58 protein-coding genes and 1 pseudogene are annotated in these 57,671 nt (G+C 49.1%); 50 read left to right on the top strand and 9 right to left on the bottom strand.

Annotated elements, in window-relative coordinates; genetic code table 11:
- Window positions 1-80: 80 nt before the first annotated feature.
- From NGM66_RS08375 to NGM66_RS08340, 8 genes are all read left to right on the top strand, one after another.
- The gene (locus tag NGM66_RS08375; RefSeq protein ID WP_208908049.1) at window positions 81-980 is read left to right on the top strand and encodes a hypothetical protein; all 900 of its coding nucleotides are present in this window, start codon (window positions 81-83) and stop codon (window positions 978-980) included.
- Window positions 981-2,250: 1,270 nt separating this feature from the next.
- On the top strand, window positions 2,251-3,414 hold the full coding sequence (locus NGM66_RS08370; protein ID WP_258115548.1) for an ROK family protein: 1,164 nt from the start codon (window positions 2,251-2,253) through the stop codon (window positions 3,412-3,414).
- A gap of 148 nt (window positions 3,415-3,562) precedes the next feature.
- Window positions 3,563-4,648 (top strand): AI-2E family transporter, encoded by a 1,086-nt coding sequence (locus NGM66_RS08365; RefSeq protein WP_208908054.1) that lies wholly within the window; start codon window positions 3,563-3,565, stop codon window positions 4,646-4,648.
- A 179-nt stretch (window positions 4,649-4,827) separates the two neighbouring features.
- The gene (locus NGM66_RS08360; RefSeq protein ID WP_057732225.1) at window positions 4,828-5,520 is read left to right on the top strand and encodes a 2,3-diphosphoglycerate-dependent phosphoglycerate mutase; all 693 of its coding nucleotides are present in this window, start codon (window positions 4,828-4,830) and stop codon (window positions 5,518-5,520) included.
- Window positions 5,521-5,716: 196 nt separating this feature from the next.
- On the top strand, window positions 5,717-6,082 hold the full coding sequence (locus NGM66_RS08355) for a GNAT family N-acetyltransferase (RefSeq protein WP_258115546.1): 366 nt from the start codon (window positions 5,717-5,719) through the stop codon (window positions 6,080-6,082).
- Window positions 6,083-6,097: 15 nt separating this feature from the next.
- Window positions 6,098-6,346: a hypothetical protein gene (locus tag NGM66_RS08350; protein WP_208908058.1), complete on the top strand. Its 249-nt coding sequence runs from the start codon at window positions 6,098-6,100 to the stop codon at window positions 6,344-6,346.
- An 83-nt stretch (window positions 6,347-6,429) separates the two neighbouring features.
- Complete coding sequence (locus NGM66_RS08345) at window positions 6,430-8,325, top strand: GIY-YIG nuclease family protein (RefSeq protein WP_208908067.1); 1,896 nt, start codon at window positions 6,430-6,432, stop codon at window positions 8,323-8,325.
- 75 nt (window positions 8,326-8,400) lie between these two features.
- Window positions 8,401-8,646, top strand: a complete 246-nt coding sequence (locus NGM66_RS08340) for a hypothetical protein (protein WP_208908069.1) — start codon at window positions 8,401-8,403, stop codon at window positions 8,644-8,646.
- A 112-nt stretch (window positions 8,647-8,758) separates the two neighbouring features.
- Here the strand turns inward: NGM66_RS08340 and NGM66_RS08335 are convergent, their stop codons facing one another.
- Both NGM66_RS08335 and NGM66_RS08330 read right to left on the bottom strand, forming a co-directional pair.
- Window positions 8,759-8,956, bottom strand: a complete 198-nt coding sequence (locus NGM66_RS08335) for a hypothetical protein (protein ID WP_208908071.1) — start codon at window positions 8,954-8,956, stop codon at window positions 8,759-8,761.
- Window positions 8,957-8,961: 5 nt separating this feature from the next.
- Complete coding sequence (locus NGM66_RS08330; protein WP_208908081.1) at window positions 8,962-9,222, bottom strand: hypothetical protein; 261 nt, start codon at window positions 9,220-9,222, stop codon at window positions 8,962-8,964.
- Between the two features lie 95 nt (window positions 9,223-9,317).
- Here NGM66_RS08330 and NGM66_RS08325 point away from each other — a divergent pair, with 95 nt between their 5' ends.
- Complete coding sequence (locus NGM66_RS08325) at window positions 9,318-9,638, top strand: LPXTG cell wall anchor domain-containing protein (protein ID WP_208908083.1); 321 nt, start codon at window positions 9,318-9,320, stop codon at window positions 9,636-9,638.
- 146 nt (window positions 9,639-9,784) lie between these two features.
- Here the strand turns inward: NGM66_RS08325 and NGM66_RS08320 are convergent, their stop codons facing one another.
- The gene (locus NGM66_RS08320; protein ID WP_208908085.1) at window positions 9,785-10,399 is read right to left on the bottom strand and encodes a TetR/AcrR family transcriptional regulator; all 615 of its coding nucleotides are present in this window, start codon (window positions 10,397-10,399) and stop codon (window positions 9,785-9,787) included.
- A gap of 134 nt (window positions 10,400-10,533) precedes the next feature.
- On the opposite strand from NGM66_RS08320, the gene NGM66_RS08315 reads away from it, so the two are divergent.
- The 4 genes from NGM66_RS08315 (at window position 10,534) to thiT (ending at window position 16,581) form a co-directional block, all read left to right on the top strand.
- Complete coding sequence (locus tag NGM66_RS08315; RefSeq protein ID WP_208908087.1) at window positions 10,534-11,238, top strand: ABC transporter ATP-binding protein; 705 nt, start codon at window positions 10,534-10,536, stop codon at window positions 11,236-11,238.
- A gap of 15 nt (window positions 11,239-11,253) precedes the next feature.
- Window positions 11,254-13,965, top strand: a complete 2,712-nt coding sequence (locus tag NGM66_RS08310; RefSeq protein WP_258115545.1) for an ABC transporter permease — start codon at window positions 11,254-11,256, stop codon at window positions 13,963-13,965.
- Window positions 13,966-14,274: 309 nt separating this feature from the next.
- On the top strand, window positions 14,275-15,834 hold the full coding sequence (locus tag NGM66_RS08305; protein WP_258115544.1) for a hypothetical protein: 1,560 nt from the start codon (window positions 14,275-14,277) through the stop codon (window positions 15,832-15,834).
- Between the two features lie 198 nt (window positions 15,835-16,032).
- Window positions 16,033-16,581, top strand: coding sequence for an energy-coupled thiamine transporter ThiT (gene thiT / locus NGM66_RS08300; protein WP_208908093.1), 549 nt, complete (start codon window positions 16,033-16,035; stop codon window positions 16,579-16,581).
- Window positions 16,582-16,863: 282 nt separating this feature from the next.
- Here the strand turns inward: thiT and NGM66_RS08295 are convergent, their stop codons facing one another.
- Window positions 16,864-17,148, bottom strand: a complete 285-nt coding sequence (locus tag NGM66_RS08295; RefSeq protein WP_208908096.1) for a hypothetical protein — start codon at window positions 17,146-17,148, stop codon at window positions 16,864-16,866.
- An 84-nt stretch (window positions 17,149-17,232) separates the two neighbouring features.
- Window positions 17,233-17,634 carry a winged helix-turn-helix transcriptional regulator gene (locus NGM66_RS08290; protein ID WP_208908098.1) on the bottom strand — a complete coding sequence of 134 codons (402 nt, stop codon included), beginning with the start codon at window positions 17,632-17,634 and terminating at the stop codon, window positions 17,233-17,235.
- 100 nt (window positions 17,635-17,734) lie between these two features.
- Here NGM66_RS08290 and NGM66_RS08285 point away from each other — a divergent pair, with 100 nt between their 5' ends.
- The 6 genes from NGM66_RS08285 (at window position 17,735) to NGM66_RS08260 (ending at window position 23,018) form a co-directional block, all read left to right on the top strand.
- Entirely contained in the window at window positions 17,735-18,697 is a 963-nt protein-coding gene (locus NGM66_RS08285) for a 2-hydroxyacid dehydrogenase family protein (protein ID WP_208908100.1), read from the top strand.
- A gap of 210 nt (window positions 18,698-18,907) precedes the next feature.
- Window positions 18,908-19,468, top strand: a complete 561-nt coding sequence (locus NGM66_RS08280) for a hypothetical protein (RefSeq protein WP_208908102.1) — start codon at window positions 18,908-18,910, stop codon at window positions 19,466-19,468.
- 18 nt (window positions 19,469-19,486) lie between these two features.
- Window positions 19,487-20,050, top strand: coding sequence for a hypothetical protein (locus tag NGM66_RS08275; RefSeq protein WP_208908104.1), 564 nt, complete (start codon window positions 19,487-19,489; stop codon window positions 20,048-20,050).
- Between the two features lie 22 nt (window positions 20,051-20,072).
- Window positions 20,073-21,146 carry a CAP domain-containing protein gene (locus NGM66_RS08270; protein WP_208908114.1) on the top strand — a complete coding sequence of 358 codons (1,074 nt, stop codon included), beginning with the start codon at window positions 20,073-20,075 and terminating at the stop codon, window positions 21,144-21,146.
- Window positions 21,146-21,913: a CAP domain-containing protein gene (locus tag NGM66_RS08265; RefSeq protein ID WP_208908124.1), complete on the top strand. Its 768-nt coding sequence runs from the start codon at window positions 21,146-21,148 to the stop codon at window positions 21,911-21,913. Before NGM66_RS08270 ends, NGM66_RS08265 begins: the two co-directional genes overlap by 1 nt.
- 163 nt (window positions 21,914-22,076) lie before the next feature.
- A complete protein-coding gene (locus NGM66_RS08260) occupies window positions 22,077-23,018 on the top strand; it encodes an aldo/keto reductase (RefSeq protein WP_208908126.1) in 942 nt (313 codons plus the stop codon).
- Between the two features lie 33 nt (window positions 23,019-23,051).
- On the opposite strand, the gene NGM66_RS08255 is transcribed toward NGM66_RS08260, so the two are convergent.
- Window positions 23,052-23,405: a winged helix-turn-helix transcriptional regulator gene (locus NGM66_RS08255; protein ID WP_208908128.1), complete on the bottom strand. Its 354-nt coding sequence runs from the start codon at window positions 23,403-23,405 to the stop codon at window positions 23,052-23,054.
- Between the two features lie 102 nt (window positions 23,406-23,507).
- Here NGM66_RS08255 and NGM66_RS08250 point away from each other — a divergent pair, with 102 nt between their 5' ends.
- From NGM66_RS08250 to NGM66_RS08235, 4 genes are all read left to right on the top strand, one after another.
- Entirely contained in the window at window positions 23,508-24,098 is a 591-nt protein-coding gene (locus tag NGM66_RS08250; RefSeq protein ID WP_208908131.1) for an NAD(P)H-dependent oxidoreductase, read from the top strand.
- 55 nt (window positions 24,099-24,153) lie between these two features.
- Window positions 24,154-24,474, top strand: a complete 321-nt coding sequence (locus NGM66_RS08245) for an ArsR/SmtB family transcription factor (protein WP_258115542.1) — start codon at window positions 24,154-24,156, stop codon at window positions 24,472-24,474.
- An 87-nt stretch (window positions 24,475-24,561) separates the two neighbouring features.
- On the top strand, window positions 24,562-25,026 hold the full coding sequence (locus NGM66_RS08240; RefSeq protein WP_208908135.1) for an ester cyclase: 465 nt from the start codon (window positions 24,562-24,564) through the stop codon (window positions 25,024-25,026).
- A gap of 148 nt (window positions 25,027-25,174) precedes the next feature.
- On the top strand, window positions 25,175-26,050 hold the full coding sequence (locus tag NGM66_RS08235; RefSeq protein ID WP_208908136.1) for an alcohol dehydrogenase catalytic domain-containing protein: 876 nt from the start codon (window positions 25,175-25,177) through the stop codon (window positions 26,048-26,050).
- A gap of 80 nt (window positions 26,051-26,130) precedes the next feature.
- On the opposite strand, the gene NGM66_RS08230 is transcribed toward NGM66_RS08235, so the two are convergent.
- Window positions 26,131-26,775 (bottom strand): NAD(P)-dependent oxidoreductase, encoded by a 645-nt coding sequence (locus NGM66_RS08230; protein ID WP_208908137.1) that lies wholly within the window; start codon window positions 26,773-26,775, stop codon window positions 26,131-26,133.
- Between the two features lie 18 nt (window positions 26,776-26,793).
- Window positions 26,794-27,615 carry an aldo/keto reductase gene (locus NGM66_RS08225; protein ID WP_208908138.1) on the bottom strand — a complete coding sequence of 274 codons (822 nt, stop codon included), beginning with the start codon at window positions 27,613-27,615 and terminating at the stop codon, window positions 26,794-26,796.
- A gap of 161 nt (window positions 27,616-27,776) precedes the next feature.
- On the opposite strand from NGM66_RS08225, the gene NGM66_RS08220 reads away from it, so the two are divergent.
- From NGM66_RS08220 to NGM66_RS08150, 15 genes are all read left to right on the top strand, one after another.
- Entirely contained in the window at window positions 27,777-28,643 is an 867-nt protein-coding gene (locus tag NGM66_RS08220) for a LysR family transcriptional regulator (protein WP_208908139.1), read from the top strand.
- 562 nt (window positions 28,644-29,205) lie between these two features.
- Entirely contained in the window at window positions 29,206-29,547 is a 342-nt protein-coding gene (locus tag NGM66_RS08215; protein WP_208908140.1) for a MerR family DNA-binding protein, read from the top strand.
- 12 nt (window positions 29,548-29,559) lie between these two features.
- Entirely contained in the window at window positions 29,560-30,417 is an 858-nt protein-coding gene (locus NGM66_RS08210; protein ID WP_208908141.1) for an aldo/keto reductase, read from the top strand.
- 21 nt (window positions 30,418-30,438) lie between these two features.
- Window positions 30,439-31,302: an aldo/keto reductase gene (locus NGM66_RS08205; RefSeq protein ID WP_209279995.1), complete on the top strand. Its 864-nt coding sequence runs from the start codon at window positions 30,439-30,441 to the stop codon at window positions 31,300-31,302.
- 180 nt (window positions 31,303-31,482) lie between these two features.
- Complete coding sequence (locus NGM66_RS08200) at window positions 31,483-33,900, top strand: BspA family leucine-rich repeat surface protein (protein ID WP_258115541.1); 2,418 nt, start codon at window positions 31,483-31,485, stop codon at window positions 33,898-33,900.
- Between the two features lie 137 nt (window positions 33,901-34,037).
- A complete protein-coding gene (locus NGM66_RS08195; RefSeq protein WP_208908143.1) occupies window positions 34,038-34,241 on the top strand; it encodes an SWIM zinc finger family protein in 204 nt (67 codons plus the stop codon).
- A complete protein-coding gene (locus tag NGM66_RS08190; protein ID WP_208908144.1) occupies window positions 34,192-35,685 on the top strand; it encodes an SWIM zinc finger family protein in 1,494 nt (497 codons plus the stop codon). Before NGM66_RS08195 ends, NGM66_RS08190 begins: the two co-directional genes overlap by 50 nt.
- A gap of 17 nt (window positions 35,686-35,702) precedes the next feature.
- Window positions 35,703-36,233 carry a plasmid pRiA4b ORF-3 family protein gene (locus NGM66_RS08185; RefSeq protein ID WP_208908145.1) on the top strand — a complete coding sequence of 177 codons (531 nt, stop codon included), beginning with the start codon at window positions 35,703-35,705 and terminating at the stop codon, window positions 36,231-36,233.
- Between the two features lie 141 nt (window positions 36,234-36,374).
- Window positions 36,375-36,665, top strand: a complete 291-nt coding sequence (locus tag NGM66_RS08180; RefSeq protein ID WP_208908146.1) for a helix-turn-helix transcriptional regulator — start codon at window positions 36,375-36,377, stop codon at window positions 36,663-36,665.
- Between the two features lie 99 nt (window positions 36,666-36,764).
- Window positions 36,765-38,369 (top strand): cation:proton antiporter, encoded by a 1,605-nt coding sequence (locus NGM66_RS08175; RefSeq protein ID WP_208908147.1) that lies wholly within the window; start codon window positions 36,765-36,767, stop codon window positions 38,367-38,369.
- A gap of 372 nt (window positions 38,370-38,741) precedes the next feature.
- Window positions 38,742-39,368, top strand: a complete 627-nt coding sequence (locus tag NGM66_RS08170) for a WxL domain-containing protein (RefSeq protein ID WP_245155334.1) — start codon at window positions 38,742-38,744, stop codon at window positions 39,366-39,368.
- Window positions 39,369-39,407: 39 nt separating this feature from the next.
- Window positions 39,408-39,887: an LPXTG cell wall anchor domain-containing protein gene (locus NGM66_RS08165; RefSeq protein WP_208908155.1), complete on the top strand. Its 480-nt coding sequence runs from the start codon at window positions 39,408-39,410 to the stop codon at window positions 39,885-39,887.
- 152 nt (window positions 39,888-40,039) lie between these two features.
- Window positions 40,040-40,378, top strand: a complete 339-nt coding sequence (locus tag NGM66_RS08160; protein ID WP_258115540.1) for a WxL protein peptidoglycan domain-containing protein — start codon at window positions 40,040-40,042, stop codon at window positions 40,376-40,378.
- 12 nt (window positions 40,379-40,390) lie between these two features.
- Complete coding sequence (locus NGM66_RS08155) at window positions 40,391-41,110, top strand: WxL protein host-binding domain-containing protein (protein ID WP_258115539.1); 720 nt, start codon at window positions 40,391-40,393, stop codon at window positions 41,108-41,110.
- A 30-nt stretch (window positions 41,111-41,140) separates the two neighbouring features.
- Window positions 41,141-45,319, top strand: a complete 4,179-nt coding sequence (locus tag NGM66_RS08150; protein ID WP_258115538.1) for a leucine-rich repeat domain-containing protein — start codon at window positions 41,141-41,143, stop codon at window positions 45,317-45,319.
- 87 nt (window positions 45,320-45,406) lie between these two features.
- Here the strand turns inward: NGM66_RS08150 and NGM66_RS08145 are convergent, their stop codons facing one another.
- Complete coding sequence (locus tag NGM66_RS08145) at window positions 45,407-45,916, bottom strand: MarR family winged helix-turn-helix transcriptional regulator (RefSeq protein ID WP_208908161.1); 510 nt, start codon at window positions 45,914-45,916, stop codon at window positions 45,407-45,409.
- A gap of 151 nt (window positions 45,917-46,067) precedes the next feature.
- On the opposite strand from NGM66_RS08145, the gene NGM66_RS08140 reads away from it, so the two are divergent.
- The 12 genes and pseudogenes from NGM66_RS08140 to NGM66_RS08085 form a co-directional block, all read left to right on the top strand.
- Window positions 46,068-47,003: an ABC transporter ATP-binding protein gene (locus tag NGM66_RS08140; RefSeq protein ID WP_208908163.1), complete on the top strand. Its 936-nt coding sequence runs from the start codon at window positions 46,068-46,070 to the stop codon at window positions 47,001-47,003.
- A 16-nt stretch (window positions 47,004-47,019) separates the two neighbouring features.
- Window positions 47,020-47,793 (top strand): ABC transporter permease, encoded by a 774-nt coding sequence (locus NGM66_RS08135; protein ID WP_208908165.1) that lies wholly within the window; start codon window positions 47,020-47,022, stop codon window positions 47,791-47,793.
- Between the two features lie 177 nt (window positions 47,794-47,970).
- Window positions 47,971-48,480 carry a cyclophilin-like fold protein gene (locus NGM66_RS08130; protein WP_208908167.1) on the top strand — a complete coding sequence of 170 codons (510 nt, stop codon included), beginning with the start codon at window positions 47,971-47,973 and terminating at the stop codon, window positions 48,478-48,480.
- 5 nt (window positions 48,481-48,485) lie between these two features.
- The gene (locus tag NGM66_RS08125; protein ID WP_208908169.1) at window positions 48,486-49,454 is read left to right on the top strand and encodes an alpha/beta hydrolase; all 969 of its coding nucleotides are present in this window, start codon (window positions 48,486-48,488) and stop codon (window positions 49,452-49,454) included.
- Between the two features lie 326 nt (window positions 49,455-49,780).
- Window positions 49,781-50,095 carry a hypothetical protein gene (locus tag NGM66_RS08120; RefSeq protein ID WP_208908172.1) on the top strand — a complete coding sequence of 105 codons (315 nt, stop codon included), beginning with the start codon at window positions 49,781-49,783 and terminating at the stop codon, window positions 50,093-50,095.
- Window positions 50,096-50,127: 32 nt separating this feature from the next.
- A complete protein-coding gene (locus NGM66_RS08115) occupies window positions 50,128-50,328 on the top strand; it encodes a hypothetical protein (RefSeq protein ID WP_208908173.1) in 201 nt (66 codons plus the stop codon).
- 534 nt (window positions 50,329-50,862) lie between these two features.
- Window positions 50,863-51,558 carry a hypothetical protein gene (locus tag NGM66_RS08110; protein ID WP_208908176.1) on the top strand — a complete coding sequence of 232 codons (696 nt, stop codon included), beginning with the start codon at window positions 50,863-50,865 and terminating at the stop codon, window positions 51,556-51,558.
- Between the two features lie 181 nt (window positions 51,559-51,739).
- The gene (locus NGM66_RS08105; protein WP_208908178.1) at window positions 51,740-52,042 is read left to right on the top strand and encodes a type II toxin-antitoxin system RelB/DinJ family antitoxin; all 303 of its coding nucleotides are present in this window, start codon (window positions 51,740-51,742) and stop codon (window positions 52,040-52,042) included.
- 564 nt (window positions 52,043-52,606) lie between these two features.
- The gene (locus tag NGM66_RS08100) at window positions 52,607-53,368 is read left to right on the top strand and encodes a helix-turn-helix transcriptional regulator (protein ID WP_208908180.1); all 762 of its coding nucleotides are present in this window, start codon (window positions 52,607-52,609) and stop codon (window positions 53,366-53,368) included.
- Window positions 53,369-53,542: 174 nt separating this feature from the next.
- Window positions 53,543-55,741, top strand: a complete 2,199-nt coding sequence (locus tag NGM66_RS08095) for a lectin-like domain-containing protein (RefSeq protein ID WP_245155307.1) — start codon at window positions 53,543-53,545, stop codon at window positions 55,739-55,741.
- 479 nt (window positions 55,742-56,220) lie between these two features.
- Window positions 56,221-57,429 (top strand): Firmicu-CTERM sorting domain-containing protein, encoded by a 1,209-nt coding sequence (locus tag NGM66_RS08090; RefSeq protein ID WP_208908182.1) that lies wholly within the window; start codon window positions 56,221-56,223, stop codon window positions 57,427-57,429.
- Between the two features lie 57 nt (window positions 57,430-57,486).
- Window positions 57,487-57,594, top strand: a pseudogene (locus NGM66_RS08085) (exosortase family protein XrtG); the annotation flags it as partial.
- Between the last annotated feature and the right edge of the window lie 77 nt (window positions 57,595-57,671).

Below are 57,671 nucleotides of genomic sequence, written 5' to 3'. Positions count from 1 at the left end.
TGAGGGCATAGCAAAAATGACGGATTCTTAAATGCGGCATGGTATAATGGACTTACAATTAACCAGCGGAGGTCTTTCATTTGAAAAAATGGGTATGGGTCGTGGCAACAATCGTTGTGGCACTGCTGATTGGTGGGTACGCGTATTCCAATCATCACGCGACAGCCAAGGAGTACCAAGCGGCAATGGCCAACGGTCGGACTGCCATCCAAGCAAAACATTATACGCAAGCGGAAAGTTATTTCCAAAACGCCTTGAAACGGCGGCTAAACGACAAGCCAGCCCAACGCTACCTGACGCAGACCCAACGGTTCGTGTCAGCGGAAAATGCGTTGAGCGACCTGAAGTTTGCGAGCGCTGAAAAGCACTACACGGCGGTCAAAAATACCACTGATGCATCAAACGTCTTAGTGACGCGCGCAACGGCAAAGGTCAAGCAGGTCAAGGAAATTCGCGCCAACGTTAAGCAATTTAAGAAACTCTTGAAGACGGCTAGTGGCCAGAACCTGGCATTGAACTATGGCCAATCCAACACGACGTTAGACGAGCTCTTTAACAACGCCAAGTTCCGGCAGAAGTACTACAAAGACTTGTACGACCAAGCCTTAGCCTTACGCAAGGCCAACAATGCCGGACAAACGGCGGCTGCCAGTTCTAGTAGCGCTAACAGCAGTAGTGCTGCCGCAACCAGCTCTAGCAACGGGACGTCGACCAGCAGCTCCAGCGCGTCACTGACGTCTTCTGAGCAGTCGGCGGCCAACAACTATTCCGGGAGTAACGAATACACCGTGACTCAGAAGCAAAAGGAATTGAACGGCAAGACCATCACAGCAGCTCAAATCGACAACGCCCGTAAGACCATCAACGCGGCGGGCGGTCAAGCCGATGCCATGAGTGATCAAGACGTGCGGGTCGCCTTGCAGACGGCTAACAAGAAGAACATGTCGTTGACGCAATACACGAAGCAATATCTCAAGTAAGCCAGTCGGTTCACGGATCATCCTACTGAATCGCTACGCAGGCGTGGTTAACCCCTTGTGGGTTAGGCACGCCTGTTTTTTAGCACTACCTTTTTGGGTAAGCGAGGTTGAGCGTCTGATTTTATGGTGATCATTAAAGTTGATGAAGCCAGAAACCTCCGTCAGCCAGCAGTTCCGCCTGCTATGGGGAACACCTCCAGCCTGGGAAGCGGTCTTCCGGTTCGCTTGAAAGCCTGGTCAAACCACCAGTCTTTCAAGTCGTCCCGCCCAGTAACCTGGCAAAAGACGCCAGCTAACTGGGCCGACACAGCTGGCTACACTACTGGCTGACTCCGGCAACGTGGTGCTTATCAGCAACTACGTGTTCATCTCAATCCAATGGCAAAATCAGATGACACCACGGGTTAAGCTAATTGTTGACTAGCCATCACTCTAGTAGCCGAGAGTCCGCCAAATATGGGTTCAGCCGTGGGAGTTACCTTGGCAGCGGTCTGGGCTGGTTAGGTAACTGGCGGTTTTGAGACGCGGGTTTTCGGCTCAAAGCCGAGGCGTCGAGACCGCACTGTGGCTCGACCCGTCCGCCCACCGCGTTCCGACCCATATTTGGCGGACGGTAGGCGGCCGGTTCGAACCGGGTAGCGGGACATAACTAGTTTTATCGGACGCTGAGAGTCTAGTCGATTTTTACCTTTAAATCTAAGTGAAATAACTAACATTTCAATCACCTAGTCAACGAGTTCAGGTTATTTTCGCAACGCGTTGGTCGGTTCAAAATGTCAAAGTCACGGCTGGCCTGGTTTTGTCTCATCCTAAAGGGGCCACACTCCTGGCACATGAAATTAGGTTGCCCATTAAAGAGTTCACGCAATTAGGTAAGAAACCTTACCTTTCACAACGTTTTGAGGTAAAAACTTGACATGTAAGGTAGGTTAGTAAACAAATTGGTTAATCAACTGAACGGGTAAATTACTGATGTCTTCAAGCGATTAACCCTATCATACCGGGCCGCAGCGGCATTTTTCCGAAAATTCGCAGTAAAATCCCGCCGAAAATTCGCGAGTCATAATCCCAGCATAATTTGTAAAGAGGAATTACTATATAGTTAGAATCAGAATCTACAAGGGGGGTTAGGTAACACGGCCCCCACAATAAGCGGGTGAGCACCAACCTTGGGGGATGGGGCAACCTAAACTGATTTGATTCCCGAATCACCACAAGCTATTGGGGGAGTAGTGTTACCAAGAAAATTATGATTATCAACAAACACATTATGCGCACCACCAATGAAAAACAGGTTTTGCAGCAGATTGTGAATGCTGGCCCAATTTCTCGGAGCCAGATATCACGAAATCTTAGTCTGAACAAGGTGACGGTCTCGGATATTTATAGTCAGTTACTTCATGAAGGGTTGATCCGTGAGGTTGGTCACGGTGTCAGCACCCGGAATGGTGGACGGAAACCAGTGATGGCATTGCTAAACGTGGGGTATGGTTATGTCATCAGTATTAACATCTTGCGGTCACGCTTCTCAATGATCACCTGTCGGTTGGACGGGCGGTCCGAGAACTACGAGAGTATCTCGACGCGAGATGTGGACTTGACCTCAGTCCTAGATATGATTGATGAACGGATCAATCACACCGTGGCGGCCAGCGAAACGCGGCTGCTCGGGATTGCTTTTGGTTTGGACGGCACGATTTACGAAAACCAGATCTTAGGGGCCTCATTGAAGGGCTTTAAGAACTTTGATTTGGCGAAATACTTTAGTGATAAATTTCAGGTCCCAGTTGTTTTAGAAAACTTAGCCAATGAGTCCGCTATCTATGAACGTGATTTCGCGGGTGAAGGGGTCTATCGTAACCTCATCTCCGTCACGATTCGGGACCAAGTCGCTGCGGGTATCGTGGCGGAAGGTCATCTGTATCGCGGTCACAACGGCGAGGCTGGCAACATCGGGTGTTGTCCATTGGCAGACCGGTACCAAGAAGATAATATGGAAACGGTCAACCACTACGTCGCCGAGGGCAATGTCTTACAACGGATCATGGCCTATCAACACTTAGACCGAGTAGACGTGAACCGCATTCGGCGGGACTACTTAGGTCACCGGCCAGAACTGTTGCACATTTTGGATGAATTTGCTTACTACCTGGCCAAAGTGTTGGGCAACCTGTCCAGTACCTTTGCCCCTGACGCCATCGTGGTCAACGCGCCGATCCTGGAGCTGTTGCCGGAATTAATGGATCAGGTCCGCGAGTATGTTGGCCAGCTTGACATTTGCCGCAAGGCGCCGTTACTTTTGACCAAGAACTCCAAGGAAGCTTCCCTCATGGGCGGGGCTTCCGCCATCATCCACCGGGCCTTGGCCTTGGATGACCTGCAATTGACGTTTGGCAATCAACGGTCGGCAGTTTTAGAGGAAGTTGAATCGTAAATAGGTAAGCTGAGCCTGGGCCTGGTGCCTGGGCTTTTTTTCTGCACTATCCCAGAATTTTAGATTTTGACCGCACTTGACGAAAACAATGCGAGATTTAGCCGAGATACGGTATAATAAAGCTATTATGGGATGGGGGAATTCACAAGTGAGTTTATGGCAACGCTTTGTTGAAAACGTTCGGCTCCGGCGCTTTACCGTACTGGCCTTGATTATCTTTGTACTCTGGCTGATTCGCGCGGAAATGAACATGATTCTGTTGACGTTTATCTTTACCTTTCTGGTGCTACAGCTAGTCAAAGCGATTCGCAAGGTGGTCAAGCTACCGCCGGCATTGATCGTGACGGTCACCTACGTCGTCGTGATTGGCGCGCTTTACTGGGCAGTGACCACGTATTTGCCACAGATCTTGAATTCCTCGATTCACGGGATTGAGAACCTGTACAAGTTCTATCAAAATCCAAAGAATAACAGTAATGAGATTATCAGTTATGTCACGAATTATATTCAGACGTCAGACATCGTCAATCAGCTCCAGAACGGGGCGAAATTGGTGCTGACGTACATTTCTACGATTGGGTCATTTGGCGCGACCCTGTTCATGTCCATGATCTTGAGCTTCTTCTTCACGATTGAAAGCAAGCAAATGGGTGAGTTCTCCAAACGATTCTTGACCAGCACGTACGGGTGGTTCTTTTCCGATATTAACTTTTTCGCCACGAAATTTGTTAACACGTTCGGGGTCGTCTTGGAGGCACAGTTCTTCATTGCCCTGTGCAATACCGTGATTACGACGATTGTGCTGGCGATTATGGGGATGCCACAACTGCCGACGCTGGCGATTATGATTTTTATTTTAAGTCTGATTCCGGTGGCCGGGGTCATCGTGTCCATCGTGCCGCTGACCATCCTGGGCTACTCCGTTGGCGGGTTCCGCTACGTCGTCTATATTCTGGTGATGATCGTGGTGGTCCACGCGCTGGAAGCCTACGTGCTGAATCCCAAGTTCATGTCGAGTCGGACTGAATTGCCCATCTTCTACACGTTCGTCGTGTTGCTGGCGGGTGAGCAGTTATTTGGCGTCTGGGGCCTGATTGTTGGGGTGCCAATCTTTACGTTCTTCTTGGACATTCTGGGCGTCCGGCCGGTTCACGGCCTACATCCAGCACCACACGTGGATGTGAAGAAGCTGCGGGAGATTCGTCGCAACCATAGTCAAAATAACGATAAGTAAGTGAACCAACGCAACGGACGGCCTGAGTCAAAGGGGCCGTCCGTTTTGGTGTGACGGGCTTCACAGGAATCTCACAGAAGAAAACGGTTACATAAAAAGAAGCCGTCAATTTAGCTGAAATTAGCGGCTAGATGGTGTAAAATGACAAGGTATTCTACGACAGAAAGAGGTTATAAGTGATGGCAAAATTAGTATTGATTCGCCACGGCCAAAGTGAATGGAACTTGGCAAACAAGTTCACCGGCTGGGTTGACGTTGATTTAAGCGAAAAGGGTGTTGAAGAAGCCAAGGCTGCTGGTCAAAAGATCAAGGAATCTGGCATGAAATTCGACTACGCTTACACGTCAGTTCTGAAGCGGGCAATCAAGACGTTACACTACGTTTTGGAAGAATCCGACCAACTTTGGATTCCAGAAACCAAGACTTGGCGTTTAAACGAACGTCACTACGGTGCTTTACAAGGCCTGAACAAGAAGGAAACCGCTGAAAAGTACGGTGACGACCAAGTCCACATCTGGCGTCGTTCTTACGATGTCTTGCCACCACTCTTGGACGCAGACGCTGAAGGCTCAGCTGTGAAGGACCCTCGTTACGCGAACTTGGATCCTAACATCGTGCCTGGTGGGGAAAACTTAAAGGTTACCCTGGAACGTGTTATGCCATTCTGGGAAGACCAAATCGCACCTAAGTTGCTTGACGGCAAGAACGTCATCATCGCCGCTCACGGTAACTCACTGCGTGCCCTTTCCAAGTACATCGAACGGATCAGTGATGATGACATCATGAACCTTGAAATGGCAACCGGTGAACCAGTTGTCTACGACTTCGATGACAAGTTAAACATGACTAACAAGACGAAGTTGGGCAAGTAATTTCCAACTGACTCGAAGCCGCCTCGTTTGTGGGGGCGGCTTTTTCGTGGGAAAAAATGTCATTAGCGGTCACTAGGGTCGCCAAAAGTCAGGTGAAAATTTGATTGAATTGAGAGCTTATCGTGCAGAGAACTTGGAGGCCGTGATACGGCTGTTTCGAGAAACAGTAGTCAAGGTCAATCGGCAAGATTACTCTTTGAGACAGATAGAGGCATGGCTGGGAACTGACACCGCGGATGTTCGGGCTGACTGGCAGATATCTTTGTTGGCTCATCATACTTATTTAGCCTGGTTAGCTGGCGAGTTGTTGGGGTTCGCTGATATGACGACAACGGGCTATTTAGATCGGTTGTTTGTCAGTGCAAACCATCAAAGCGAAGGTATTGCAACGAAGCTGCTGGTGGCCTTAGAACAGGTTGTTCCGGCTGGCTTATATACCACTGAATCCTCAATTACAGCACGACCATTCTTTGAAGCACAAGGGTATCGTGTGGTGAAAAGAAACGTGGTTGTTCGGGATGGCATCGAATTGATTAATTTTACAATGACAAAATACGCATAAGAAAAGAGATTGAATTTGGCAGACAAAGAAGTATCACAGATTGAAATGATGAAGATTATCGCGCTGTTTCGTAAGGAAGGCTTCAAGGGAGAGTATGAATCCTTCCAACGGGTCAGCGGCACTGACCGGGAGTTCTTCGTGGTTATGAGTAATGAACAGGGCATCAAAGCACTGTTTCGGGCTAGCTTGATGTTGAACGCTGTGGAGTTCCAGTATGTGTTGGATGATAAGCATACGTTTGTGATAGAAACGGTTGAAAAATAGAATAGTTAAGGCAACAAGGCTGCATGGGCTTTTTTGTGAATAGGTCGATACTTATTTAGATAAAATATCGAGGAGAAGCTTAAATGAATTCAATTGTGTTAGTTGTTTTGATAATTGGGGCTGCAATCTGGCTTATTTCATCTAATCAGGAAAAGAAAAGATTGGAAGAGAAAAAGGAATTAGAGAGGCAGCAGCTTGAGTACCAAGAAAAAGAGATACTTAAGTATCAAGAAAAAAAGACACCTGAAGAATGTTTAAATCAGGAAATGTTTAAGGCAAAAAAGTTGTTACAAGAACGCCAAGAAGAAAACGAAGCGAATATTCGAAAGAAAAAAATAATCGAGGAAGAACAGAAACAAATTAAGCAGAAGAATTCGCATCAAGAGCAATCTGTTGTTGAATCTAAAGATGTAATTAGAGTTAATTTTCATTTCAACTATTTTTATGAGGATGAATTGAAAGCGATTATTGTTGTCTTTAACGAGAAGACCGACTGGTTAGACTATAAGACAATTATGCGTAATTCCGAAGAATATTCGAAGAAATTGTATCACTACTTGCGAGATAATAGTAAGGAAATGAAGCGACAATTAGGCCTGACGGAGGATGTGGATATCTATTTACTTCCAAAGTTTAGTACATCTTCCCATTTACAAGAAGTGTCAGAGTGGATTTTGTCTCAAAAGAGTCAAGTATTGAATCAATCTTTGGTAAAAATTAATTCGAATGGTGATCTGGTTGGTGGTGAAGTTAAGAAGGTTTTAAATCCTGATGTTGCACTAGCACGAACGGATGATCAATCTGAACTGAGTCAGCTTATGAATGTACTGGACTACTTTGTTCAGTCAGACGTGATAATAGTATATTTTAAGAATGAAGCGGCGTGTCAACAAGTCCTTGAAAAAATTACAGATAGTTTCCAAGCGGCAGCTAATTTCTGTGGATTGATGATTCAGATGAAGAGTAAGTTTGAAGAAATTGAGCTATTCGAGACGCCAATTTCACTCTGTTTAATGCCAATTTCCACTCACAGCAGTAATGAAGCGGCTGAAATGATGAATTTAATGTTAACTGAGAATGACAACATACTAAAGAAATTTCTAGTCGTTATCGATAAACAAAATCAAGTCACTGAAGGTGCCTTAGTACGTAATATACCGGAAGATATGCTGGCAAAAATTAATAAGCGACAAGGGCTGCGCAGTGAATCGCGGTTAAACGTTAAGATGGATTTGGAAGATAGTTGTGATCAAAATCAGGAGAAATCCGACAATTTTAATGTTTATGAGTGGTTTATCCAAGAAACTGGAGAAATCTTTTTTGTTGGTGTGGGGTATGGTAATAGGCGGCCTTTAGTTAAACAAAATGATTTGTTTAAGCGGGTGAGAGAGAAATACCAAACTGATTATCGTTTTACTGGCAAGCAATTGAGTAAGCGCGCAGCCAATAAACTAAAGCTGGGAACGATAAAGAAAGATTTGGATGCTGGGAATGTTTTGACTAACATTCAAGTGCCTATTGGCTATGCTGGAGGAATGAGTACTTCAGCAGAGAAAACTGGTTTTGGAGCGCGACAATATTCTTATTTGAAGGCTCCTCAGATTATAGGAAATATTGTTGAGACACATTATCAGTTACTTGAAAGTGCAGAAACGTATGATAAAATTGAGAGTCAATACTTAAAGAAAATATGTGTGCCGACTTATGCATTAAACGCAGAGAAGTCATTGTATTTTAAGAGTAAATCGGGTAATACTGCGAAGCTGATTGAGCGGCTTAAAACTGAGATTAAGGAGAGAACGGATGCTAAGATCTATAAATCATTAGCGAAATCAGCGGATTCAGTTATCTTAACTAATGCTCCCAGACCAACCCATGTTAAAGACTTGCATGATAGGGGATATAAAGTATTTCACATGATTGATGTTGCTAGATTCTTGGAGATTGATTTGGAGCAAGTTACACGAGAGTTTGAATAGCAATGTTGAAGAGTCGTAAGCTGTACGGTTCGTCACTAGTGACCGAAAATTTAGATAAGAGAAAAGAGATTGAATTTGGCAGACAAAGAAGTATCACAGATTGAAATGATGAAGATTATCGCACTGTTTCGTAAGGAAGGCTTCAAGGGAGAGTATGAATCCTTCCAACGGGTCAGTGGCACCGACCGGGAGTTCTTCGTGGTCATGAGTAATGAACAGGGTATCAAGGCGTTGTTCCGGGCGAGCTTGATGTTGAACGCTGTTGAATTCCAGTATGTGTTGGATGACAAGCATGTGTTTGTGACGGAAGCGGCTGAATAAAGGGTAGCTGAGTAAAAGATATTGTAAAAACACGGTGAGTTCCTCTTTAAAAGGAGACTCGCCGTGTTTTAGAGTGTCTAAGTGCTCTGAACTTGAGCAGCCAAAGCAGAATTCAAATAGAGCGGTTTGTCCACCAATATAGAACATAAACGCCTAGTAAAAGAATCACAGCAATGGCTGTACTTCCTAGAAACAACCAATTTAAAGGCCCAGATATTCCCAATGTAACTACAAATCCTTCAACAATTGCAATCAATACAATTACCCAAGTCAAAATTTTGATCATTTTCTTTTTTGTTGTATCTGTCAAGTGAATTATCTCCAATGCACTGCATGATGGGTGCTACCAATTTTTCCAGTTTTATTGCTATGCCGGTACGCTGAAACATAGCATTCTTCATTGAGTAATACAGTCATACCATTAGGTGCCTTGGCGGTTGTGTGGTAATAACTAGCATTAACGTAATAATTTTTAACCTTCGAAGACGCAACGTCTGCTGCTACACCAGATGCGGCAGCAGCAAATGGATGGCCGGAAGCTTCCAAAGCACCTTCCACTCCAAATTTGTACCGCATAAATTGTAGCTTTCTCATAGGTAGCTTTATTGTAGCTTGTCTTAGTATGGTATGTTCTAAATTTACTATATCCTAATTTTTTATAACCTAACGAGGTGAAGACCACGTTACAGACACCGAAGCCAGGTCAGCCAACGTCACAACGCGGGAAAACCAGTCACCCAACGACTTTGACGACGGGTGAAGATGGGACTGCAGACCAGTTGAACGCGAGTGCAATAGTTAGTGACGGTATTGAGACGGGGGCGGCCGCTCTAGTCAAAACAAATGGCGACAGGCCATCGAAAGTGACCACATTACAGGCAGTCTTACCGCAAACGGATGAGCAAAGTCATGGCCTCTTAGCCTTGATTGGCAGTCTGTTGCTGGCATTATCGGGACTATCTATGCTTAAAGGGGCGCGTAGAAAACGCTGAATTCAAGTATATTCTAGCACCGGCCAGCTGACAAGTATACGTTTCAAGAGTGGCTTAGCTTAAAAATAAAAACTGTCAGTCCCAATCAACGGGGCTGGCAGTTTTTTAGGATTTGTAGAAAGAAACGTTGTTAGGCAGAAATGCCACTAGTCATGTGCTTGAATACCAAGTATCTCATACGGTGACAAATACAGTGCCCGCATAATCAATGCAGCCACGTCGGCTTGCGACAAGGGTTCTGGGCTGGCTAGCCAAGTTGTGACAATCGACATGATGGCATTCGTGACGAGGCTGAGGGCGTACGTCGCTGGGATATCGTGGCGAAAAGTTGCGCTGCCCTTGACCCGTTGAAGCTCACTTAAAATGGCCGATTGCAATTTAGCCGTCATCCGCCCCAGGAAGGCAGGATCACCATGCGGACCAAATAAGAAATTCAGCAAGTCCTTATTTTTAGCCGCAAAGGCCACGATTGCCACAATTACGGGGTAAGGTTGTCCCGATTTGAGCTGACGATAGTCCATTGCCCCAGTAATTCCTGAATCTAATAGGGTTTGAAACTGCTTAGCGAAGTCGTCTTCCAGCTGATTAACTAAGTCCTCTTTATCTAGGTAGTGTAAATAAAACGTTCCCCGACTTATACCGCTGATGCGTGTCAAATCGCTTACCGTAATTTGTTTCAACGCTTTATTTTTGCCAGCTTTAACTAGCGCATTGGTGATTCGTGTATTGGTTTTTGCAACGCGTTCTTGCTGTGTCGCCATTAGATTTTCGCCTCTTCCAGTTACTTGACACTTTTCTTTAAAGTGAACATAGAATTTAGCATCAAATATGGTTAAATAGATAATGAATTTAGTTGACACGTTGTCTATTATTATTCATCTGGAGGGAAAAATCAATGACTAATTTCATTACCGTTCAAAACGAAACAAAGACGTATGGCAATGGTGAGCATGCGGTTACTGCGAATCAGGACATCAGTTTTAACATTGCTGCTGGTGAATTAACCATTATTTTGGGGGCTTCTGGGGCTGGCAAGTCAACGCTGCTCAACGTACTAGGGGGTATGGACCATCTGACTAGCGGTAGTGTTAACGTTAATGGCGTTGAATTGGGGGACCTTGACGAACGGGGATTGACCACCTATCGTCGTAAACAAATTGGCTTTGTCTTTCAGTTCTATAACTTGGTCCAAAATTTAACGACGCTGGAAAATGTCGAACTGGCTGCCGAAATTACAGAAAATGCGATGGATGCCACGGCGGCTTTAACGGCGGTAGGCCTGCAACAACGTGCTCAAAATTTCCCGGCGCAACTCTCGGGTGGTGAGCAACAGCGGGTGGCCATTGCCCGTGCGATTGCCAAGAATCCAGCATTGCTACTTGCTGACGAACCAACAGGGGCCCTCGATTATCATACAGGGAAAAAGATTTTGCAATTATTCCAGGACTTTACTCGTAAATCTGGTAAGAATGTCATTATTGTGACCCATAATTCAATGATCCGACCAATGGCTGACCATGTTATTGAGATCGTTGATGGTCAAGTGAAATCGGATACGCACAATGACCAGCCAACACCCGTTGCTGAACTAGAATGGTAGGCGACTAAAATGAAAATGCTGAATAAAAATATTACTCGGGAGTTCAGATCCTCACTAGCACGCTATGTCTCGGTATCAGCTCTGTTGATGTTAGGCGTCTTCGTCTTCATCGGGCTTAATGTGACTGGCCCCAACATGCGGCAGACGGCACAGCGGGTTTATTCGACCGAGCATCTCGCCGACGCCAAGGTTAGCTCAACGATTGCGTTAACGGCAAAAGACCGTACCGCAATTCAACAGCTGCAAGGCATTAAGACAGTTGAATACGGTCACACACAGGATGTTCTGATCAAGGGGTCTCAAAAAGCAATCCGTGTTCAAAGCAACCCCCAATCATTATCAAAAATGACGTTGGTCAAGGGGCGTCAGGCGACCCGCTCAAATGAAATTGTGTTGAGCAATCAGTTGCGCCACCAGTATCCGCTTGGTACCAAAATACACTTGGTCGCGGGTAAAACCAATACAAGTACCGGCCTCCACAAGCGAGCCTACACCGTTGTTGGTTTTGCCACGTCCTCGGAATACCTGAAAAAGGATAAGCTGGGTGATACCAGTTTGGGTAACGGGACTTTAGCTGGCTTTGCTTATACCACTAAGGCGGCCTTTTCGAGTAGTCGGCCTAATGTTGCGCGGCTAGCTTTCACACACACGAAAGGTGTGGCGTATTCAGATTCCTATGAACACCATGCAGCTAGTCTGGTGACGAAGCTTCAAAAAAAGCTAAATCGGCGTAATACAACTAGGGTGGCTGATCTGCGTCATGAGTTAACCCACACCATAACGACTGCACAAGGGAAGCTCACAGCTAATCGTCGTAAATTCAATCAGGCGGCAGCGCAGTTAGATACTGCACAAAAGCAACTTGATACACAATTATCGCGAGCTAAGGCTACCCAGTCAACTGCAACCATCACGCAGCTTAATGTAAAGCAGCAACAGCTTAAGCTACAACGCCAATCATTAGCGACGCAACGACAGCAGCTTACGACAGCTCAAACGAAAATTAACAATGCCAAAGTTAGCAAGCGGCAGCTCAAAAATGTCAGTCTCACGATTGGAACTCGGAATGACTACAACGCTGGCTATAATAATTATGGCGAAGATGCCGCCCGGATTGATGCGCTAGGTAAGTCTTTTCCGGCATTCTTCTTTCTGATTGCGATTCTGGTTAGCTTTACCACCATGCGCCGGATGGTTTCTGAAAAGCGAATTGAAATGGGCACGCTCCGTGCACTCGGCTACAGCAAGGGGGCGGTCATGAAGGAGTTTTTAGTTTATAGCATTAGTACCGCGGTGACCGGGACTTTGCTCGGAAGTGTATTGGGATTAGTGGTTTTACCGCGCATTATTTTCCGGGCCTACACGACGAACTTTAATTTTGCCAACCTGCAGCTTGCTTGGCATCCTGGGTATATCAGCATCGGGTTAGGCCTAGCACTATTTTCAACCGTCTTAGCGTCCTGGCTGGCCGCACATGCGTCACTAAAAATTATTCCTGCAGATTTAATGTTACCGAAGCCACCGGCAAATGGGTCGCGAATTTGGTTGGAGCGATTCACCCCAATCTGGCGGAAGATGAGCTTCTCACATAAAGTCACAGCGCGTAATTTATTCCGCTACAAGGGCCGGATGTTCATGACGATTATTGGTGTCGCCGGTGCGACGGCATTGATGATTACGGGATTTGGGATTCGTGATTCCCTCAACACGATTGTGAATCGACAATTTGGCCAAATCAGTCGGTACGATTTGGTTGCGGTCTATAATCCAGATGCCAAGACGAGTGCCGTTAAGAAAGCCAAACAGGCCATAACGGCCAATCATCATGTGCAGCGAACAACGGCGACTCACTTTGAAACGGTGTATGCGACGACAAATCAGGAAAATACGCGTGAAGAGATTTCATTAATGGTGCCATTTTCTCTGAATCAGTTGGACCACTATCTTAAATTGCGCGACTATCGGACTGGTAATCGGATGAAATTAACCAATGATGGCGCCATTGTGTCGCAAAAATTGGCTAAACTACAGCACGTCTCTGTTGGGGATGACATGACCATCAAGGAAAGTGACGGAACAGCCCATCGGATTAAGGTTTCAGGGATCACCACGATGTACGCCGGTCACGATATTTATCTGACGCGGTCGTATTATAACCGGATTTATGGAACCCACGTGACCGCTAATGCGTACCTGGTTAAATTGAAAAATGCGACTGCTCAAAAGACAAATGCAGTAGCCAACAATTTCAATCGTCAACAGGCAGCCGTTCGGACGGTTCAATCTCGTGAGAGTAAGCAAACGATTACGAATATTTTAAGCAACCTCAACAACCTGATCTTAGTGCTGGTGTTGAGTGCATCACTCTTGTCGCTGGTCGTCTTGTATACGCTGACCAATATCAACGTGTCGGAACGTGTTCGCGAGCTGTCTACACTGAAAGTATTGGGTTTTTACCCCAAGGAAGTGTTGATGTATATTTACCGTGAAACGAATATTCTAACGGGCGCAGGTATTCTGACTGGGATTGGCGTTGGCTATGCCTTCCATGCCTATATCATGGCATTATTGCCACCGTCTACTGCGATGGTAGCGCCTGGCCTAACTTGGCTGAATATTGGGATTTCAGTTGTGCTGACGATTATTTTTTCCATGATTGTGATGATTCTGATGAACCATAAGATTCAAAGCGTGGATATGTTGGAAGCCTTAAAGTCGGTGGATTAGACGCAATCAGTGGTGGTATCTTCTTTAACATCTGGCTAGAATTGCTGAATAAAAGCGGGTAGACGTCGGTTGGCGCCTACCCGTTTTTAAAATCATTTTAGGGGGAATGCTGACAACGGCGCCCAAAAACGTAAAGCGTAAGCACGAAAAACGATGCTATTAGTTAATATATTGCACGTTAAAATAACGATTATAACAGTTAAATGATATGATTGATTATTTCGATGGAAAAGTATATGATAAAAGCGTAAAGAAAGCGCTTTATACTAGGAAAAGCAGAACGCCGAATGGGGAAGGGAAGTTTTTGCGATGAAACACTATCAAAGAATTGTTACATCGTTTATAACGGTTTTATTAGCATCCACGCTGCCGCTGATTACCGCCCACGCACAAGAATTTACCCACACCTACAAAAGTGGTGAAGTTCTAAAACTGACGGCACCGGGAAATTACAAATTTGATGATTTTACCGGGAACAATAACATCAGCACGACCTCTAGCTGGGTATTGAAACAACCCATCAGGATGTTTGCCAATGATACATTATCAGGTTTAACTGCCAGCGGCAAAACGATTACTTCTACTCACAATCCTAATAACAATGCACTACACACGGTCCTTGCTCCCGGGTACGAATATTACTTGAAAGATATGTATACTTGGCCTGGAAGTACCTTGCAAACGCCTTATTCAGTCAAAATTTATTTCAATTATGGGAGTTCGGAATTACTCCAAGCTCAAATGCCCATCCTAGTCTACCCACAACCAATGACTAAAGCCACCGGTCCATTTACGATTTATGAAGGCGGTAAATTTGTGGCGGATAGCCAGGATATTATTCATGATGCTTGGATCGACAAGCCTTGGACAGGAAATAACTATCTGAATAAAACCACGTTTGCCAATGACGGCGGCACGATTACCAATGATGCCACGACCGTGCTCGGTGATAATGGCCAACACATTACCGCTACACCAGGGACGTATGAAGTCAATTATACTGAAAATATTGCCAATGATTTGGCGGACACCTTAGCGTTAGCCTCATCTGTGAAGGCGGCTGAAAAATGGCACGTCTTGGCTACCCCCGTTGTGACCGCGTCGGCTACCGCCCAAGCCCAACCGAATGCAGCGGTTGATTTGACCAAAGCAGCGGCCATGACCGATGCCAATCACAGTGATGCCAAGGTGAAATTCAGTAGTGATGCTGTCACGAATAAGCCAGATGATTCGGACATGACGGTTCAGGTTAAGGTGTTGGACAGCCACCAACAACCGGTCACGTTAACTGATTTGTCCGCTCAAACGTTTAAGACGGCTGGACAATACACGGTCCAATACATTTACAACTACACCGATGAATTCGGCACCAGTTACGCGCCAGTCATGGCGACAACGGAATTAACCGTTGGTGACACGGATTCTGGTGGTTCTGGCGGCTCAAGCAGTTCAAGCTCCAGTTCCAGTTCCAGTTCCAGTTCCAGTTCATCTAGTTCAAGTGATCAGTCAGTGGATACTTCGGGTGACCCCGCGGTTGATTCTCAGAGTGATCAGAAGGTAGTAACTGGCGGTGATGGCGATGCAATCAATGATGGCGGCAGTCAAACCGCCACGTCACAAGCCACTAAGACTTCTAGCAAGCCGGCTAGTGACAATGCTAGTCCCCAAAGCGGATTGGCGGCTGACCAGATCAGTCCGTCGGCTCAAGCCAGTTCGGTAAAGCCAGCAGCACAATCGTCAACGCACGCACGGCAAAGCGGACTCATTCCCCAATTGAATGAAACCAGCAGTCTGTCGATCCTGGCAGGTGGGTTGGTCTTATTGCTGGGTACGCTGGGACTCGCTAAGCTGTACCGGAAGAACAAATAAATAGCTGATAGCTAGGCATGCAAAGCCGTTCTGTATTTGGGGACGGCTTTTTTGTGCAGTAAGTGCTGGCGTTCAACGCCTGATCTTGTGAACATAAGCCTTGGCGTCGCAATGCATCTAACTCTTTTTAAATGACAAAGAGCAGCAAGTGATTTTAGCGTATAATTAAAATTATCATATGGTAAGGGGGCAACATCAGTGAGACCGCAAGCCTTAACTGAAACAGCACTTTTTTCGGCTTTAGCAATTGTTTTAAGTTATTTGATTATTTTTCGGGCGCCTCAGGGTGGTTCAGTGTCATTAGTCATGGCGCCGATTCTAATTATTTCGTTGAAACAGGGCGTGTGGCCTGGCATCTTTTGTGGTGTCGTGACGGGTGCCATTACGTTCATGTTCGGCGGATTTTTCGTTGCGCCACTCCAGGTGATTTGCGATTACCTGTTAGCCTTCGGGTCAATTGGGTTGGCAGGTTGCTTTTCTCACAAATTTCTCGCGGCCATGAAGCGTGGCGACAAGCGGATGGTCTTGGTCACGACCTTATTAGCTGGCTTGGTCGCAGGTGTGTTACGCTTGCTGTTTCACACGCTGGCGGGGATTGCCTTCTACACGTCGTACGTCCCCAAAGGGCAACCCGTTTGGCTGTATTCGCTAATTTACAACAGTTTGTATGTGATTCCAGATACGATCCTGGCAATTATCTGTGTATTTGTTTTAACCGGGCGCTTGAAGCGGGTCTTTCTTCGGTGAGTCGGTATTGAACTAATGGTCATTAAAGAGCTAAATAAAAATCCGGTCAGCCGCCCACTTGAGCGTTTGACCGGATTCTTGTTAATGTTTAGGTGTCCCACAGAAGCCGTCGCAAGCACACTTACGATCGGAAATCATGGGGCAGTGGCAAATGCCATCGGCACTGGCGCAGCCGCACCCGGGGGCACAGGTCATGCCCGCGTGGCAAAATGGATTGTCTTCAGTCTTGGTGTCGGTTCTTTTAGCTTCTTCAGCCATTGTTATCGTCTCCCATTCAATTCATTAACAGCTTTCCAAGTTATCAGTGCTGATGATGTCAAAGCTTGCGTCGAGTTTTTGGGTCAACTGGGCCTGCTCCTGCTCGGTTAGTTGTGCCCGTTCACTACCAGCCGCGGGATGCGTTAACACCTGGTGGTATAGCGTAGCTTTGGCGTCCGTCGGGGTCTCACTTTTCGTGGCAGCGGCGACATCCAGCCCAGCGGCCGTGTCGATGTACGCATTGTCGTTATTGACGGTAAACCCAGCGGCGAAATAGTCCTGCTGGTTCACCAGAAAGTATTCAGTCATGTCGATCCTCCTCTGACGCTAAGAGTTCAGCGCATACCCAAAGTATACTAGCTGAATCTAAAAAACAACTGGCCGTCGGGTCGCTTACTGTTTCACTTTCCCCAGCCCAAACTGGACATCGTGAACGTTCAGCTCGCGAAGCCGTTTGTCGCCCCAGTCGTACATGGCGTCAATGATGGGCAGCAGCGAGCGACCCAGTGGTGTCAGGGAATAGGCGACCTTGACGCGGGGGCCGTTGTCTTCGATTTGTCGGTCAATCAGGCTATCTTCTTGGAGTTCCTTGAGTTTCTTCGCAAGTTCCTTGTGTGAGGCGTTGGGCAACAGCGCCTGTAACTCATGGAAGTAGTAGGTACCCTCGTGGCCCAAGTGATAAATGATATTGACTTTCCATTTGCCATTGAACATAGCTAAGGTGAATTCCTTGCGGCAAGTGTAATCGCCGTCACGGAGCCGTTGTTGAACGAGTTTGCGAACTGAATCAGTCATGTGATTTCCTCCTTGATAGATTGGGTAACTAAAAAGTGCGTTATTGTAAATGTATCCGTTTCCATTATACTAAGAGTATCAAATCTTTAGGAGGCAAATTATGAAAAAAGTCTATTTATCCGCTCAGTTTCCCCAAGTTGCGCTTGATGAATTGCGTCAAAACAATTTAGAGGTGGCCAGCTATACTGGTGAGGGCTTAATTTCACATGCAGAGTTGTTACGCCAAGTGGCCGGTATCGATTACCTGATTACCACGCTGTCCACGCAGGTCGATCAAGAAATCATCGACGCGGCGCCAAACCTCAAGCTGATTGCCAACTTTGGTGCCGGCTTCAACAACATTGATACCGCCTACGCCAAGACTAAGGGTATCCAGGTAACTAACACGCCGGCGGTCTCCACGAATTCCGTGACGGAAGTAACCATGGGCTTAATGCTGGCACTGAGCCACCGGATGGTCGAAGGCGACAAGCTGATGCGGACCAAGGGCTTTGCCGGCTGGGCACCACTGTTCTTCTTGGGCCACGAAATTGGCGGTAAGCAATTAGGTATCGTCGGCCTCGGCAGCATTGGTAAGGAAGTGGCCAACCGCGCGAACGCCATGGGGATGTCCGTGACATACTACGGGCCACATCCACTGTCTGACGAAGACGCTAAGAAGTTAAACGTCCGCTACCTGCCGCTAGAAGAGCTGATCAAGACCAGTGACTTTATCAGTATCAACGCGCCAGGAACGCCGGAAACGCATCACATGTTTGACGCCGCAGCCTTTGACAACATGAAGGACACGGCTTACCTGATCAACGTCGGCCGTGGTCCAATCGTCGACGAGGCCGCTTTACTGCCAGCCTTGAAGGCCGGTAAATTGGCCGGTGCCGCCCTGGACGTTTACGAAAACGAGCCTAATGTCGATGACGGCTTCAAGGCATTGGACAACGTGATCTTGGTGCCACACATTGGGAACGCCACCGTGGAAGCACGGAACGCCATGGCCAGCATCGTTGCCCACAACGTGGTCTTGTTAGATCAAGGTCAAGCACCGAAGTTCGTGGTCAACGCTTAGCGAACTTAGTTTTAATTAATTGAAGAGAAACAACAGTCCATCTACCAGTGATTACCCAAATAATTGACGGTTAGATGGATTTTTTGCGCTGAATCAGGTGAAGTGACAAGTTGTGACACCCCTAATCGCTATAATGAGGTTTAGTTAGTGGCATACATAGGCAAATGACGTAAACGACCACTGACAGAACTTAACAAGGAGGAATAGACAATGCGAGTGAATCATATTTTCGGTGCCCTGTTGGTGGCAACCACGATCGGCATCGGTGGCACGACCCTGACCGCCCCAACCACGGCACAGGCGAAGGCCAAAAGTAGTTTGAAGGCGTTTCCTAAGAGTATGCGGGGGACCTGGTACCACTATGAGGAAAATAACGGGTACTACTACAAGAGCATGAAGTTTACCGCGAAGAAGCAGGTTTTGCGGAATTATTTTGCTTCTTCTCATGGGGACTTTAAGGCGAAGAAGACGCTGAATCTGCATCAGGCGAAGAGTGTTGGGAGCTTTAGAAATGGCTTCAACGAAAAAAAGGTAAATCAGGTCAGTGCATTTGTCGCGAAGAAGGGCTATACGCGAGTACTGCCTTATGGTATTTTCGCATCTGATGGCCTCGGGACCTATAAGGTGATTCATAAAAATTACAAAGGCAAATCGGTCAAGGTACTGTACAAAAAGCCTAACGCAAATGATTTGAGTCAGTCGACGGATCACTTCTACCAAACCAAGACTCAAGCCAAATACTTCAATCCAGTTGGCGCGTTGCACAAGTAATCGAGGAGGAATCAATCAATGAAATTCACAAATTTGATGGGCGCGTTGCTCGCTACCGTTAGCTTTGGCGCGGCCTTGGCTGTGGCGACCCCAACGACGAATGCTCAGGCCAGTACTAAGATGACGATGGCCAGCTTCCCGAAGAAGTTCCAAGGAACCTGGTATTACTACCAGAAAGGCCATTATGACCGGTATACGATTAAAGCGAAGAAGACGTCGTATCGGAACTTCCAAAATAAGAAATGGCAAACAGGCCAAAGTCCCGTTAAGGTAACGCAACTAAATAAGGCGACGAAAAATACAAAGAAATATAAAGGATATACGGTCTTGTTTATGAGCAAGGGCTGGTTGATGGATCACCCATGGGAATACTATGGCAAAGGTATTGCCTTCGAGACGCCAGGAACAGAAGGGTATAAGATTGTGACGCGTCATTATAAGGGTAAAAAGATTAAGTCCTTATTTATTGACAAAATGTGGAATGCTGGGAACGGCGAAGTTCATCTCCAACATTACTACAAGACCAAAGCCCAAGCCAAAGCGTTTAACCCAACTGGCCTGACCGAAGATTACGCAGACTAAGACAGCAAGAGGAGGAAATCCCGTGAAGAAACTCACACGGTTACTGGCTGTCAGTGCGCTGACAGTGCTGGTTGGTAGTGGCGTTATTGAGACCGTCACGCCACAATCGACTGTTCAGGCGGCCAAGAAGGCCAAAGCCAAAAAGGCCAAGAAAAGCAAAGCCAAAAAGGCTAAAAAAGTTGCCAAAGACAAGAAATACTACACCGCTAAGCAGTGGTCACAGGTCTTACGCTACCGCAAGCAAGCCAAGAAGATCGGCGTGACGGCCAAGGGAATGTACGCTCAAAAGCCGCAGTTGAAGAAGGCATTTCGCCCTGGAAAGCTGCGTGCCAGTTATATCAACCGGACCGTCAACTGGATCAATTTCTACCGGACCATGTTTGGCCTGAGCAAGGTCAAAGCCGATAGTGACTGGAACACATCCGCACAGTACGGGGCGGCAACGTTGGCCGCTGCGGATAAGGGCTTGTCCCACGGCTTGGTTGGCATCAAGCGGCCTAGCGTTGTGTCCAAGACCGATTGGCAAAAAGGGGCAGACGCAACGAATCAGAGTAACCTCTATCAGGGTGTCAGCTCGCCATACGATGTGATCACGGGATACCTCAGCGATGATAGTGATCTGAGTGGCCTAGAGCCGGGACATCGGTTATGGGTACTGGGTGGCATCGACCGTGTTGGTGTTGGCCAGGCAGACGGTTACAATGACTTAAGAGTCTACGCTACCAATAGCTATGACGCCGCGGCGCCCGTGAAGCAACTGGCTTACCCACGGGCCGGGCTGACCCCGTACGCGCTGGTGAGTCAGGGTGCGCCTTGGTCAGTTTCGTGGTCGGACGACTACATGGGTGACGCCAGTTCCAAACCCCAAGTTCGGGTTTACGATAAGACGGCTAAAAAAGCTGTGAAGGTCACGCACGTTAATGCCGATCGATCAGGCTATGGCTTCTTTGGCACGACGGTTTACTTCCTCCCCAAGAAGAGCCAGCTCAAAGTCAACCATGCCTATACCGTTAATATTTCTGGCGTTGAAGACCAGTCAGATATTTCGTACACGACACGGTTGTTTAATTTAAAGGTTAATGGAGACTTTTACTAATGAAAAAAATGGGACAACGCTTATGGTTACTGGCTACTGTGGCCGTCATGGGTGTGGGCATGGTCACGACCGTGCCGGCGCAGGCCGCTACCAAGACGGTCAAGGTCACCAAGGTCAAGCGGGCGGCTTACCACGCCACCAAGGGCACCATTTACACGTCAAAGAAGCTGAATAAGGTGCGGGGGAAAGCCAAATCTTACCAGTACGTGACGCTGTACGTGACCAAGCACGCGACCATCAAGCAAAATGGTAAAAAGAAGATTTACTACTACATCAACACGAGCAAGGTCAAGGGCTGGCTGTGGCGTGGTGACCTCAAGTTCGGTAAAGCCACGCCATCTGTGGCTTCAATGAGTGCCACAATGGCCCAGCGCTTCGTGAAGCAGGCCAATGTTTACCGGGCGGCTAAAGGGATTGCACCACTGAGCCTGGACGCGGCGCGAGTAAACGTGTTGAAAACCCATGCCAAATGGTTGACGCTAGGGGAAAAATCCCAAACTGAAATTGACTGGGATGCTTATAACTCCCAGGCAGCTAAGTACGGGGTACCCACAGATACGAGTTTGATGGAGATTGGGTCCACTAGTAGCAAGGCCGACCTGAAAAATAGTCAACGGTTAGGCCAAATGACAATTGAGTTTTTCATGATCACAGGGCACAATCAACCGGACTATACCCAAGCGGTTTTAAAGGCGACGACAACTAAGATTGGGATTTATTGGTTTAATGACCACGGGACGGTGTGGTTTATCTTGTTGTATGATTAGATTGGAATTAAGAAGCAGGACGCACTGTCGTCTTGCTTTTTTGTCCATGTCACGAAGAGCCATACGAAAATTGAATACCAACCAATCAAAAATAAGCATTGGACATCTCCCAGCATTGCGCCTATGCTAGTCTCATTCAAACAACGAAGAGGGGTTTACAACCATGAAAAACACAACAGCTAAAATTGCGCTGGGCACCTGGGCCTGGGGCGACACCAGCGACGGCCAAGTCTTCGGTGACCAACTGACCGCCGCCGACCTTCAACCAGTCGTGGACGATGCCATGGCCGCTGGCTTGAACGTCTGGGACACCGCCTACGCATACGGCGCTGGTGAATCAGAAAAGATGCTGGGGACGCTTCTGCAGAAATACCCGCGGGACAGCTACCAGCTTTCCACCAAGTTCACCCCGCAGATGGCGGGCAACGGCGCTAACGAGGTCGCCGACATGCTGGCGGGGAGCCTGCAACGCCTGGGGACGGACTATATTGATATTTACTGGATTCACAACCCGGCTGACGTGGAAAAATGGACGCCAGGACTGATTCCGTTGCTCCAAAGCGGCAAGGTCAAGCGCGTTGGCGTGTCCAACCACAATTTAGCCCAAATCAAGCGGGCTGATGAGATCTTGGCCACGGCTGGCTTCCACGTTTCCGCCGTGCAAAACCATTTCAGCTTGCTCTACCGGTCTTCCGAAGAGGCGGGCATCCTGGATTACTGCCGCGACCACGACATTGATTTCTTTGCCTACATGGTCTTGGAGCAAGGCGTGTTGTCCGGGCGTTACGACGTCCAGCACCCCTTGCCAGCCGGGAGCATGCGCGCGCAAGTCTACAACCAGGTCCTGCCACAGGTAGAAGATTTGACCGCGGGCTTGACCAAGGTTGGCGCCAAGTATGACGCGTCGGCCGCCGAAGTCGCCACCGCCTATGCACTAGCCAAGGGCACGACGCCCATCATCGGCGTCACCAAGCCTAAGTACATTGCCAGCGAGCTGAAAGCGGCGAGTTTGACATTAACGCCGGCGGACCTCACGGACTTAGAGACGTTGGCCGCCGCGACGCATGTGGACACCAAGGGATCTTGGGAAGCACCAATGGTTTAATCTGAATTAAATGAAAAGGGTCCGCCGCGCCAGTTAGCGTTGCGGACCTTTTGCTTGTTGTCGCTCGCCCCAAGTGCAGAGGTCGTCCATGACGGGGATGAGTGACTCGCCCAGTGGCGTTAGACTGTATTCGACCTTGGGTGGAATCTGCGGATATTCCTGACGGTGGATGAGGCCATCCGTCTCAAGCTCACGTAGCGTGTTGGTCAGTGTCTTAAATGAGATTGGTACTAGCAACCGTTTCAACGCGTTATAGCGCAATGGGGCGTGGTTTAGCTGCAGAGCGTAGAGCGTTTGCATCTTGTATTTACCACCGATGAGTCGCAGCGTATAAGCGAAGCCGGTGTCCGCCAACCGATTTTCTGTGATGTAGTCAATATCAGCCATGAGCACACTCCTTTGGGTGAGTACCGCACTTTACTTTGCGTACTTGTTTACCCACCGATTTTACCATAAACTCTAGGCAACAACTTAAAGGAGGAATCACTCGTGAAAACCATTGTTTACGCCCATCCCTATGCTGGTAGTCTCAACCACGGTATTTTGACACGACTGACGGACTACTTTACCCAGACCCAACAGGCGTTTCAGGTGATCGACTTGTACCAAGACGGGTTTGATCCACGGTACTCGGCTGAGGAGCTCCGGTTATTCAGTCGTGGGGAAACGCCGTGCCCCTTAGTCAAACATTATCAGCAGTTGCTTAGCCAGTCTACGGAATTGCTCGTCATCACACCGATTTGGTGGTTCCAACTACCGGCTGAGCTGAAGGGATTTTTTGACAAGGTGATGCTCAAGGGGGTTGTTTACGAGGAGGACCCGGCATGGCGGGGGTTGTTGACTAATATTCAAAAGGCCACCGTCATTACTACGTCGACGGTGACCAAGGATTACTTGCGAACACAGGCCGGCGACCCGATTCAAGGCAACCTGATCAACCGGGTCTTCGCGGATATTGGCATCGACCCACAGCGTACACACTGGATTCATCTAGGTGAGGCCAACACGACCACGGCTGCCGTGCGGAAACAATTTCTGGCGGAGTTGCCGCAACTGTACTTGGACGGCCAGAGTTTTTGAAAGAAATCAAAACTTTTAATTGACATATCGCAAATTAACGATGTATACTCATCACATGGAAATTAATGAAAAGTTATTTAAGGCCTTGGCCAATCAAACGCGGTTGAACATTTTGCGGTGGCTCAAGGACCCGGAGAAGGAAATCACTTCAGTGTCCGGTGAGACAGTCCGGTTCATGATGGCGGAAAAGGGCGGCATCTGTGTCGCTGACATCGTGACCAAGGCGGGCTTGACCCAGTCGACGGTCTCCACGTATCTGAAGCTGTTGTTGGACGCAGGGCTGCTACTTAGCGAGCGGCACGGCAAATGGACGTATTACCGGCGTAACGAAGAGAATATTCAGCGGCTCGGCCAGCTGATTCAGGAAAAATTGTAAGAGATTTTTCCTTTCTTTTTCCAGCTATGTATCGTTAATTTGCGATATGTAGAAATGACTTTTCAAAAAATAAAGGAGATTATCACGATGACTGATTTAACTAAGAACAAACAGGTAGCTGTGACTTTACTTGCCAAGGCAATGCCGGAAAATGATGTGGCCTATGTCCGTCAGGTGGTCACGCCAACCACGACGACACATCGAGCTGGTTTTGCCGCACTCTATGATGCCACTGGTTTTCCAATTCCCAAGGATGGCAACTTCCTCGACTGGATGACGCAGGGGTGGTCGGTCTTGCACGCGGCCCTCAGCGACCAAACAGTTGAAATGAAGCACGTTGTGGCGGAGGGCAACCAGGTGATGTTGCAATATCACATGACAGCCTTGCACAGCGGGAATTTTGCCGGAGCCGACGCCACCAATCAGCGAGTTGACTGGGATGAGGTTGGCATTTTAACCTTTAATGAAGATGGCAAGATCACGGACATGTGGTACCTGGTTGAGGAAATGAAGGTCGCTACGGAACTGGGCTACCAGTTAAAATTGAAGTAGATGTCAAAAAGACTGGACGGCCACGACGGCTATCCAGTCTTTTGGTTAATCCTGTAATGAAATCAGAGCCTGCAAATTAGCCGTCTTGTAGTACCACTTCTTGAAACGCAGGAAGTCTCGTTGCGCCTCGAGCTCTTGAATCTTAGCGGTGGCGTTAAATCCGCATGACGTGCAGGCGATGGCCCGGTTAACGGGTGACCAGACGGCCCGCTATGGGTTTGACGCCGTCGGTACAGTCCTGGCTGTTGGCAGCGCAGTTGAACAGGTTACCGTTGGCCAGCGGGTCTTTTACATGGGCAGTGACCAACGCCCGGGCAGCTTTGCCACGCAACAGGTCGTGGATGCGCGCTTGGTGGCACCGGTACCAGCGGAGCTAACGACGACCGATGCAGCGGGCCTACCCTTGGTCAGCATCACGGCGTATGAGTTGTTGTTTGAAAAATTAGACTTCATCCCGCAACGCGACGCCAATCAGGGCCACAGTATCCTGGTCATCAACGGCGCCGGTGGGGTCGGTAGCCTATTGACGCAGCTGGCCAGTTGGACTGGCTTGAAAGTGTACGCGACGGCCAGTCCGGACCATTTTGACTGGCTGCGACACAATCAAGTCGACAGCCCATTGGATTATCACCGCCCGGTCGCCGAACAGCTAAGTCAAGTGGTCGATGCCACGTTGGTCTTGACCCATTTGGCGGATTATCTGCCACTGGCGGCCGAAGTGACGAGGCCATTGGGCAAGGTAGCGACCATCGTTTCAACTGAGGCGGTGCCGCTACGGCCGCTATTTGGCAAGTCGCTGGGCTTGGCCACGGAGATGGTCTTTAGCAAGTTTTTGCTGCCAATCGCCACCAATAACCAGGGGCAGATTCTCCGGAAACTGGCGCACCTACAAGCAACTGGCGACCTGCATCCCATCACTACGCAAATCATCTCCGGTGGCATTACGGCGGCCAATTTGACCGCGGCGCTGACGGAACAACAGGCCGGACACGTTCATGGGAAGATTGTCGTGACAGCGGAATAGTTTTGTTATAGGAACCTTTAACCCAAAAAAGATGACTCACCGAAAATAAGCGGCGGGTCATCTTTTTTATCAAGTGGTCATTACCGGTCGCCGCCCACCAACGTGATTCGTTGACGCACGTACTGGCCGTTTTCTAACAGGTCGAGCATCCCGGTCGCGTAGTCGGCGTAGCTAATGTAGCTATCGTCATCGTTAGTGGCCAAGTAGTTCTCACCGTCGACGTGGTAGTGACCCGTTGCGGCGCCGGTAGCATCGTAATTAAAGGCGGGCGTGACGTAGGTCCAGGCCAAATTAGAGTATGACCGCAGCCGGTCCAGACTGGCGACTAGCGCGTCGGCCAATGGCAGCCAATCGGTTGGGTAGTCTGCCCGGTCCTTTAGCATCTGGGTGTGCTCGGCGTTGATGTACAGCGTCCCGGCACCACCGACCTTGAGGTAGCGCGTGGTCGTTCCCGCCAGCAGTTGCGCCAGGTGCGAAATGCCCGTGGTGTGGACGGCAAAGGTCTCTGGTGTCCAAGCGCTGACGGCATCGATCACGGCGTCAACACCAGTCAGGTCGGTTTTGGTCAGATCAAAGAGGTCCTTGATCAGCAGTTGGTCATACGGTAGTGTCACTTCGGGGTGATTGCGATGAGCGATGGCCAGAACTTGGTGGCCGCGTTGGTTAGCTTCGCGGATGATAGCTTGGCCGGATTTGCCAAAGGCGCCAATAACAGCAATTTTCATAGAATCAATTCCTTTCGGTTAGTAGCGGTCTTCGCGCATGGATTGTGGCCAGTCCTTAATGGAGTGGTGACGGTCAAATTGCCGGAGACTGGTGATTTCGTCTGGTGTCAAGGAGAAGTCCAAGGACGCCAGGTTAGATGCGATGTGGTCAGCGTTGGTGGACTTGGGGATGGTGACGATCCCCTGTTGAGTCAACCAACGGAGGAGGACTTGGGCGGGCGTGACACCATGTTTCGCAGCCAGCGCGGTTACTTCAGGCAACGCCATCATTTCCCGGCCAAAGGTCTCGCCCAAGGGGGCCCAAGATTCGTGAACGATGTCGTGGGTAGCCAGGTAGGGGTGGAGCTTGGCCTGTTGCCAGAAGAGGTGGGTCTCCACCTGGTCGATGACCGGCTTAACGTGGCTGTTGGCCAGGAGTTCGTCGATTTGGTCAGGGTTAAAATTACTCAAGCCGATTGCCCGAACCTTGCCGGCTTGGTAGGCGTCTTCGAGGGCGCGGTAAGTCTCAAGACTGTGCGTCGTGGGCCAGTGGATCAAGACGAGGTCAAAGTAATCGCCGCCAAAGCGTCGGAGCGAGTCGTCCAGTCCCTGTGCGGTGGCCGCGTAGCCATCCGTCTGCGTCTTGGTGGTCACGAAGAACTGGTCGCGTGCTAAGTCGCTGTTGGCAATGGCAGTGCCGACACCGGGCTCTGTACCATAGACTTGCGCCGTGTCAATGCTGCGGTAGCCCAGGTCGATGGCCTTCGTGACGTTTTCTGCGGTAATGGCCGGTGGTGTTTGAAAGGTGCCGTAGCCCAGAACGGGCATTTGGACGCCGTTGTTGAAGGTAACGTGTTCCATGTGTACTGACTTCCTTTCGAATTTTGATTAAGGCTAGTGTAAACAAAATCCCGGAAAATTGAAAATGCTTATTTTAACTGGCTAGTTATACTATTTATGTATGACTGGCGATTATGCTAAAATGGGCCTAACAGGGTTTGACCAAAGGACGGGTGGTGCACATGGATATTCGGGTACTCAATTATTTCCTCATTACTGCGCGAGAAGAAAATATCACACGAGCGGCGGCATTATTGCACATGACGCAGCCAACGTTGTCGCGGCAGCTCAAGGGGCTGGAAACGGAACTCAATGTCGCCTTATTTAAACGAAGCAATCACAGCATCTATTTGACGCGAGAAGGCCTCCTCTTTCGTCAACGGGCGCAGGACATGGTCAGCATCTTGGAGCGGGCCCGCGACGAACTTCAGGAAACCAGTGAGCTGGCGGGAACCATCTCCGTGGGGTGTGGCGAGCTCCACAGCATGGCTGAGTTGGCGCAGCTGATGGATGACTTTCAGAAGCAGCATCCCCAGGTGAAATTCAACCTGCGTAGCGGCAACAATCAGGACATCAAGGGCTGGGTCGAGCAAGGGGTGCTGGACATGGGCCTGTTGATTGAGCCGGTGGACATTGGCAAGTATGATTTCGTGCGGATGGAAAGCCAGGAAGAATGGGGCATTTTGGCCCATGAGGACTCGCAATTCGCGGACTATTCGGCCATCCGTCCCGGCGATCTGGTGGGGACCCGCGTGATCACGATTTCGGACCGGGTCGTGCAAAATGAATTGGGCAATTGGTCCGGCAAGTACGCCGCGCAAATGCAAAACAAGGCGCGCTACAACCTCCTCTATAACGCGGCCATGCTCGCGCAGCAAAACAACGGCGTGGTCATTTGCCTGAAATTAAATCAGCGGTTTGCCCATCTGAAATACATTCCGTTAGAACCCAAGTTGACCCTCAACTCGGTTCTGGCATGGCGCGGGCAACAGCCACATTCGGAGGCAGCCAAGGCCTTCATCGCCTTTGCCCAGCAGGAGAAGCACTAAATACTCAGCTGATTGTGGGGACTGGCCGCCTTGCCGTTGCGTGAAAGTCTAGGCTGGAACGCTGGGGGAGGGCGGGACGAGCCAAAGCCTGGTCTTGTCCCTTGCTTTGAGCCGAAGTGCACGTCTCAAAGTCACCAATTTACCAGCCAAACCCACTGCTAAATTCCCCGGCTGAGCCTAGATTTCACTTCACTCTCGGCTAGACTGGTGACTGACTCGCGGAAACATGTGCTTCTGGTATTGACGGATAATTGTTGTTGCCGAGTAGATCGTGGTGGTAATTGTGACGGGCTACTTAGCATTCAAGAACGAATCTTGTCGCCATAACCCCGGGTGTCACCACTGTCTAGCTACTTTTAAACTTGCATTACTGGACACTAAATTTAACTGAAATTGGGACGCGGATAGAAAACTATTCGCGTCCTTTTTAGATACTCATAATTTGTATTTCTGTGTCAACGAAATAAGTATTTTACATATCTAAACAAGCACGCTAAACTACAGACATTGATTAGCACAGCGCGTGGTAATCAGTGAACCAGCTAGGTAGGAGGTGTGGCAGGTGACAGGTGCGGAGTTGCAGCGTCAATATCAAATTTCCAATCAGGTGTTACAGGACTTTGCGGCTTGGCGGGCCATCGCGACTCCCCGAGCAGCGAGTCCAGACTATACCAGCGCGGACTTGCCGGTCCTGCGGTTGATTACTCAGCTGCGGCGTTTGGGATTCACGCAACAGGAAATCGCCGCGTATCTACGGTGTGAGGCCAGCCCGGCCGCTAGTAATGAACGACAGCGGCTATTGACGACTAAGCGCCAGGTCGTTTTGGCCAGCATTCATTCGTGTGAGCAACAGATTGCGGCGATTGATTATTTACGGTTCAAAATTCGTGAGGAACAAAATTAGGGAGCGATACTAATGGAATACACAACGTTAAATAATGGGATTCAGATGCCTAAATTAGGACTCGGTGTTTTCCGGGTCACCGATCTGGCAGAAGCCGAAGAGGCCGTTTACCAAGCAATTCAGTTAGGCTACCGGTTGATCGACACGGCCGCCGCCTATGGCAACGAACAGGCCGTGGGGCGGGCAATCAAACGTAGCGGGGTCGACCGGGCCGACCTGTTTATCACCTCGAAGCTGTGGTTGACGGAAAATTCTTATGAGGGTGCGCAAGTGGGCCTGCAACGGTCACTGGATCACCTGGGGCTGGACTACTTGGACCTGTACCTGATCCATCAGCCCGTGAGCGATTACTACGGTGCTTGGCGCTACCTCAGCGAAGCCTATCGTCAAGGCAAGATCCGGGCGATTGGCGTCGATAACTTTACCCAGCAAAAGCTTGTGGACCTGATCAATTTCACGGACGTGCGGCCAGCCGTGAATATGATTGAAGCCAACGTCTTTAATCAGCGCGAGGCGGATCGGCAAGCCATGGTGGACTATGATGTGCAGATGGAAGCCTGGTCACCGTTCTCTGCTGGTAGCGACAACGTCTTTGAACTGCCCGTGTTGAAGCAGATTGCAGCGGCGCATGAGAAATCAACGGCGCAGATCATCTTGCGCTGGCTGATGCAACGCGATATTGTGGCAATTCCGAAGACGGTCCACGTTGACCGGTTGCGGGAGAACCTGGCCATCTTTGATTTCACGCTCAGTGACGCAGAAATGCAGCAGATTTCCGCACTGAACACCGGCAATGGCTTTAACTTGCCGGAAGATGCCCAAGGCTTCCAAGCCATGTTAGATATGTCAAAGCAATTTTCAGTAGATTAATAAAGGAATAGGTGAAGATAAATGGATATGACAACAACTTACACATTAAATAATGGCTATCAGATTCCAGTCGTTGGGTTTGGGACTATCATTCCAGACGGCCCGGCGACCGTGACGGCGGTCAAGGACGCCATCAAGAGCGGCTACCGCCTGATTGATACGGCGGAAATTTACGGCAACGAGGTCAGTGTGGGGCAGGGGATTCGCGAAGCCATGGCGGAAAATCACCTGAAGCGCGAGGATATTTTGGTCAGCACCAAGGCCTGGCATAGTCACCGCGGATATGAACAGACGCTTCAGGCGTTCAATGAGTCTTTGGCCAAGCTGGGGCTGGATTACGTCGATATTTACCTGATCCATTGGCCGGCCAATGCTAAGTGGCATGAAGATTGGCGCCAACTGAATGCCGATACCTGGCGCGCATTAGAAGAATTGTATCGTGCCGGCAAGATTAAGGCCATCGGGGTCTCTAACTTCCTAGCGCACCACCTGGAAGCCCTGATTGCAGACAGCGACATCAAGCCGATGATCAATCAATTGGAGTATCACCCGGGCTTTGCGCAGACGGCCGCGGCCGAATACGCGCAGTCCCAAGACATTCAAGTTGAAGCTTGGAGTCCCTTCGGTGGACCAGACAGTCATGTGTTACAGGACGAAACGGTTAATGCCATTGCTGCCAAGCATGGTAAACAACCCTCGCAGGTTGTCTTGCGTTGGCTGATCCAAAAACAAATCGTCCCACTGACCAAGTCGACGAGTCCGGACCACATGCGGGACAACCTGACGGATTTTGATTTCAACCTGACGCCAGCGGAGATGAAAGCAATTGACGAAGCCCCGTACAGTGGCGGCTTCCAGTTTGACCCGGATACGGCGCGGTCGTAATTGCGTTGTGATTGAGGAGCTGTGGCAGATGCTGCGGCTCCTTTTGCGTATTCTGACAATGGGGGTGCGTTGGCATAGGTAAGGTAACCGGGTCTAGGGAGAGGGGGCGATGGCTTAGCAAACGTTGTTTGATTTGCGAACCATTTAACGTAATTCTTGCTTAGCTGGTTTATATTTATATTGTTAAAACGAAAAAAATCAAAAGTCCGAAGCCACCTCAACTATCTATGGTATACTTTTGCCAGAGTCATTCGAACCATCAATAGTGTAGGGGGTCACAACATGTCGTGGGAGAAGACAGTGGCAGTGCTGGCTGGTTTGGTTATCGGGATAGGCTTATCAGGGGGAGTGATAGCTGCGCCGGCTAGCGAAGGACTGATGACGGCGAAAGCTGCGGGTACGGGGCAAGCCTATCATGGCACCCTGGGAACGAATTGTACGTGGGACTTGTCAGCGGATGGCAAGACGTTGACGATTGCTGGCACTGGCCCAGATGGCAGTGGCACGTTGCCAGAAGCAAATGCGAATCCATATTTTGGTTCTGGGGTACTGTATGACTTAATAACTAAAAATTCAAACTATGATGCCCTTGGTTATTTGCAAACAATCAAGTTATCTGGCAACTTAAAGACAGGAAAAAGTGCAGACTCTTTATTTGCTGGATTTAATGCGTTTTATGGGGGCGGTCCAATAAGTCTAGAAGGACTTGATACTTTGGATACACACGATACCGTTAATATGAAGGGCATGTTTCAAAGAAGCTCATTTAAGTCCTTAGATTTGTCGAATTTCAATACCCAAAAGGTTACCAACATGTCGAGTATGTTTAATGACGAGCAACAGCTTAAAAAAATAGATATTTCAAGCTTCGATACAGACCAGGTTACTAATATGCATCAAATGTTTATGGGGTCGGGTCTTTCTTCACTAGATGCAGTTTTAGATAAGCTGGATATGTCTCAGGTGACTGATATGGGTGGCATGTTCGGGAGTATGGAAAATTTGACTAGCCTTGATGTTTCCAGGTTGGATACATCGAATGTCGTTGATATGTCATCGCTGTTTGACCGGGATAAAAATTTAAAAAAGATTACTTTTGGTGGAAAATTTAATACAAGAAAAGTTGAATTCATGGGGTACATGTTTTCAGGGTTAACTAGCATGACTGATCTGGATCTTAGCTGGATTGATACCAGTGATGTCACGAGCATGATGTATATGTTTTCTGGCGCAACAGGGCTTACATATTTGGATCTTTCAAAGTTTGATACTAAGAATGTTGATGATTTTCAATTTATGTTTCAAGGAGATTCCAGCTTACAGAATGTTAACCTCTCATCGTTTGATACATCGAACGGAACAAATTTTTGGTGCATGTTTAAAGACTGTACTAGTCTGGAAAAATTGGATATTCCTAATTTTGATGTTAGCAAAGCCTTTAGCAATGTATATGTTTCAGGGATGAATAACGGCGAACAACAAATGTTTGCCAACGACACAAGTTTAACCAGTTTAGACATTTCAGGTTTTAAAATGACTGAAGATGATCCATGGTATACATTTACTGACGATATGTTCTTCGGGGATGAAAAAATTTCTCGGTTGGTTCTGGGCTCCGGTGTTCGTTTTGTAACAATCCCTAATACAAGTGAAGGGCCACAGCTCGCTAATATAATACCAAGTGCAGACTACACGGGCGCCTGGCAAGCAGTTGGCGCAGGAACCGAGGACGATCCCCGAGGGGCAGTTTATAAATCTAGCGATGCTCTCGTTAAAGCTTACGAAGGCGATACGCGACCAACCGGGGTCCAGACCTACGTGTGGCAACCCGTCAATCGGCCGGTCACACCACCAGTGACGCCGCCAGTGACACCGACTGTGCCGCCAAGACCGACGCCGGTTCCGGATGAGCCAGATGAAGTCTTTACCGGTAGTAGTCTCAATGCCATCAAGAAGATTGGCTTCTACCGTCGGCCAACGTTTACCAAGAAGAACCGCATCACTTGGTTTGCCAAGGCGCCGCGAACACGGCAACCTCAGTTCGTGGTCATCGGCAAGGCGGCCTCCAAACACGGGGTGGCGCGCTACCGGGTGCGGGACGTGAATCGGCACTCTCAGACCTATCGACTGACGGGCTACGTGACCACCCGCGCGGCTTACGTGGAACCGACCTACGTGTCCAAGAACACACAAGCCAAGCGCATTACCGTGATTAATCCACGGGGCATTAATGGCTATGGTCGGGCCAATTTAACGCAGAAGCAAAGACACTACCGGCAGGGCCAGCAGCTGAAGGTCAAACGTATCGTCACGCACAATCTCACGACGCGCTTCCAGCTGCCAAATGGGCAATACGTCACAGCCAACCGGCAGTGGATTCAAACCGGGCGTCGCGCATCCCCACGGCAAATTAAAACGACCCACACGATTTGGCGTTACCGAGATGTTAATTTTCAAAAGAAGACACACCACTATCGGCGTCACCAGCAATTACGGATTCTTGGCTGGGACTATTCTGACCACGGGACCTTGCGTTACCGGGTAGCCGGCGGGTATATTACGGCGAATACGCGTTGGGTTAAGGTGGTTAAACGTTAAGCTGTCAGTAAATAGCGTTAGTGTGATTCGGGAGCTGTGGCAAGTGCCAGGGCTCCTTTTGTGACTTTGCAAAAAATCGTGGCTTTCCAGAAGCAAGCTGGTATAGTAAAAACAGATGTGATTGGGGAGGTGGCTAAATGGATTGGGAAGCGTTGTTTGATCCGCAAATTATTAAGCGGGGCTGGGATTATTATCAGCAGGATGTGATCACGAATTTTCGCAACCGTGACGGTAAAATTACGGCGACGGTACGGGGCAGCAAACGCTATCAGGTTGTGCTGGACGTGCAGGGTGATCAAGTTACGCGCGGGCAGTTGTACCTGTCCCTACGCCGCCGGTGACCGCTACTGCAAGCACATGGCCGCAGTGTTGTTTATGGCCGATGACCTAAGTGCGATGGGCGACACGCCCCAACCGGATGAGTCAGCTATCGCCCAGCTACTCAGCCAAGCGACTGCGCAACAGGTCAAAGCCTTTTTGGCCCAAACGATGCGGATTGACCCGGGACTAGTCTCGTTGTTTGCCCGCCAATTAGCGCAAGATAAAGGCAAGGAGAACGACGACTTGGTCGGCTACATGAATCGGCTAGACCAAATTATCCAAACGTACACGGGTAATACCCGCTTCGTCGACTACGAACAGGCTGAACCGTTCACCACGACGATGGGCCAATTTCTCTCGCAAGAGGTGAACCAGTTGATTACCGTGGGGCGGCTGGAAATGGCGCTTGACGTGATTAATCAGCTCGTCTTGAAAACCGCACGGCTGGAGTTTGACGATGGGCAAGATGATGAAGTCATGTGGTTAGTCGACAAATGTGTGCACGCCTGGCGACAAGTGCTTGGGCAAGGAGACTTGCAGTTGAAGCAAAAAGCATTTGCGTGGTTCCAGGTGCATGTAAAGGGGCTTAATGACTTTGAGACGGATGCATTGACACTCGTGTTTGATTCGTTTCAGGAGCCAGAATTCTTGCAAGAAAAGGTCGTTTGGACATCTGAAGAGCTACGCGCAGTGCCGCAAATTCGTTTTCAGTCCGAGCGCCAACATCAACGGCGTCGCTGGGCCAAATGGCACTTGCGCGTCATGCAACAACTCAAGCTGGCGCCAGATAAAATTGAACAATTCTGCTTGCACTATCTAAGCGTTAAGTCGGTGCGACTGGCATATGTGGATTTATGCATGGAACGGCAGGACTATGCAACGGCCATTCGGCAATTGATTGCGGGCCAGCAAAGCGCGCAACCATTGCGGGAGACGGCTTTCAGTGACCGGTTGCGACGGCTGTATCGACAACTGGCTAAAGCATCCACGCCGGAACAAAAGCTATCTTTGTTTGCGCTGAGCTATCGGCTGGGCGACACCGGGTTCTACCAAGCGCTCAAGCAACAATTTCCGGCTAGCGAGTGGCCAATCAAGCGGACGCAACTGTTGGGGATGTTACCGGGAAACACGGACTTAATGCCCCTACTGGCAATCGACCAGTTATATCCGGAGCTATTGGCTAAGGTGATGGACCGACCAGGGTTGCAGGCAGTACTGACCTATCAACGGCTATTGCTACCAAAGTACGCGCCGCAGCTGATCCAAAAATATGTGCAGGAGCTGCACCGACTGGCAGAACCGGCCAAGTCACGTGATCAATATCACCAGTTAGTTATTTTGTTGGTGAACCTGAGCAAATTACCAGGTGGCCGGCCAGCCGCAAATCGGGTAGCCTATGATTGGCGACAGGATTACCACCGCCGTTCAGCAATGATGGATGAAATTAACCTTTACTTTAACTAAAACGAGGAGCGATCAATATGCAAGATTACCCGATTGCCATGGAAATTACGGTCAAATTACAAGATGTTCAACCCGCCACTTGGCGGACACTGCTGGTGCCCATTTCGATTCGCTATGACCAGTTACACGTGCTGTTACAGCTAGCCTTTGGCTGGGAAAATGAGCATCTGTACGGTTTCTGGCCCAAGGGACATCGTGACCAGCAATACCTGGCCGTGCTTGATGAGTTCTACGATGACCCGACTGACCTGACTACGGATCAGGCCTACCCGTATCCAGATTTGGCCGTTGGACCGGTGATTTACGAATATGACTTCGGCGATAGCTGGGACCATGAAATTACGCTGAAACACGTCTTAACGGCGGCTGAGCTGGATAACCGGCAGCTGCCCAGCTGTGTCCGTGGTTCTGGACCGAATCGGCAAGAAGACTCTCGCGGATTGGCAGACGCAGACGGGGATGCTTACGACCGCAAGGCAATCAATCAGTTGCTTGCCAAGTGGGCCAAGGCAGGTGACCAGCTGATTTCGGGACCCGGGTATTACTGAGTAAATGGGCATGACGAATAGCGGAAAATCGGACTGGCAAGTACAGTCTGGTTTCTCGCTACTTGTTATTCTCTAGGACAACTCGTTTTTAATGACGGGATTGCTAGCCTTTACAGTAAAATTCAAATTGAGGAGCCGAACATGATGCTTAAAATTAGTAGTGAACAATCAATTGCATTTCACCCGGGATATTACATTCAGCAGTATCTGGATGATCAAGGGATGAATCAGCGAGAACTCGCAGATCGGTTGCATACGACAGAAAAGAAGATTGGTGAATTAGTCAATGGCAATATCTTGTTGGATGACAAGCTAATCGATGGCTTAGCCTTAGAGCTAGGAACCTCAACAACTCTATGGCATAACCTAAATGAAAAGTATTTAGCGACTAGACAGCAAGTAGAATGGAAGCGGCAGTTAGAACGAGAATAGGACCCCCAGCAATCAAATTAACAAGCGTTTTTGATTTACAACCAGACGTCCTTGCCTAATAATTAAGTTTAGTTAATGAACTTAAAATGAGGTGTCCAAATGGGGTTACTTATTTCAACTGCGGTCCTGGTGGTCGCAGCGATGCTGAGCATTGTCATCAACCGGCGCTGGTTGCCGCGACTCTCCGTGAACTACGTCAGTATGCTGATGGGAGCGGTCATTGCGCTGATTCCGGTGGTGAATGGGTTAGTCGAAAAGTTTAATTCTGAAATCTTTATCGGGTTGATCGTGGCCCCGCTCTTGTATTTCGAAGGGCAAAATACCCGGCTGAATCTAGTTGGCCGTCACGTGGGTGAAATCGTGAGTCTGACCGTGGGGATGGTGGCGCTGTGTGCGATTGCGGCTGGTTTAGGCAGCCACGTGCTAACGGGCATCGGTCTACCGTTGGCTTTCATCTTAGCTGCCATCAGTACGCCAACCGACGCCACGGCCACCGAGTCCGTGACGATGGGGCGGGTGTTACCGCGGCGAGAACAGGTCAGCTTAAAACTAGAATCGCTCTTCAACGATGCGTCAGGAATCATTTTGCTAAATATGGCCATTCTGTGGTACGTCAACGGCTACGTGAACTACTCGCAAACGCTGTGGGATTTTGTTTACTCGGCCGGTGGCGGTATCATTTTCGGCGGCGTCCTCAGTGCGGCGATTGTTTACGTACGTCAATTGATGTTGCGTTCAAAGTTGAACTTCATTAATAACACGTATAACAACGGGACGCCCCTCAAAGTAGTTTACCTGATGACGCCATTCGTCTTGTACTTTGGGGCCGAAGCAGTCGGCGTTTCTGGCATCATCGCCGTGGTCTTTGCCGGGCTGGTGCACAACGCTGAAGGGGAACGGAGCGCGTTGGCCAATCCACAATTGGCTAGTGACATTCATCAAATGGTCGGCTTACTGAGTGACCTACTGAACAGTATCGTCTTCTTGGTCCTGGGCATCGTCTTGGTGCGGATCACCCTCGACCGGTCAGTGAGCTACGACGGGTCGTGGCTGTGGGTCGTCATTGGCCTCGTCCTCTACCTGGCCAATTTGGTCGTCCGCTACGGCTATGTCCGGCTGGCCCACCGCGTGCCCAATCGTGAGGCCTGGATCTTTGCGCTGGGCGGTATCCACGGCGCCGTGACGTTTGCCTTGGCGTTCACGGTTGCGGAAACGCAGGTGCGAACGGCTGACTTTAACTTGGTGTTGATGTCTGAAAGTTGGCTGATCATTTTAAGCCTGCTGGTGCCCACGGTTCTCTTCCGCTGGCTATTGCCGAAAATTCAAGTGGATGTTGATGCCACTGAGCGACTGGCCCGCTTGCGGGAACAGATGATTGAGACGGGCGTGCAAACGTTGTGGACACTCCCAATTTCACAAGAATTCAAAGAGGCCGTGACCTTTGATTTGCGCTCGCAAAATGGGCATACCAGCATCAAACAATTTTTTGGCGAGTGGCGGCGAATGGTCCGGCACCCAGAATATACGCCCGAACAAATGCGTGAGTTGGTGAGCATTTACCGGCAGTTTTTCCAGGTGGAGCGCACGTTCTTACTGACGCAACATGCGGCCAAACATGAAATTAGTGAGGATTTGTTCAATGTTTTGTACCGGGAAATCACGATGGCTGAGATGGTGGTGCTGGAATATGGGGTCAGCGAGTAAGCGCCGATTCAGTTGAGACTCGTCAAATAAAGCCGCTCTGAAAATTGGCGCGGCTTTTTTGACGTATTGAGGGCCGCGCCAAATGAAAAAAGTTAGTCCCCAAAACGGTTCATGTGGGTGCAAATTTCTGCGATGAAAAAAGCCTGTAATCCGTGTCAGAATTGGCTAAGTGACGTGTCGACGGATTTTGAGAGTGGTGCTATAATAAAACGTGTATGGTTGTTAATAGAATTGTTTGTGAAACTATTTTTCAACCAAAATGTTTGACAAAGCAATTTCTGCCAAACATCTCAATGACCGGAGTAGTTTAAATCTACATAGAAGGGAGTTTGGGAGCAACTTGTCGGCCGGGGTTACTTTCAAGTGAAGAAAATGAAAATGAAAACAGGATTATTAGCTTCTGCAGTTGTGTTGGGCATGGCTTTGGCGTTGCCAATGGGAGCTAGTGCGGCGGATACGGATTCAGGAGACAGTGCGACTAAGTCAGCTAGTGTTGATGTAACAGCTGGTAGTTTGCTATTTACCAAGGATGGCGGTATGCAAATGGCACCATCATTCCAATTTAAAGCCAATGTTGGTGATACAAATGGTACAAAAAATGGAAACCAAACAGTTGATACATCTAACAAAGCAACGTCGGACACCTATACAGGAACTGATCTAGGGGTTGATGATGAAACGGGTTCCGGTGATGGATGGCAGGTGACAGCAGAATTAGGTGAATTTAAAAGCACAGATGGTTCTGATAAGACCTTAGGGGCAACGTTAACGATGCCTGCGACAACGGTTGGTTCAACGACGTCAACACCCAAAGAATTAACGGCTGGTGGTGCTGGCCAAGTTGTATTTCAAACTGATACCGACCATACAGGAATGGGTGAATCAACGGCCGATCTTTCTGGCACCACTCTGGCATTACCAACGAATGCTTATGCTGGGACTTACGTTGCAACTCTGAAGTACACATTAACTTCAGGTCCAGACAGCACAACCGCCTAAACCAAAAAATCTATCCACTAGCAACGAGGGGGCTAGAAGATGGAAACGCAAAAATCTGTTGGCGTGACGATTGGTCAGGAATCCAGCCACAGCTCCAGTCAGAGTTCGTCTCAGAGTTCGAGCCAGAGCGCCGGTAGTGGTGCGGCGAGTCACGAATCTAACCAGCAACCGGGCAAGCAACCCGCGACACAGCCGAGTCACGCGACCAGTCAGCGCACCAGCCGACCGGCGACGCAGACGCTGCCACAGATTCCGAATCAAGCCTTGTTAGTCTCGGGGTCTAAGCTACCGCGGATGCCCATCTTCAACTCCGTCTCGACCGGCTCCGTCGCCAGTGACCGCCGCGCGACAATCGTTCGTCCACGACCAAATCCGGCCAAGCGAACCACGTCGACGCTGGCCGTTGCCTGGGGGCGTTTGCCACAGACCGGTGAAGTCGCCGTGGGGTCCTCGGTCCTGCTAGGACTCATCTTGCTGGTAGCCCTAGGCTTACACGCCTACCGAACATTACGTCGCTAAAAAGTTAAGTTAACTTTCATCCGTATCGTGTGCCACTGATCAAGCACGCTGCGTGGTGAGAGCATCCCAAAAGTATGAACAGACCGGGCGCAACATTTCCCGGTCTGTCATGCTTTTAAGGGATACATATTTGTCAGAGGGAGAAGTATTTGATGATGAAACTGCAAAGAAAATGGGTGTATGTCTTAGCCCTCGTCTGGTTCACGGTCCTGGGGATTGGCCTCGGGACGCCGATTAACGCACAAGCCGCCGGCAACAGCGCGCCCGCCAGCTTCACGGTGGCACCGGAACTGCCAGCGGACAATGCCAAACGGGTGGACTATTTTGATTTTAAAGTCACCCCAGGCCAGAAACGCGTCCTAGTGTTATCGGTCACAAACAACGCTAAAAAGACGACCACGTTTGACATCACGCCACGGATCGCGTCGACCAACACCAACGGGATTTTAGACTACGGGACCAACAATACCAATGCCAAACTCCCGGCGTAGCTCAAGCAGATTATGACGCCAGCGCGGACCAAATCCGTGAAGGTTCTGGGCAAGCACACGGTCAAGGTGCCGTTCAAATTCACGGCGCCAGCTAAGCAGTTTACCGGCGTGATGCTAGGTGGGTTCACGATCGCTGAGCACGGCGCCAACCAGCAGTCTAAGTCAAAGAGCAAGGCGACCGGGGTCGTGGCCCACGTGCAGTACGTGATTGGCTTGGAATTTTATAACAAAATCAGTCATACCGTCACGGCACCCATCGTGAAGTTTTACCAAGCCCACTACGGCCTGGCTCAAGCGCGGCCGACCCTGAGCTTAGGGATGGCCAACCAAACGCGGGGCCTCGTGGGGCAAGGCAAGTTAACTGCCAAGCTAACGGATAGTCAGCAAAAAGTCGTGAAACATTTCACCAAAGAACAGATGACGTTCGCGCCACAAAGCAATTTCAAGTTGAACCTGGACTTGGAGAACAAGCAACTGGCCGCGGGCACCTACACGTTGTCCGGGACGTTGACGGCTAAGGGCGGCTACTCCTGGCATTTTCAAAAGCAGCTGACCGTCACCAACGCCCAGGTGGCCAACGTTAAGAAGAACGCCGCCAACTTTGGCCCGCAAAAGACCTGGAAGGATTACCTGATGTACGCCATCGTCATTTTGGCTGTGCTAGTCTTGTTGTACGAACTGTACAAATGGCTCAAGAAACATCTGGGCAAGAACCAAGCAGATAAAGCGTAAAAAAGTGTCATGGGGAAGAGGAGATGCGCTTTGCCAAACAAGTCGAAAAAATTCATGCGATTTTTAACGTTACTGCTAGCTTTGGTGATCTCGCTAGCAGTGCCCCTTCAGTCGCTCAGTGCGACCACATTTGCGGCCAGCACAGCAGCTAGTGATTCGAGTAGCGCATCGTCGACGAGTGATGATGAGCCAGTTAGTGAGTGGATGCCGGATACGGCGTTGCAACAGGCAGTTTATGATGCTCTGCATAATCCGGATGATTCTCATCAGACGCAACATGGTAATGATATAACATCAAAATCTCAGATTACGAAGGCAATGATGACGGATATTGTCAACATACCTGCTCCCAATGCTAAAATTACTGATTTGACTGGTTTGCAATATGCCACTAATCTTGTGCAATTTGATTTTAGTGGCTCCACGATTACGAAAGCACCAGGGGATGATACGTCAAGAAGTTGGTCGATTTTTGATCACGTCGTATACAACAATCTGGGTACTGTAGATGCGTCATCACCGGATGTCGATTTGTCTGGCTTGCTTAGACTGAGTAACTCAGCAAATAAACCAGTTTACGTACTTAGTGGTGATAGTGAAATTGGGATGCCAAACACTGAGTATAGTCCCACCATTAAGACGGGCATTCAAGTTAAATCATTAATACCCGGAAACAATATAACGTATAATCCACTTTTTTCTAAAAGACAAGCGTATATTCCGGTATCTAATTGGTATAAGGGTTTTGTAAACACTGATAGCGGTTTTAGTTATCACAAGGTAACTATGGCACTTCCGGATGGAAATTCACTTCCAGATGGTGTTACACCTGATGGCTCACGTATGATTATTGACCTTAACAAGTGGGGGGATAAGGAATTAAGTATTCCTCAATTTGCGATTAGTGATGTGTTTGACGACAGTCCAGAGTTTTCAGGGAAAACTGTTACCTATTACAATGAAAACGAGATGCTGGATGCAACTGTTCCGGAACCCACAAAAGAATCGCAAGCGGTTCAAGTTAGCAAAGATTCTTCAGAGGGAACAATTGATACAACAGATTTTGGCCTAGGAACAGCCACTAATTCCGATATTGAAATTCAGGTTCCCAGTGATTATGAAGACACTAATGATCCTAATAACAGTAAGTATTTGACTGCCAACGATATTAGTTTTACGCCTGATTTAACGAATAAGGAAATCAAGTTCAAATTGACAGACTCAGGGCTCGAAAAACTAATTGCCAATAACTTGACATCGGACGTTATGATTACAGTCAATGGCAAGGTGATTGACTTGACATTGACAGTCACAGAACCCACAGATGAATGGATGCCAGATTCAGCCTTACGGTCACAGTTACAAAAAATTTTGACTGCTGACGGTTATGGTGACCTGACCAAGGCTAATTTAGCCAACTTGACTAAGTTGCCTGATGGTCAGACGTTGACAGGCATCAGTGACCTAAAGGGATTGGAATACGCCAAGGGATTAACTAATCTTAAGATAACAGATAGTCCTAACTTGGCAGTTCTCAAAGAAAGTAATGGCCAAGTTCTGTCTAATCTGACGAAATTAACTAACGTAGAAATTGATAACTCATCGCTTGGTACTTTAGATGGTTGGGGGTTGGATGACCGGCCTGAATTAACCACTCTCACGGCTACAAATGATGCTCTAGCAGATTTTGGAGGATTGACTGGCGATTCAGGGCTAACATCTTTGGATCTCTCACATAATTTAATTAGCAGCAATTTACCGGATCTTACGGATTATCCTGTGCTACAGACGATTCTTTTGAATAACAACCAAATTACAGGAGCAGTCCCAGCGAGCTGGTCACAATTACAGAACCTTCAAATGCTGAATCTTTCGAGTAATTCCATTAGCGATAGCTTACCGGATCTTACTAACTGTCAAGCGCTACAGACACTTTATCTGAATGATAATCATTTTACAGGAGAAATTCCGTCGAGTTGGTCTGGATTACAGAGTCTGCAAAAGCTGAACCTCTCACAAGAAGCGGATGGAAGTGAGTATCAATTGAGTGGGTCTTTGGATGCAATTGCTTCATTGGCCAACTTAAGTGAAATCAATTTAAACTATAATAACTTCAGCGGTGCTTTGCCAGCTTCATTGTTCACATCGAAGTTGACTAGTTTCCAAGGTATCAATAACGAGTTTACTGGCGACTTACCCGATTTAAGTAAGGCTACTAGTTTAACTGACATGCAATATGGCGCAAACCATATCACCAGTGGTACTACTTTGAAAAATGCCTATGGTAATTATCAAACCTGGTCAATTGCTAGTCCAGACTGGCAAACGTCGCGTGATGGCAAGACCATGACATTAGATTTAAGCAAGTATTATGGTGGTGAGCCAGGTCAGGATTATCAATACTTAGGGATTGACATGAACGGCGGCACCCAAACAGGAGCTAAATTGACCTATAGTGATACTGGTCATCCGTTATTGACGATTGATACAACGGACAAGAGTATGACCAGCGGGACCTTCACCTTTGCTTTATTTGATCAAGCGAAAAAGCAAGCTATCCATGATGATAACGGCGGTATGAACTATCTAGCCACGGTAAGCGTCCCACTCACACTTGCATTACCTAAGTCCTATGGAATTACAACCAACGATGTTAAGTTTGGTTCCCACCAAGTTGGTTCGGGTATTACCAACGCAACAGACTTTAACTTGTCTGTCAATTCAACTAATGCGGCCGGTGATTCTTACCAACTAACCGCGGCAACTTCCGGGTTGTCCGCGGGTGGACATGAGTTGCCGCTATACTATTACAACGGGCAACATAGTGTCTTGCTAAATAGTGAACCACAATCGATTTATGATTATCAACCGACATCGGCTGATGATACCAAGGTAGTGGGTGATAGTAGTCAGGCTACTGCGGATACAGTTGACAGTACAACAGGGACCAAAGGCAACCTGCGGACTGACGTTGGGTCCACAGCATATACCGGTAATTATAAGGGTAATATCACGTACACATTAGCCGATGCGCCGGCGGAGAATTCTACAACGGCAGCTCAGGACGCCGATCTAACAAAAATCAGTTCGCTTAGTGGGCTCAGCCCAGCATTGTCAGGCCTCAGCGCAACAGATGAAGCTACGCGGGCAACATTGGCAACGAATATGACTAGTTTTGTGAAGTCGGGATTGACTGATGCTGACGGCGTGCTGTACTCAAGTTACACGGCAGGTCAATCTGGCGGAACGTATGAAGAACTTAGTGAAACCGGCAGTTTGTGGCTACTGGCATTAGCAAATTCAGGAGATGCCACTGATTTTGATACGGCATTTGCGGGGATGGTTAAACGCTTCTACGACAGTGACAAGGGAATCTTTAATTGGCAATCTAAGGGCGCCGACCATACGATTACGCAAGGAAGTGCCTCGATTGACGACCTACGAATCATCCAAGCGCTGTTGATCATGAACCAAAAGGATCCCGGAAACAATGACCGGGTAACGTGGCTTAAAACGCTGATCAACGGGTTCACAAAGTATGATTTGAATGCGTATTACCAAATGATCGATGGCTATAGTTCAAGTGGTCAGGAGAAACGGATACGGTTAGACTATTTGGACCTCGCGACTTTGAAGGCCATTTATGAATCCAAAGGGTTGTACGATTCTGGAAATACTGCCGGAGAAACTGCCTACCAGCAACAGTTAAAACTGATCAAGGATAGTTACATCAGTGACAAATTCCCATTCTTCGCTACATTCTATGATTACAGTACAGGTAATTATCAGGTTCCAACAGATGCCGGCGAAAATGGTCTTACTGCTGAACACATCAACATCACTGATGGGTTACTGACCATGTTGAATCTTGCCAAGGTTGGAGAATTGCCACAGGCTTCGTTGGCTTGGCTGAAAGCAAATACTGCTGATCGCCATATTTATAACAACTATAACTTGGATGGTACGCCAATCGCCGAAGAAGATGCGGCTTCCAACTATGGTTACGTTGCGCAAATTGCGGCTGCAGTCGGGGACACGACTCTTTATAGCCAGGCATTATCGGCCATGAATGCGATGACGCCTGCGACTAGCGATAGCCCGCTGTCTGGTTCTACGTACTACGGTACCGAATCATACGCCTTCAATGACCTAAACATGTTGCTGGCCTACAATTCCGTTGCGTTTGGAACGACCTCTTCAACTAAATAGTTTAACTGGAAAACAAAAGACATCACGTCACTCCCAACCGGGAACGAGCGTGATGCCTTTTTGCTATACCACAATACGTGTGAGCGCCTACGAAAACCAGTCACGTAACCGGTCTGCCACGGCCTGATGGAACTTGTCATACCAGGTGGGGTTGGCCGTGCTGATTTCTTCGTACAGGCTGGCGTTGATCTTCGTTAAGATGGCCGCTAACTGATCGAGTTCCTCGTCCGTTAAGACGGTCAAATACGGGGGAATTTCCGTGGCCACATTTGCCGCGGTTTTTCGGCCGGCGTCCGTCAGACTGATGATGGTCTTCCGCCGATCCGCCGTGGATTTTTCCTTGGTGACCAACTGTTTTTTGACCAATTTATTCACAAATTCGGCTGTCGATTGGGCGGTTAGGTTCAGCCGCGTAGCCAATTCCTTTTGGGACAGGTGATCAGCTTGTGAGAGGGCCAAGAGGATTTTACCCTGACCCTGAAAAAAGTCGCTCTGATCGGCATGATCCCGGTCAGTGACTTCATCGGCCGTGCGCTGCACCATGCCGAACTCGATGAGCTTGCCCGCCGCTGTTTTTTGTTTCGTTAAATCAGGCATTAAACCGCCTCCTACAGCCATTATACCTGACATCGTCGACCGGGACACTCAGAAATTTAGCCGGCAGACTTGACAAATTAATCAGGGGACCTTATTATTAATTTTGTCAGGGGGACCTGATTAAAGATAAACGCGTAAGAGGGCAGGTATTATGACAGATGTACCAGCAATTGAAGTTAAGCATTTAACAAAAAAATTTGGCAATAAAACGGTCGTTGACGATATCTCTTTTAGCGTCAAACAAGGTGAGGTCTTTGGCCTCTTGGGGCCCAACGGTGCAGGGAAGACGACCACGTTGCGGATGATCACGACGCTATTGGCGGCTGATGCGGGACAGGTCAAAATCTTTGGCCACGACACCGCCAAAGAAGGCCGGCTGGCGCGGTCACTGTTCGGGTTGACCGGGCAGTACGCGTCCGTTGACGAGGATATTTCCGCGCGGGAGAATCTGATGATCTTCTCGCGGCTCAATGGGTTGTCGCGAGCGGATGCTAAGCAACGGACCACGGAATTACTCACGGAGTTCTCGTTAACGCAGTCGGCGGACCGGGCGTTGAAGCACTTCTCTGGGGGGATGCGCCGGCGGTTGGATTTGGCCGTCAGCCTGATTACCCGGCCAGCGTTGATTTTCTTGGATGAACCAACGACCGGACTGGACCCCCGGACGCGGTCGCAGATGTGGGCGACGATTCGGCGGCTGGTTCATCAGGGGTCGACGGTGGTATTGACCACCCAGTATTTGGACGAGGCCGATCAATTAGCGGATCGGCTGGCGGTGATCGACCACGGCCGGCTGGTCAAGCTGGGGACGCCGGCAGCGTTGAAGGCCCAGCTTGGCGGCACCGAGGTGGCCTTTACCTTGGCCCAACCCACGCAATTGACCGCGGCAAAACAGATTCTCGCTGCTCAGGCTGTCGCCACGGTTCAGCAGGTCGGACAGCGGCTCCGCGCACGGGTAGCCCAGGCCGCGCAGGTTGCTCCCGTGTTGACCGCACTGACCCAAGCACAGATTGGGATTCGTCAGCTGACGGTTCAGGAGCCGTCGCTGGATGATGTCTTCATGAACGTCACCGTTGGCAAGAATTAAGAAAGCAGGTAATCTTATGGATTTACAAACGCATCAAGGAAATATCATTACGAACACGGCCACCATGGCCTATCGGAACTTGTTGAAGACGGTCCACAACCCGGACCGGTTCATGGACGTGATCGTGCAGCCAGTCTTGTTTATGTTGTTGTTCGGGTATCTGTTTGGCGGGGCCATTGCGGGCAACGTGCAGGCGTATTTACCGACCATCGTGCCGGGGATATTAATGCAAGCGATGTTATCGGCGGCTTCGGGTTCCGGTGCCCAGATCAGAGAGGACCTCGACTCCGGGGTGTTTGACCGGTTCAAATCACTGCCGATGGCCCACATCGCACCGTTGGCGGGGCAACTCTTCGCGGATAGTCTGCGCCTGGTACTGGCGGCGATTGCGTCGCTGACCACCGGTTATCTGATGGGCTGGCGGCCAGCCGCGGGATTCGGTTGGGTACTGGTGAGCGCGGGCTTAGCGATTTTCACTGGCTGGGCCTTGTCCTGGTTGTTCGCCTTGCTGGGGCTATTGGCGAAGAGTGCGGCGACGGTCCAGAGCCTGTCACTGATGGCGATGCTAGTTCTGGCCTTCGTTTCCAATGCGTTCATTCCCCTCAAGTCGTTGCCGAAGCCACTGCACGTCCTGGCAAATTTAAACCCGGTCACGGCGGTGATCACCGCAATTCGCCAACTCCTGGCGACGGGTACCTGGACGCATGCGGCCAGCCTGGTCCTCATCTTCGGCGTGGGCGTCGTTGTGATCTTTGCGCCACTGGCCGTCTGGGCGTATGACCGGAATTGATGGGTGACGATTGTGTTTTGGCTCGGGGTTGACTCGGGCCTTTTTGCGTTGGCAACAACATATAGTCAAAATGTATATCTGGATATTTAACATAGGTATTATACATGTGACTGATTTCCTAGTATATTAATCCTATGCAAAGTAATTGGACTCATCTGAACGGCGAGGAGGAAGCACATGAAAAAATGTTATTTGTTCTTGGGGGCTTTGAGTCTCTTGACCTTAGGGTTAGGCAGCTGTCGCTCGGCACAAGCAACAGCGCCAACCAAGACCGCGGCGAGCCAGCACGCGACCAGCCACCGGGTAGTTGGGAAGACCCAGAAAATTGCCGTGATTGTGAATGGCCAGACCTTGCCGGCGCATTTGAATACCTCTTCTGCGGCCCAGGCCTTAGTCAAACGGCTGCCCATGACACTGACATTTCGCGACTATGCTGGGTTGCCAGAAAAGATTGCCGACTTGAATCGTGCGCTACCCACGCGCGGGATGCCGCGTGGTCATGCTGGTACCAAGGGAAGCATTGGGTATTGGTCACCAGATCAACGATTGGTCTTCTATTGGGGACGGGAATCCTACTACGAGGGGATTCACATCATCGGCCGGTTTGATACGCCTCGTTATCGTTCTGTGATTCAGCATATGGGAAATCAGCGGGTTGTCCGCATCGTTCGTGCACAAAAGGAGTGAAGGTCATGACAACAGATCCATTAGCAGCTGTCCGCGTTAAGGCGGCAGACGAGTTTTACATTTTTACGTTGGATGCCACGGTCACCAGGGAACACGTGTATTATCGTAATCGGTATGGCGTTGAGATTGCGGCGGACCTATACTATGCGACCGCCATGGACAAGCGGCAAGCTCAGCCCGCGTTGGTCATCGGTCCCCCGTTTGGCGGTGTGAAAGAACAGGGCCCGGGAGTGTACGCCAATCAGCTGGCGCAACGGGGCTTTGTGGTGCTGGCGTTTGATCCGGCCTATCACGGGTATTCTGGCGGGTATCCCCGCTACAGTGGGTCACCGGATACGTACGTCGAAGATTTTTCGGCAGCTGTGGATTACTTGGGTCAGTTAAGCTTCGTCAATCGCCAAGAAATTGGTGCGCTGGGGATCTGTGCCTCTGGCGGGTTTGCGCTGGCGGCCGCGGCCCAAGATGCCAGAATCAAGGCGGTTGCGACCAGTGTGCTGTATGATATTCCCCATCTGGCGAATCTAGCGACGGGGCAGGACCGGCAAGCACAATTGACCGCGTTAAGTGAGCAGCGTTGGTCGGCACCAACCGCGGCCAATGCGAATTACCCAGCTCAGCCGGTCACGGAATTTCCAGCGGATTTGGATCCCGTGGCTCATGAATTTTTTAGCTTTTACGGCTTTAAACGGGGCTGGCATCCTCATGCCTTGCGCAACGTGACGGAAATCTCGAATCTGAGCTTTATGAACTTTGAGGCGACAAGCCGCATCGCTGAAATTTCGCCACGTCCCGTTCTGATGGTGACCAGTGAGGAGGCGCATTCCAAAGCCTTTACAGAGGAAACGTTTGCGCGGCTCCAAGACCCGAAACAACTCCTAGTCATGCCCCGTGGCCAGCATGTTGATTTCTATGATCGGGTAGATCTGATTCCATTTGACCAGTTTGCGGCGTTCTTTCGGGAAAACTTGGGGTAACGCTAAAATGAAAAAGTAAACAGGCGCTGCCTAGATCGAACTTGATCTGGTAGCGCCTGTTGGTTGTGTCTAGGAGCAGCGGGCTACGTTATAAAGAGTTACGGGATCATTTTTTGTTTTCGGTATCATTCTGCCTAAAATGATACCGAAAACATGAGCTAGCTCTCGCAAAAGGCACCGTCTTTAATCGTCTTAATCAATGTTCTAGTCGTTAGATTGTAAGTCAGAATTGTTAATCAAGCGCGATGTTTTGAAAAAATAGTCCATATTGTGATAGATTTAGGCCAAGAGATAACGTTGATGCTTTAGATTTTGGGGGAATGAGTATGAATAGGCGGGCATTAGTTTTAAGCACAACTTTTCAGGATGAGAAGTTTGAGCAGCGATTGGCAGACATGATTTCGCCGTTTCTGGGGTTGACGACGGTCCAACAGATTTGGTGTGTGAATCGTGATGTCAGTAAGGAAAGCCAGTCGGCATATACCGTGGTGGCGTTTGACCGGCAGAATGACGTTGAGATGGTTCGGCGACCAGATTGCCAGAGTCGCACCTTATATCGGGGAATATTGCGGCGCGCCAGCGCAACTGAGATTTTAGAATCTAAAGTGGAGACGGATTCAATATTTCTGCACCGGCTTTAGACAGTGTGATAACAGGATAGGGGGAGAGCACAATGACAGTGCAATTACTAGTGGAAAACTTGGGGACCCTGTTGGGATTGTTTTTCTTAATCTATGGCGTTGTGTTATTTAGTTACCAAGTCTGGGAGCTGCACAAGAAACACCGCAACTACCGCAAGTGGTGCCAACGGGTAAAACCGAGTGGGGTGCAAATGGACATCCAAAAGCGCGGCCGTAAGTACCGGATGCAATAACGTTGGGCAGCGGTGATGCGTTATCGGCTTAGACATGGGGAGAAAGACAGCTGACATGACAAGCACCACGGAAAATAGGGCTACGAGAGGCAGTTGCTTTCGGGGCCAAATAGAGACGACTGATGCCATTTGCGGGGGTTAGTCGTTTTTTTGTGGGGTGGGTTATTGCTAGGGATAGCGGTTGGTGATGAAAAAAATGAAGCATGTGAAGTGTCAGTGCGTAGCCATTCAGTGGTGCCTGAGACACAGGCGAAATCAGGTACGGTGCTGGTAAATTAGACTTGAATATTACGAATAGGTGACAAAAATAAAGCAAAAAGTAAGGCCTTTTTAAACCGTAAACAGCGAGATTTAGGCGGCTGTTTTTTGCTTGAATCGCTTATAATTACCGGTATAATCGAATTTGCAGCTTACGACACGCCCTGAAACATCACCCCTTTAGACATTCTTAAAATATTACAGTCGAAATATCATTGACACATTTCTGTAATATAACTATACTAACTTTAATCTTTGGATTAGGGGATGTCTATTATGAAAAAATCAGTTGTTCTATTATCAGTTTTAGCGTTGACTGCACCTTTGGCTCTGGCCGTACCGGCTTCTGCTAGCACGACGGCAACGGTTACGTCCGCGACAGTTGCTAAGCAACACACGTACACCATCGTGTCGTCTAACTTCTTTAAGAAGGCCAAGACGGTGCACACCAAGGATGCCAAGCCAGTCGTTTACAAGGCGGCTATTGCGGCTGACCGGCCAACGATGACGCTGACTAGCAAGGGGAAGCTAAGGGCAGGGACCACGTACAAGGTGACGAAGCAAGCGAAATTAAAGCTGAGCGCAAAGAAGACCCAAACTTACAGCTACGTGAAGGGCCAAGGCTGGGTCGTTGCCAGCAAGCTGACCGCCGGCAAGTTTAAGCCAGCGGATGGCGTCACGGCTAAGGCGAAGACCTACACGATTCTGACGGTCAACACCTTGAAGAAGGCCAAGACAGTGCACACCAAGGATGCCAAGCCAGTCGTTTACAAGGCAGCCATCGCGGCTGATCGGCCAACGATGACCTTGACGGCTAAGGGCCACTTAAAGGCGGGGACGACTTACAAGGTTACCAAGCAAGTGAAATTACAAAATGCCAACAAGAAAACACAAGCCTTCAGCTATGTTAAGGGTCAAGGCTGGGTATTAAAGAGCGCCTTAACCAATGGCCAATTCAAAAACGCCGACTAGTTGGGGAACTAGGAGTCATGGCAAATGGTCATTGATGTAGGGAAAGAGAAGCACCGGTCTATCCGAGAGATGGCTGGTGTTTTTTGACGGAAAAGATAGAATTTGGCTTTCATATCCAAGTCTACAGCTATCGAAGTTGAGCATCTGGATGATATATTTAGCTTATGAAAGAGGTGTGGTCATGATGGCAATGTCACAAATCACTATCCGACTTGATGAACAAGAGAAGAGAAAGTTTGAAAAGAACGCCGAGGCGATAGGCTTAACAACTTCTACTGCAATTAAGATTTTTATTGCAAAATTTAATTTAGATAAGGGATTTAGTTATCCAATTACATCCCGAAACGAAGACGAGATTGTTCGACTACCGCCAGAGATAGAAAGAGCCATGGTCATTGCTAAGGCGGAAGAGCTTGGCCTTTTGGATGAGTCGAGTGAGCCTGTTCATGATATTCAGAAATTACGGAAAAAGTGGATGGGCTAGTGACAATAACGCGTCACCAAGAGCTAACGACTGGACAGCAGCCGAGGTAAGTTTGAATTAGTTTTGCGTTTGATGGGTGAATAGAACCACTTTGAGGTTAGACAGCTGTCTGTCTCAGAGTGGTTTTGTTCGTGGAATCAGTTTAGTTATTGTCTATCTGTCAGCTTGTTATGGGAAAAGCCGTTTTAGATGATGGGCGTATAGAATAACGCTGATTGATTACCAGCAATGATTGTTACGTAGTAGCTTCCCAAGTTTTCAGACGCTAAAACAGAAAAGCACGAGAAATAGACTGGCCAGCTCCGCCCCAAAATTATTTTTCCGCTCGCCAAGTAAACGGTATACAGCCCCACTAAACTGACCTGCGATGGTTAGATTTCTTAATGCTTGGTAGGCTGGTACGTTCATCACCAATGATGATTCGGGTAATTGCCAATCGGTTGCGCCACTCCCTCACATCGACCGACTTGGCTAGCATCTAGGCATATCCATAGATTTTCAGAAACTTTTTTGATAGGATTGCTTCCAAGCATTGTGCTTAACTATTTTTGGGAGGAATTGATTGTGGCATCAGAGTTACAGTACACGCAATATTTAGACTCGATTCGGTCCTACACGGAGCAGGACCAACTCACCAAGGCGATGATTCTGATTGGTTACGTGGAGCGTGATTTCATTCGGTTTTACCGGGCCGGGCGAATTGCGGAAGGCGTGCGGTTCGCTGAAGAAAACTTGGCGCGCTCGAAGGATTTGCTGAACCGGTTGACGCCGGAGCAGAAGGTCGCGCAACTGCATGCGCTGGTCGACATTTTATCGTTTGAGGGGATTCAGAATCACGTGAAGATTTTTAAATTCGTCCAGTTGCGAACCCAGTACCACCAACATCTGCTGGACCTCCCGGTGACAACGGCCAAGTACGTGCCATTGCTAAAACGCATCATCACGGACTTTGGCCAGCTGGCACAGACGGATGGCCTGGCCTATGCCGACCACCTGGAGTCGACGCTGGATGTGATCTACTACATCAACGCCCACGTGCGTGAAAAGCTGACCGTCAAGCAGGTGTTGGCGCACGTGAATCAGCGATGCAATCCGATCGGTGTTCAGCGCGGCTTCAACACGGAGATGCACATGTCGATTCGGGATTATATCAACGTCAAGAAGATTCGCGAGGCGCAGCGCATTCTCCTGCTGACCACGATGCGGATCGGCCAGATTGCCCAGGAATTGAATTTTTATGACGCGGCTGATTTTTCCAAACGGTTCAAACGAGAACTGGGGATGACGCCGCTGGAATATCGCCAGCAGAATAGTGAAGTAGATTAACTTTATTAATTTGCCAAATGGCGACTTGCAGGGAGGTATCCCGGAAATATGCAGGCATTGTATTTTTCTGGGCCACTTGGAAAAATTAAATACAAATTCGCGTTTATCAGCAAATTCTCCCGGTATACTCAATACCAATTAGTTGAGTGGATTGAAGTTATGGGGGTAAAAACGATGATGCGGAATCAAAATTATCGACAGCTGTGGGTGTTTTCAGGAGCTGTTTTGTTGGGCTTGAATTTACAGATGGTCGCGGCAGCGGGGGCTACCGTCCCCAATCCCGTCGCGGGTCAAGAAACGGCTACATCTGTAAAGCACGAGTCCCCAGCAGCGACTGCGGCAGATGACCCGGCAACCAGTGAAGGGTCATCCTCGCCGACACCCACCGATGAGCCGGTGACCGAATCAGTACCGGAGCGGTCAACATCGGCGCCTGATGACGCGGTCACCACGACACCGACACAGCCGGCAGCGGTGGCCAAGCAGACCGCGGCGAAACTGCCCACGGATGTGACCGTCCGGAAGAATGTCGTGCCTGCCGTCAAGGAAACAGCGCAGACCGTCAGCCGCTCACACGTCGATGCACAAAATTTCACGGACTACTTTGAGCTGAATGGTGACGCGACCTATGACCAACAGACGGGTATCGTGACGTTGACGCCGGATAAGAACGATCAAGTCGGTAATTTTTCGCTGAAGAGTAAGATTGATATGGGGACCAGTTTTTCACTGGAAGGACAGGTGAACCTGGGCGACAAGACGTCCGCACAGGGCGGGGCAGATGGGATTGGCTTCGCTTTTCACAATGGCAACGTGAGTGACGTCGGCAATGCTGGGGGCAACCTCGGCATCGGCGGCTTGGTCTCCGCTCTGGGCTTTAAATTAGACACGTGGCACAATGACGCGGCGCGACCGACGGCTGATATATCGGGGGCGCAACTTGCTGCGAACGACTCCAACGGCTTTGGCTGGTCGGCCGATCCCAGCACGCCGCAGTTTGGGGCGTTCGTGACGACCAGCAAGCGACTCGTGCAAACGGTGAGTCGTCAGTTTCACGACCGGTGGTGGGCGGAGACGGACCAGTCCTCTGTTCAAGCCTTGGCCGCCAGCGATTTGGACAGTAAATTTCACGACTTCAGTGTCAACTATGATGGTGACAGCCGGGAGCTGACGATTCGATTTACACAGGCCGATGGCACGCCACTGGTTTGGCGCAAGACGGTGCCGACCACGGATGAGGCCTTGGCCATGATCGTGAGTGCCTCAACTGGTGGCGCCAAGAACCTCCAGCAGTTCAAGCTGACCCGGTTCGACTACCAACAGGCGGCCACGGTCAATGTGAAATACGTGGATCTGCAGGGCCAACAACTTGGTCAGGCCGCAGTCACTTATCCGGACGGTCCCACTGTGGGCGCGGATTACGCGACGACACAGTTAACGATTCCCCACTACCGGTTCGTGCGAATGGACACTGGCTCGGTCACGGGCCAAGCCAGTCTACCCGCCACGGGCACGCTGGCTCAGCCTGGCGACAACGGGGATGTGATTTACGTGTATGCCCCGGATTATCAGGCGACACAACACGTGGTCAACGAAACGATTCACTACGTCGATGAACAGGGAAAAGCGGTCGCTCCGGACTTTCAGGCAGCGCCGTTCACCTTCTTGACGGTGACCGACCCCACCACGGGTGACCAGCGCGTGTACTATACCGTTGGCAAGCCAGCGACACCTGAACTGACGGAAACGGGCGCGCCAATTGACACAGCTGAGACCACCTGGATACCGGGAGTCGCAGGTGAGTTTGCAGCGCGGCAACACCCAATGGTTGCGGGTTACACGGTCGTTGCCAATGATGCCCCGGACGGCGATTTGACCCAGTTAACGGCCCAGTCCGTCTGGTCGGATAGCCAGGACTTGGTCTTCACGGTCGTTTATCGGCCAACGACGCCTACCAAGCCGGTCGATCCGGAAAAGCCAGTGGACCCAGAGAAACCGGTTGACCCGGTAAAACCAGTGGACCCAGAAAAGCCGATTGATCCAGGGAAACCAGTAACCCCAGCAAACCCAACTGACCCAGATCAATCGGTTACGCCACAAAAACCAGGTGACGCAGAGCAGCCAGCGGACACTGCGGCATCGCAGCGCTCAGAAAGCCAGAAACTACCAGACTTCCTGCAGCCAATGGCACACCGATCAACGGCCTTAGGGGCGATCGTTTCCCAGCCATTTGCGACGGATCACGTTAAAAACACGGCGTCACAGTTACCCCAGACTGGTGAACGATCGACCACTGAGGGCCGCTGGTTAGGTGCCTTGTTACTGGCGATTACCGGTGGTTGGGGATTACATTTCTGGTGGCGTCGGCGGTAATTGATTTAGGATCCATCATTCAGTGGAATAGATAATGAGCGACTGAGTCTGACGGCTTGGTCGTTTTTTAATGCGGTAATAAATTTGCGCAACCAACCATTAACTGTTCTTGATTATTACGGTCCTAATATAGGAAAGCTTATCGCAAACTTAAAAGCACGTGGCTGAACAGTTAAATGACTTGTGGGCGACAAAAAATGACAGTAATCTCTCGCCTACCACTTAAAAACCTAGTACAATAGAGGTGGTTAAGGGACACAGGTGATGATGAAAATCACGTTGAAAACGGATATTTTCAGTGAACATTAAGCCCTAGGTTACCGAACGATTAGAAGTTATATATTGTGTAAAAATGTTAGCTTGCTTAATTGCCAATGATAGCATAGTATTACCGTAGAATGGTTTTTGACAGTTGCATGATTAGCAACCGGCCGATGTGGCAGGTTGCTAAAGGTTTTTTGGAGGGAGGATTTGACCTCATGAAGTTGTGGAAGTTAATGATGGCAGGTGTGGTTGCGCTAGGACTAGCTGGCGCAGCCGCCGTGAGCGCGACACCAGTGACAGCGCACGCGAGCGATAACATCACGATTGATGGTAAGTTTTCGGATTGGAAAGGGGCAGACCTGACCATTGGCTATAGTGGGGCAATGGCTGTAAAGAGCGATGGACAGTACATCGATGTCTACGTCAGAATGCAGAATGGATCAGTACCTGGATATGGCGACTATAGTATTCAAGTTGATGGTAAAACGTATCATGCCTGGTCTGGCGATGATCTGAGTGTTAGTGGAGATCAAACAAAGTCATTTACGTTAACAGGTGGGAAAGGTAATAACGGCCATGATTATGGAACTGTTGGGGCCGGATACGTTGGTACTGAGGGCTCTCATGAAAGTGGAGAGTTCCGGATTGATCTCAGTAAGTTTGGCCTGACTGATTCAGTTAACGGTAAAAAAGTTTCGGTTTCTAACCCTAGTATTGGGAGTGACAGTGCAACGACGACTGTTGATAATATTAGTGATGCCGACCAGAATAGTGCATCCGGTGTTATTGATGGTAAAGCTGATAGTAGCTCCAAAGCGACGACCACGACGGATACCAATGCCAGCAACGACAATGATAATCTCAATATTAAGATTGACGGAAAGTTCGCGGATTGGAAGCATGTCACTCTAACTGGTGGTTATAACGGATATACGGCCATGGTTAGTGATGGTGATAAGGTGTACGTCTATGTGCGAATGATAAAAGGCAATGGGCAAGTTCCTGGCTACGGGGATTATAATTTTGATTTTAATGGGAAAAAGATTTATATTTGGTCGAATAACATGCCTAGTTCCACGGTTAGTTCAGACAGGGCTCAAGCGGTGACTTTCACTGGTGGAACTACGAATGAAGGTCCCCAATATGGGACTGTTGGAAATGGTTATGTTTCCAGCAACAGTAATGGAGAACCGATTGCTGAATTCCAAATCGATCTTAGTAAGCTTAATCTATCGAGCATGACCGGTCAGACTATCACCATGTACAACCCCAACATCGGTAATGAAAAAGTCACCGTCGCCGGTGGGTCCACCGGCCCCTACGTCATCTCTGGTATCGGCTTGGGAATTGCGGGTCTTGGCTACTGGCGGTTACGCAAGTCTGGTAAGCTGAAGCGTCAAGGCAACCGGACGAGTGGCAAGTAGTCTTTGATAACGCTGGGAGGCCAACGTTAGGGAAGTTAATTAATAGGACTGGTGCGAATGAAGATAAGTATCCTAGTGGGAACGGTCGTGTGGTTATATGCGTTATCGGTGTTAAAGCGAGCTCGGCTATCTGCCTACTTCTTTATTGTAGGGAGTGCCGGACTCTTGAGAGCGTAAAATATCTTGTGTAAATGCATAAAAGATTTCTGAATTGTATAGAAATAGGGAATGCCTTCCCTTAT

The sequence above is a fragment of the Levilactobacillus yiduensis genome (assembly GCF_024718525.1).
Lineage (GTDB): Bacteria > Bacillota > Bacilli > Lactobacillales > Lactobacillaceae > Levilactobacillus > Levilactobacillus yiduensis.
The sequence above is the reverse complement of the archived record's forward strand: the minus strand, read 5'-3'. Positions and strand labels throughout refer to the sequence as shown.

Excerpts from the sequence above, each read along its gene's own strand:
- NGM66_RS08220 (WP_208908139.1), top strand. The coding sequence starts at position 27,777 with ATGGATATTCGGGTACTCAATTATTTCCTCATTACTGCGCGAGAAGAA.
- NGM66_RS08175 (WP_208908147.1), top strand. The coding sequence starts at position 36,765 with ATGGGGTTACTTATTTCAACTGCGGTCCTGGTGGTCGCAGCGATGCTG.
- NGM66_RS08330 (WP_208908081.1), bottom strand. The coding sequence starts at position 9,222 with ATGCGGTACAAATTTGGAGTGGAAGGTGCTTTGGAAGCTTCCGGCCAT.
- NGM66_RS08280 (WP_208908102.1), top strand. The coding sequence starts at position 18,908 with ATGCGAGTGAATCATATTTTCGGTGCCCTGTTGGTGGCAACCACGATC.
- NGM66_RS08205 (WP_209279995.1), top strand. The coding sequence starts at position 30,439 with ATGGATATGACAACAACTTACACATTAAATAATGGCTATCAGATTCCA.
- NGM66_RS08360 (WP_057732225.1), top strand. The coding sequence starts at position 4,828 with ATGGCAAAATTAGTATTGATTCGCCACGGCCAAAGTGAATGGAACTTG.
- NGM66_RS08140 (WP_208908163.1), top strand. The coding sequence starts at position 46,068 with ATGACAGATGTACCAGCAATTGAAGTTAAGCATTTAACAAAAAAATTT.
- NGM66_RS08305 (WP_258115544.1), top strand. The coding sequence starts at position 14,275 with ATGAAACACTATCAAAGAATTGTTACATCGTTTATAACGGTTTTATTA.
- NGM66_RS08225 (WP_208908138.1), bottom strand. The coding sequence starts at position 27,615 with ATGGAACACGTTACCTTCAACAACGGCGTCCAAATGCCCGTTCTGGGC.
- NGM66_RS08240 (WP_208908135.1), top strand. The coding sequence starts at position 24,562 with ATGACTGATTTAACTAAGAACAAACAGGTAGCTGTGACTTTACTTGCC.
- NGM66_RS08210 (WP_208908141.1), top strand. The coding sequence starts at position 29,560 with ATGGAATACACAACGTTAAATAATGGGATTCAGATGCCTAAATTAGGA.
- NGM66_RS08180 (WP_208908146.1), top strand. The coding sequence starts at position 36,375 with ATGATGCTTAAAATTAGTAGTGAACAATCAATTGCATTTCACCCGGGA.
- NGM66_RS08195 (WP_208908143.1), top strand. The coding sequence starts at position 34,038 with ATGGATTGGGAAGCGTTGTTTGATCCGCAAATTATTAAGCGGGGCTGG.
- NGM66_RS08245 (WP_258115542.1), top strand. The coding sequence starts at position 24,154 with ATGGAAATTAATGAAAAGTTATTTAAGGCCTTGGCCAATCAAACGCGG.
- NGM66_RS08105 (WP_208908178.1), top strand. The coding sequence starts at position 51,740 with ATGATGGCAATGTCACAAATCACTATCCGACTTGATGAACAAGAGAAG.
- NGM66_RS08090 (WP_208908182.1), top strand. The coding sequence starts at position 56,221 with ATGAAGTTGTGGAAGTTAATGATGGCAGGTGTGGTTGCGCTAGGACTA.
- NGM66_RS08260 (WP_208908126.1), top strand. The coding sequence starts at position 22,077 with ATGAAAAACACAACAGCTAAAATTGCGCTGGGCACCTGGGCCTGGGGC.
- NGM66_RS08145 (WP_208908161.1), bottom strand. The coding sequence starts at position 45,916 with ATGCCTGATTTAACGAAACAAAAAACAGCGGCGGGCAAGCTCATCGAG.
- NGM66_RS08315 (WP_208908087.1), top strand. The coding sequence starts at position 10,534 with ATGACTAATTTCATTACCGTTCAAAACGAAACAAAGACGTATGGCAAT.
- NGM66_RS08255 (WP_208908128.1), bottom strand. The coding sequence starts at position 23,405 with ATGGCTGATATTGACTACATCACAGAAAATCGGTTGGCGGACACCGGC.
- NGM66_RS08230 (WP_208908137.1), bottom strand. The coding sequence starts at position 26,775 with ATGAAAATTGCTGTTATTGGCGCCTTTGGCAAATCCGGCCAAGCTATC.
- NGM66_RS08165 (WP_208908155.1), top strand. The coding sequence starts at position 39,408 with ATGGAAACGCAAAAATCTGTTGGCGTGACGATTGGTCAGGAATCCAGC.
- NGM66_RS08110 (WP_208908176.1), top strand. The coding sequence starts at position 50,863 with ATGAAAAAATCAGTTGTTCTATTATCAGTTTTAGCGTTGACTGCACCT.
- NGM66_RS08130 (WP_208908167.1), top strand. The coding sequence starts at position 47,971 with ATGAAAAAATGTTATTTGTTCTTGGGGGCTTTGAGTCTCTTGACCTTA.
- NGM66_RS08155 (WP_258115539.1), top strand. The coding sequence starts at position 40,391 with ATGACGCCAGCGCGGACCAAATCCGTGAAGGTTCTGGGCAAGCACACG.
- NGM66_RS08310 (WP_258115545.1), top strand. The coding sequence starts at position 11,254 with ATGCTGAATAAAAATATTACTCGGGAGTTCAGATCCTCACTAGCACGC.
- NGM66_RS08295 (WP_208908096.1), bottom strand. The coding sequence starts at position 17,148 with ATGACTGAATACTTTCTGGTGAACCAGCAGGACTATTTCGCCGCTGGG.
- NGM66_RS08185 (WP_208908145.1), top strand. The coding sequence starts at position 35,703 with ATGCAAGATTACCCGATTGCCATGGAAATTACGGTCAAATTACAAGAT.
- NGM66_RS08095 (WP_245155307.1), top strand. The coding sequence starts at position 53,543 with ATGATGCGGAATCAAAATTATCGACAGCTGTGGGTGTTTTCAGGAGCT.
- NGM66_RS08320 (WP_208908085.1), bottom strand. The coding sequence starts at position 10,399 with ATGGCGACACAGCAAGAACGCGTTGCAAAAACCAATACACGAATCACC.
- NGM66_RS08290 (WP_208908098.1), bottom strand. The coding sequence starts at position 17,634 with ATGACTGATTCAGTTCGCAAACTCGTTCAACAACGGCTCCGTGACGGC.
- NGM66_RS08115 (WP_208908173.1), top strand. The coding sequence starts at position 50,128 with ATGACAGTGCAATTACTAGTGGAAAACTTGGGGACCCTGTTGGGATTG.
- NGM66_RS08275 (WP_208908104.1), top strand. The coding sequence starts at position 19,487 with ATGAAATTCACAAATTTGATGGGCGCGTTGCTCGCTACCGTTAGCTTT.
- NGM66_RS08125 (WP_208908169.1), top strand. The coding sequence starts at position 48,486 with ATGACAACAGATCCATTAGCAGCTGTCCGCGTTAAGGCGGCAGACGAG.
- NGM66_RS08265 (WP_208908124.1), top strand. The coding sequence starts at position 21,146 with ATGAAAAAAATGGGACAACGCTTATGGTTACTGGCTACTGTGGCCGTC.
- NGM66_RS08170 (WP_245155334.1), top strand. The coding sequence starts at position 38,742 with ATGAAAATGAAAACAGGATTATTAGCTTCTGCAGTTGTGTTGGGCATG.
- NGM66_RS08160 (WP_258115540.1), top strand. The coding sequence starts at position 40,040 with ATGATGAAACTGCAAAGAAAATGGGTGTATGTCTTAGCCCTCGTCTGG.
- NGM66_RS08135 (WP_208908165.1), top strand. The coding sequence starts at position 47,020 with ATGGATTTACAAACGCATCAAGGAAATATCATTACGAACACGGCCACC.
- NGM66_RS08120 (WP_208908172.1), top strand. The coding sequence starts at position 49,781 with ATGAATAGGCGGGCATTAGTTTTAAGCACAACTTTTCAGGATGAGAAG.
- NGM66_RS08345 (WP_208908067.1), top strand. The coding sequence starts at position 6,430 with ATGAATTCAATTGTGTTAGTTGTTTTGATAATTGGGGCTGCAATCTGG.
- NGM66_RS08370 (WP_258115548.1), top strand. The coding sequence starts at position 2,251 with ATGCGCACCACCAATGAAAAACAGGTTTTGCAGCAGATTGTGAATGCT.
- NGM66_RS08285 (WP_208908100.1), top strand. The coding sequence starts at position 17,735 with ATGAAAAAAGTCTATTTATCCGCTCAGTTTCCCCAAGTTGCGCTTGAT.